The sequence below is a fragment of the Rathayibacter sp. AY1A7 genome, from assembly GCF_002930845.1.
Taxonomy (GTDB): Bacteria; Actinomycetota; Actinomycetes; order Actinomycetales; family Microbacteriaceae; genus Rathayibacter.
In genome coordinates this window covers 1-53,549 of the sequence record NZ_PSTL01000018.1, presented here as the reverse complement: position 1 = coordinate 53,549, position 53,549 = coordinate 1, and the positions used below count along the sequence as shown (strand labels likewise).

Genomic DNA, 53,549 nt, shown 5'->3' with positions numbered 1-53,549 from the left:
CGGGCCTTCGTCGTCCCGCCGGCGGACGTAAAATGTGCGGATGACCGACTCCAGCCTGCCCACCGTCGCCGAGATCGCGGCGCTCATCGACCACGCGATCCTGAAGCCCGAGCTCACCCGCGCCGAGGTCGACGCCCAGCTCGACGAGGCGCGCGCGTCCGGCGTGTTCAGCGTCTGCGTCCGCCCCTCCGACATCGCCCACTCGGTCGCTCGGCTCGAGGGCTCCGGCGTCCTGGTCGGCACGGTCATCGGCTTCCCCCACGGCACCACCTCGACCGCGGCGAAGGTCGCGGAGTCGCGTCAGGCGCTCGCCGACGGCGCGTCCGAGCTCGACATGGTCGTCAACATCGGCCGCCTCCGGAGCGGCCTGCTCCAGGATGTCGAGGACGACGTCCGCGCCGTGGTCGAGGCCGCCGAGGGCCACGTCGTCAAGGTCATCCTCGAGACGAGCCTCCTCGACGACGAGCAGGTCGTCGAGGGCAGCCGGGCCGCCGAGCGCGCCGGCGCGGACTTCGTGAAGACCGCCACCGGCTTCGCGGGCGGAGGCGCGAACGAGCACGACCTCCGCCTCATGCGCGGCGCCGTCTCCGAGGCCGTCCAGGTGAAGGCGTCCGGCGGAGTCCGCGACCTCGACACGCTCCTCGCCTACCGCGGCCTCGGCGTCACCCGCTTCGGCACCAGCGGCTCCGCGACCATCCTCGGCGACCTCGCCGCGCGGCACACGGGCGACTCCTCCGCGGCACGTGTCGACTCCGCCTCCTACTGACGGAGCGGCCGACGAGGGCCGCACCGCACCCGCCGACCGGATGACGCCGGTGCGCCTGCGCCCGGGCCGCGCCGGCCGGTGGGCGGAGCGGACCCGCCGCCCCCTCGACGAGATCGCCCGCGCCCTCAAGGAGCGCGTCTACGCGACCTTCACGGGCCTGGCCGTGGTGACGATCTACCTGGTCGGCGACCACCCCGACGCGGTCCACGCCCTCCAGAGCCTCGTGATCTCGATCATCGGGATCTCGGCCGCGGGCTTCGTCGCCGAGGTGATCGCGCACCAGGTCGTGCACGCCTCGGCGCCCTCGCGCTCCGAGACGCACACCATGCTGCGGATCGCGGGCGGGGCGCTCGCCTCGGCGTCGCTGCCGGTCCTCGCGCTCGGCGCCGCGGCGCTGGGCTGGATCGACGCGACGGTCGCGCTGCGGATCGGCGCGGGCGTCTACGTCGCCACGCTCGCGGGAATCGCCCTCATCGCCGTCGTGCGCGCGGGCCTCTCCTGGAAGGAGAGCCTCGTCTCGCTGCTCGGGATCGTGGGCCTCGGCGTGCTGGTCGTCGGCGTGCTCGCGCTCGCGCACTGATCCGGAGGCGCCGCCGCGCGTAGGCTCGGACGGATGACGTCACGCACCAGGGTCGAGCTCGGCCGCCGCGAGGACCTCGGCGCCGACTGCGCGAACTGCTTCGGCCTGTGCTGCGTGGCCCTCGCCTTCGCCCGCTCCGCCGACTTCCCGTTCGACAAGCGCGCCGGGGACCCGTGCGTCAACCTCGACGGCGAGGACGCGTGCACGATCCACCGCCGGCTCCGGCCGCAGGGCTTCGTCGGCTGCACCGTCTTCGACTGCTTCGGCGCCGGCCAGAAGGTCTCGCAGCACACGTTCGGCGGCGTCTCCTGGCGGTCCGAACCGGCCGTGCGCGAGCGGATGTTCGCGGTGTTCCCGCTGATGCGCCGCCTGCACGAGCTGCTCTGGTACCTCGACTCCGCTCTGGCGCTGCCCGGCGTCGGCGCGCCGCTCCTCGACGAGCTGCGCGAGCGGTTCGACGCGGTGCACGCGCACACGCTCGGCGAGCCGGAGCAGATGGTCGCGGTCGACGTCGACGCGGAGTACGGAGCGTCCCGGCCGCTCCTGATCGCGGCGAGCGCGGCCGCTCGCGCAGGAGCGGCGCCGGCTGCCCGCCGGTCGAGGGGCCGTCGGCTCGCTCCGGGTGCCGATCTGGCGGGCGCATCGCTCCGGAACGCGGACCTGCGGGGGGCGGACCTGCGGGGCGCGCTCCTCCTCGCCGCGGATCTGCGGGGTGCGGATCTGCAGCGGTGCGACCTGCTCGGGGTGGACCTGCGCGACACTGATGTGTCCGGCGCGCGGCTCGCCGAGGCGGTCTACCTCACCCAGGCGCAGGTGAACAGCGCCCGAGGGGATGCGGCGACCACGCTGCCGTCGCACTTCGAGCGCCCGTCGCACTGGGTCGGCTAGGCCGCCACGTCAGAGGCTGCGGGGGCCGCCCAGCGACTCGTCGCCGCCCTCGTCGTCGACGCCGAGGGCCTCGACGACCTCGCGGCCGAGGAGGTGCGCGCCGCTCCAGCCCTCGATGACGCACCGGGGGAACGCCTCGCGGTCCGGGGAGCCGAGCCATGCGGCGGCGGCCTCGCGGGCCCACGCCTCCGAGGCGTACACGCCGATGATCTCGGTGCGGTCGTCCCACGGCGTCGCGGTCGAGAGGACGAAGTGGTCACCGTTCACGATCGGATCTCCTCCGGCTCTCGGGGTTCAGCGACCCCGTGGGAGTGCGGGACCGGACCGGACGCTACCCGTGGGTGGGGGAGCGCGTCTCCGGGGTCGACACGAGCGCGGATGAAGGCTACGGGAACGTCGAGCGCGGCGCGATCACCCGATGGTCCCACGCAGGCGGGCGTTCAGCCCACCCAGAGCCGTCGCGATCTCGTTCTCGTCACTTCCGGGGAGGAGGGCTCCGCCCTGCTCGAGGCCGTGGCGCAGGGCCTCGACCTCCTCAAAGGGGAGGCCGCCGCTGTCGAGGAGAGCCTCGAGGGCGGCGAGGATGCCGACGAGGGCGACGGCGTCGTCCAGGTCGAGGGGGCGGACGCAGGACTTCTCCATGTCATCGCTCCTGTTCGGGTCAGGGGTTCGGGGGCGGGGGCCCCGCATCGGGGTGCGGGGTCGGGTTCCGGGTCGGGGAGGGGCGCGGGGGACGCCCCGGGGGTCGGCGCAGGGTCGCCGACACGCCGACGCCCCGGTGCCGTCCGGCCCGGGGCGTCGGTGCGGGGGGAACGGGTCAGACGACGCGCGGGTCGGACTCCTGGGTGTCGTCCTCGGGGATGTGGACGTCCTGGACGGTCACGTTGATCTCGGCGACCTCCATGCCGGCGATGTGCTGGATGGCGTCGGCGACGGCGGAGCGCACGTCCTCGGCGACCTTCTGCAGCGGCGCGGGGTACTCGGCGACGATGGTGATGTCGGCGGCGACCTGGCGCTCGCCGACCTCGACCTTGACGCCCTGGCCGCGGTCGTCGTTGCCGATCGCACTGCGGATGGCGCCGATCGCTCGGGCCGCTCCTCCGCCGAGGGCGTGGACGCCCGGGACCTCGCGCGCGGCGATGCCGGCGACCTTGGCGATGACGCCGTCCTCGATCACGGTGCGTCCGGATCCGGTGCTGGTCTGACGGGTGGTGGTCGCGGTGGTCTCGGCCATGGTCTCCTCTTTCGCTCGGGGCCCGATCGCTCGATCAGGCGGGGTATGCAGGTAGGACGCTCCGTCGACGCCGAACGTCACGGTCGGACCCGGCCCGCCCAGGCAACTGCCAGAGAAGGGGGGCCGGGCCGGGCCGGTCCTCTCAGGAACGCGGTCGACGCCCGTCGATTCGCCCTCGGCCCGGTGCTGTGGTGGCATGGAGCCGTGACCGACGCGACCGCCCCGCAGGCGCCCCTCCCCGATCGGACGGCCGCGCGCATGCGCCCGCGCGCCCTGCTCGTCCTGGCCCTGATCGGCGCGGTCGGCGGGACCCTGTCGGGCGCGTTCGGCGTCGGCGGCGGGATCGTGATGGTGCCGATGCTGATCGCGTGGGCCGGGATGGACCAGCGCCGCGCCTCCGCCACCTCGCTGCTCGCGATCGCTCCGACCTCGGTCGCCGGAGCGTTCGGCTACGCCCTCGCCGGCCAGGTCGCCTGGGTCCCGGCGGCGGTGATCGCGGCTGCGGCGATGCTCGGGGCGGTGGCCGGATCCTGGCTGCTCGCGCGGCTGCCTCTGGGCGTGCTGCGCTGGATGTTCGTGGCGCTGCTCGTGGCCGCGGCGGTGCGGATGGCCGTGTTCGGCTCGAACGACACCGGCGACGTCGCCGAGGGCTGGGGAGTGTGGCCCGGATTCGCGGGGCTCGGCATCGGGATGGGCGTCGCTTCCGGCCTCTTCGGCATCGGCGGCGGAGCGATCGCCGTGCCGGTCCTGGTCGGCGCCTTCGGGCTCGCGGACCTCCTGGCCAAGGGCACCTCGCTCGCCGCGATGATCCCGACGGCGGTCACCGGCTCGATCGCGAACGCCCGGCGCGGCCTGCTCGACGTGCGGGCGGGCCTCGTGGTCGGGCTCACCGCCACGGCGTTCTCCTTCGCCGGAGTGGCGCTCTCCTTCCTCCTGCCGGCGCGCGTGTCCGGGATCCTCTTCGCGGTCCTCCTCCTGCTCGCGGCGGTGCAGCTCGCCCTTCGCGGGCGGCGCCGCTGAGCCCTGCACGACGCGGACCCCCGCCGTCAACGCCCTGTCCGATCCGTCGCAGACGCTCGTAGCGTCGTCGCGATCGGGCGCGGGCCCGGAGGGGCGGGAGCACGATGGAGCAGCAGCAGCGCGAGCAGCAGCAGCAGCGCGAGCAGCAGGGCCGGCAGCAGCGGCGAGGGGGCGGCGCGAGCCTGCACCGGGACGTCGCACCCGGGGTGCACCGGCTCGAGCACGCCTGGACGAACCTCTACCTGATCGAGGAGGCGGGCCGGTTGACCGCACGTCGACCACCTCGGCGTCGCCCGCAGCCTCGTCCGGCGGGGCGTCCCCGTGCACCTGCACGCGGCCGACCAGCCGCTCGCCGCGCAGCCCTACTCCTACCGCCGCCAGCGCACGCCGTTCGTGTACCCGCTGCTGCACCCCTCCGCGATCCCGGTGCTCGGCGCGATGGCCCGTGCGGGCGCGCTCGCGGTGCCGCCCGTGCACGGGACGCTGCCGCTGACCGCCGGAGAGGTGCTCGACGTGCCCGGGTCGCCCCGCGTGCTCGCGACTCCGGGGCACACCGACGGGCACGTCTCGCTGCACCTGCCCGAGCGCGACGCGGTGATCGGCGGAGACGCGCTGGTCACGCTCGACCCCTACTCCGCGCGCACCGGCCCGCACCTGGTCGCGCGCGCCGCGACCGCCGACACGGCGCAGTCCCTCGACTCGCTGCGGGTCCTCGCCGGGACCGGGGCGCGGACACTCCTGCCCGGCCACGGCGCGCCCTGGCGCCTGGGCGTCGCGGCGGCGGCCGAACTCGCGGCGCGGACGCCGATCGCCTAGGGCGCGCCGCCGCAGGCCGCTCAGAGGCCGGTGGCCTGCCTCCCCGGCCGACCCGGCCCCGCAGCCGTGGCACCATCGGAGGTGATGTCGATCCCCGGTCCCGCATGAGCGCGGTCAGCTACCAGGCCGCGTCGATCCCCCTCCGCCTGGCCAGCGCCGGCATGGTCGTCGCCCTCCCCGTCCTCGCCGTCGAGCGTCTCGGCGACGTCGCGCTCGGCGGTGCCCTGACCGGAGCGGCGCTCTTCCCCGCCGTGATCGCCGCGCCGCTCGTCGGCACGGTGCTCGACCGGGTCCGCCGCCCCCGCCGGCTCCTGGTCGGCGCTGCGCTCACGACCGCCGTCGCCTTCGCGGTCGCCGCCTTCCTCGGCGAGGTGCCGACGCCGCTCATCGTGGTGCTGCTGCTCCTCGCGGGGCTCGCGACGCCCGTCTACATGGGCGGCATGTCGAGCTTCGTCACGAGCGCCATCCCGGAGCCGCGCCGCGCCTACGCGCAGGACTCGCTCTCGTACACGGTCGCCTCGATCAGCGGGCCGGCGATCGTGGGCCTCGCGGTCGGAGTCGGGGGAGCGCGGACCGCGATGCTCGCCATGGCGGTCCTCGCCCTCATCGGCGTCGTCGGGTCGCTCGGCCTCGCCATGGAGGCCCGTCCGGCGCCGACCGTCGGCGTGCTGCGGACGATCGTCGCGGGCGTCACCCACCTCGTGCGGCACCGTCCGATCGCGGTGGTCACCTCGGCGGGCACCCTCAGCCAGGTCGCGGGCGGAGCGGCGGGAGTCGCGGCGATCAGCCTCTCTGTGGAGCGGCTGGGCAGCACCGACGCCGCCGCGTGGATCCTGACCGCCTTCGCCGTGGGCGGCCTGCTGGGCGCCCTCGCCGTGGCGGCCCGCCGCTGGACCCGCCGTCCGCCGGCGTGGACCATGGGCGCCGCCTACATCGCGACCGGCGCCGTCCTCCTGGTCGCCGTTCCCGACCTGGGCGTCGTCGTGGCGATCGCCGCCTTCGCGGTCGCGGGCGTCTTCACGGCCCCCTCGAACGCGGCGATGCTGCTGCTGCGCGACGAGGAGAGCCCCGCCACCGTCCGCTCGCAGGTGTTCACGATCGGCGCGGGGCTGCGCTCCGCCGCCGCGGCCGTCGGCGCCGTGCTGGCGGGAGCGGCGGCCGGCCTCGGAGCCTCCTGGCTCGTCGCGGGGATCGCCGTCGTCTGGATCGGCTCCGGCCTGCTGCTGCGGCTGTTCCCCGCGCGCGACCGCGACTGACCCGGGCCGCGCGCGGAGCGCTCGGCGGGACCGGCACCGCCGCGCGCGGAGATCGCGATCAGGCCGCGACGCCCGCCAGCGTGCCCGTGCTCGGCCCGTTCGGGTCGGTGATCATGCAGTTGATCGTCCGGTCGCCCGTGCCCCAGCTCTCGGCGGTCGGGTAGTAGTAGCTGAAGTCGTACGCCGAGTCCTGGTAGCCGATCCCGGTGAACGACTCGAACGCCGTGACGCAGTCGGTCTCGGCCTGCTCCGTCGCGACGGACTCGCCCGGGTACTCGTCGGCGTCGGCCATCGTCAGGTTCTGGAACACCTCGTAGACGTGCGGGTCGGTGCAGGGCACGGTCGGCACGTCGGTGACCTCGGTCGCCTCCTCGCTGAGCTCGCCGTTCAGGCAGTCGCCCACGCGCAGCTGGAAGACGTCGGTCGTCCCGCCCTCGGTGATCTCCCCGGTCTCGTCGTCGCGGGTCTCGCCTCCCATCAGGCCGTTCAGGCCCGAGCAGCCGGTCAGGCCGAGGGCGAGGGCCGCGCCGGCGGCCAGGGCGAGGGCGGTTCTGCGGCGGTTCATGGCGACTCCCGGGATCAGCGGTACGGAGGTGTTCCTGTGACGACTCCCAGGCTAGAGGTGCAGGGCATCCGTCCCGAGGGGGATGCACCCGATCCGGATCTCCACTTTCCGGAGTAGCGGACGCTCAGCCCGGTCCGGTCGAATGGGGTCATGGCTCAGAAGACGGTCGCAGACCAGCTCATCGCTCAGCTCATCGACGCCGGCGTCTCCCGCATCTACGGGATCGTCGGCGACTCGCTGAATCCGATCGTCGACGCGGTGCGCCGCAGCGGCGGCTCCGAGAAGGGAGGCATCGACTGGATCCACGTGCGCAACGAGGAGGCGGCCGCCTTCGCCGCCGGCGCGGAGGCGCAGCTCACCGGGCGCCTCGCCGTCTGCGCCGGCAGCTGCGGCCCCGGCAACCTGCACCTCATCAACGGCCTCTACGACGCGCACCGCTCCTCCGCCCCGGTGCTCGCCATCGCGAGCCACATCCCCAGCAACGAGATCGGCTCGTCCTACTTCCAGGAGACGCACCCGGACAGGCTCTTCGTCGAGTGCTCGAACTACCGCGAGCTGATCTCGACCGCCGCCCAGGCTCCGCGGGTCGTGAACGCCGCGATGCGCAGCGCGGTGGCGCTCCGCGGAGTCGCCGTGGTCACCCTCCCCGGCGACATCGCCGAGCTGGAAGCGGTCGACGGCTTCCCCGCGTTCGTGCTGCCGTCGACGCCCGTCCTGGTCCCCGCCGACGCCGACGTCCGCGCCCTCGCGGCCGCGATCGACCAGGCGCGGACCGTCGCGATCTTCGCGGGCGCCGGAGTGCAGTACGCGCACGACGAGGTCGTCGCCTTCGCCGAGCTGGTGGGCGCGCCCGTCGGGCACAGCCTGCGCGGCAAGGAGTGGATCCAGTACGACAACCCCTACGACGTCGGCATGACGGGCCTCCTCGGCTACGGAGCGGCGCACGCCGGCATGCACGACGCCGACCTGCTCCTCCTCCTCGGCACCGACTTCCCCTACGAGCAGTTCCTCCCCGACGCCTCGAAGGTGGTGATCGCTCAGGTCGACAGCGACGCCTCGAAGCTCGGTCGCCGCGTCAGCGTCGCGCACCCCGTCCACGGCGACGTGGCGGCGACCCTCACCGCGCTGACCCCGCTCGTGCAGCGGAAGGACCACCGCTTCCTCGACAAGACGCTGAAGAAGCACGAGAAGCTGGTCACCGGAGTCGTCGGGAAGTACACCGAGGTCGGCACGCGCAGCCCGATCCACCCCGAGCTCGTCGCGTCCACGCTCGACGGCCTGCTCTCCGAGGACGCGATCGTCACCGCCGACACCGGCATGGGCAACGTCTGGCAGGCCCGCTACATCACCCCCAACGGGAAGCGGCGCCTGCTCGGCTCGTACATGCACGGCTCGATGGCGAACGCGCTGCCGCAGGCGGTCGGCGCGCAGCTCTCGCACCCCGGTCGCCAGGTCGTCTCGCTGAGCGGCGACGGCGGGCTCTCGATGCTGATGGGCGAGCTGGTCACGGTCGCCGCCTACCGGCTGCCCGTGACGATCGTCGTGTTCAACAACTCCACGCTCGGGCTGGTGAAGGTCGAGATGCTGGTCGACGGCTTCCCGGACTTCGCCGTCGACGTGCCGATGGTCGACTACGCGAAGGTGGCGGAGGCGATCGGCATCCGCGGCATCCGCGTCGAGGACCCGCGCGACGTGGAGGAGGCCCTCCGCTCGGCGCTCGCCGACGGCGGCCCGGTCCTCGTCGACGTGGTGACGGATCCGCTCGCCCTCTCGCTCCCGCCCACGATCACGGGCGCGCAGGTGAAGGGCTTCGCGCTGGCGGTCTCGAAGATCGTGATGAACGGAGGAGCGGGCGAGGCCGTCGCGCTGGCCCGCACCAACATCAAGCACGCCCTCCGATGATCGACGCCCGGGCGCTCGCGAGCGGCACCTGGTTCGTCCGGGGCTCCTCGCTGCCGCTCTGGCGCTCGCGGTCGGGGGTGGCGATCACGTACGCGCCGCTCCCGACCGGCGGGATCGGCGACGTCGTCAGCTGGCGCGGCCGCACGCGCTCGCACTACGTGGTCGGGATCGACACCCCCGACCCGCACGATCCGTCCGGCTTCCGCTGGCGCGGCGTCGAGCCGCTGACCCTCCTCGCCCGCAGCCGCTGGTCGTTCGTGGCCGCCGACGAGGAGGCGGGCTGGGCCCTCACCCGCTTCGCCCGGACGCCGTTCACGCCCGCCGGCGTCGACGTGTACGTCCGCGAGCCGCACCCGGCCCGCGGCGTCCTCGCGGCGGCGCTCGCCGCCTGCGCCGCCGACCCGCGCACGTCCGCGCTGCGCCCGCGCCTCTTCGAGGTCGCGCCCTGACTCCTGAGCGCGCGCCCTCCCGTGAGGCGTCACGAACGGTCGTCACCCTGCCCGGATGACGACCGTTCGCGACCCCTCGGCGGTCGTCTATGCGGGGATCGTTCCGCGAGTGCTCGTCGCAGGCGCTCGACGGAGCGCTCGGGGTGGGGGACGAACTCGGCGCCGACGATGCGGACGACGCGCACGCCGATCGAGGCGAGGTCGTCGTAGCGGCCGAGGTCGCGCGCGAAGCGCCGGTTGCTGGTGCGGTGATCGTCGCCCTCGTACTCCCACGCGACCCGCTCCGCGGGGTACCAGCCGTCCGGCCGCCCGACGAAGACCCCGTCGGAGTCGAACAGCGGCTCCTGCAGCACCGGCTCCGGGAGGCCCGCCCGCACCGACGCGAGCCGGAACCGCGACTCCTGCCGCGACTCCGCCCCGTCCCGCACCAGAGCGAGCGCGGCGCGGAGCCGCACCGAGCCCCGACCGCGGAAGGACGACACGCGCTCCCGCAGGTCGGGCAGCGGCACCCAGGGCCGTCGATCGGCCGGATCGCCGACGACCGGCGTGCGCACCAGCGCGTCGCCCACCGCGACGAGGTCGTCCGGCTCGAGGAGCGCGGAGAGATGGCAGAAGAGCGAGGCCGGATCGGTGAGGGGCAGTCCGCGGCGCAGGACGCGGCGGACGTCGGGATCGGCGAGGGCGTGGCCGACGACGTTCCGGTGCCGGGGAGCGCGTCCCGGCCGACGGACGCTGACGTGCACCGGCTCGTCCGCAGCGGCGGGCGGGAGGTCGAGCGGCCAGAGCCGCGCCGCCGTCAGGTGGCTCAGGAGCGCCTCCGGACCGACCAGCGCGAGGAGCGCCTCCGCGCGCAGGCGCAGGTCGGGGTCGGGGTCGGCGGTGCGGACCCCGTGGAAGGGCCGGTGGAGGTCGGAGCTGCGGAGCCGCCCGCGGCTCACTCCGCTCGAGCGAGCGTCAGCGACGGTGAAGGAGCGGCCGCGGAGTCCGATCGGAAGCGGCGAGGGATCGTGCATCCGGCCACTGTCCCGCCTCCCGATCCTCGTGAACCGGTTCTCCACAGGTCGGATCCTGCGCACTTCCCGCTCGACCGCGTCCAGGCGTCACGAACGGCCGTCACCCTGCCCGGATGACGACCGTTCGCGGCCCCTCTGCGGGCCCCTGAAGCCCGCCGGGCGCGTCACTCGCCGAGCGTGATCGCCTGCGCCTCGACGAGCTCGGGCTCGGGCTCGTGGGCGTCGGCGCGGGCCAGGGTGCGGCGTCCGAGCAGCACGATCAGCGCGGCGACGGCGACGGCTCCGGCCGCGGCGTACATCGGGAAGGCCGGCGAGATCGCCGCGGCCAGGGCGGAGGCGGCGGGCGGGGCGATCGCGCCGCCGAGGAAGCGGACGCCGGAGTAGGCGGACGAGGCGACGGAGCGGGGCAGGTCGGTCGCCTCCATCACGCACTCGGTGAGCACCGTGTTGACGACTCCGAGCAGCAGGCCGCCGACGATGATGCAGACGATCAGGCCGACACGGGACGAGATCACGAGGCCGCCGGCGATCAGGTCGAGCGCGAGCAGCAGCAGCACCGAGCGCAGCACGACGGTGCGCGGGAGGCGCCGGGTGAGCAGCGGAGCGACGAACACGGAGGTGACCGCCACGCCCAGGCCCCAGCCGAAGAACGTGAAGCCGAGGCCCATCTCGTCCAGCCCGAGCGGGTAGGGCGTGTAGGCGAGCAGCACGAAGAAGCCGATGTTGTAGAACAGGGCGGCGCCCGCCAGCGTTCGGATGGCCGGGACCTTGAGGGCCGCGAAGGGCGCCGAGAGCGGAGTCGGAGAGGGCTTGGGGCCGTCCTCGCGCAGGAGCGTCGCGATGGCGATGAAGCCGACGGCCATCAGCACGGCGGTCCCGAAGAACGGGCCGCGCCACGAGACGCTGCCGAGGAGCCCGCCGAGCAGCGGGCCGATGGCGATGCCGATGCCCAGCGCGGCCTCGTAGAGCACGATCGCCGCGGAGGAGCCTCCGCTCGCCGCGCCGACGATGGTCGACAGGGCGGTCGAGATGAACAGGGCGTTGCCGAAGCCCCAGCCCGCGCGGAAGCCGATGACGCCCTCGACGCTGCCCGCCGTGCCGGCGAGCGCGGCGAACACCACGATCAGCACCAGGCCGATCATGAGGGTCTTCTTGGCGCCGATGCGGCTGGAGAGCCAGCTGGTGAAGAACATCACGACGCCGGTGATGACGAGGTAGCTCGTGAAGAGCAGCGAGGTCTCGGTCGGAGTCGCCTGCAGGCTCTCGGCGATGGCCGGGAGGATCGGGTCGACCAGGCCGATCCCCATGAAGGCGATCACCGCGGCGAAGGCGACGGCCCAGACGGCCAGCGGCTGCTTCAGGATCGAGCCCTGGGCGGGCGAGTGGGGGGAGGTGGTCACGGCGTGGAGCCTTTCTCGGGGGAGGAGGGGACGGGGGTGCCGGCGATCCGGGCGACGCGGGCCTCGACGAGGGTCGCGGCGCGCTCGAGGGCGAGGCGGTCGTCCTCGTCGAGGTCCTCGAACAGCGGGGCCAGGGCGGCCTCGAGGCGGAGACGGTGCTCGGCGAGGGCGTCGAAGCCGGCGGGAGTGCCCTCGATCAGCCAGGCGCGGCCGTCGCCGGCGTCGTGGACGCGGCGGATCCAGCCGGCCTCGTCGAGACGGGCGATGATGCCGGTCATCGTCGGCTGGGTGACGCGGACCCGCTCGGCGAGCTCGCCGAGGCGGGAGGGGGAGGCGGTGCGCAGCTCGGCGAGCGTCGACCAGACGGCTCCGGACTGCGCGCCGAGCCCGGTCGCGCCGCTCGCCCGGCCCGCGAACCGCGTGAGGGCGGTGGCGGCGGAGGCGAGACGCGCGGGGGCACTGGGATCGGGCACGAGAAACAATATAGCACGCCTATGTAGTTCGGTGGAGGGCGCTTCGAGTCCACCCTCCATCGCGCGCACTCACTGACGTTCTCCTCCGTTTCTGTGACAGGATCGTCCGTATTCGCGCGTCCACTCCCGCGATCACCGACGGAAAGAGAAGTCATGTCCCCCAGCGAGCACGACGTCGTCGTGATCGGAGCCGGTGCCACCGGACTCACCGCGGCGCTCCGGCTGCAGCAGCACGGCCTCGACGTCGTCGTCGTCGAGGCGCGCGAACGCGTAGGCGGGCGGCTCGAGACCCGCGTGGTCGACGGGCAGCTCCTCGAGCTCGGCGGCCAGTGGGTCTCGCCGGACCAGACGGCGCTCCTCGAGACCCTCGACGAGCTCGGCCTCGGCACCTACTCCCGCTACCGCGAGGGCGAGAGCGTCTACATCGGCGCCGACGGCTCCGCCCGCCGCTTCACCGGCGACATCTTCCCGGGGAGCGAGCGCACCGAGTCCGAGATCTCCCGCCTGATCGAGGTGCTCGACCGCCTCGTCGCCGAGACGGACCCGGCGGCGCCGTGGACGCACCCGCTCGCCCGCGACTACGACCGCGTCACCTTCGCCGCCTGGCTGGAGCAGCAGAGCGACGACGAGGAGGCACGGGCCAACATCGCCCTCTTCCTCGCCGACGCCATGCTCACCAAGCCGGCGCACGCCTTCTCCCTCCTCCAGGCGCTCCTCATGGCCGCGAGCGCGGGGAGCTTCAGCAACCTGGTCGACGCCGACTTCATCCTCGACAAGCGCGTGATCGGCGGCCTCCAGCAGGTCCCGGAGCGGCTCGCCGAGCGCCTCGGCGCCGAGCGCGTCCTGCTCGGGCACCCGGTCCGCTCCGTCCGCCACGGCGACGACGGGGTCGAGGTGCGCGCCGACGGCGCCGTCCTCCGCGCCCGCCGCGCGATCATCGCCGTGCCGCCGAACCTCGTCGGCCGCATCTCGTTCGACCCGCCGCTCCCGCGCCTGCGGCAGCAGGCCCTGCAGCACCAGTCGCTCGGCCTCGTGATCAAGGTGCACGCCACGTACGCCACGCCCTTCTGGCGCGCCGACGGCCTCTCCGGCACCGCGTTCAGTCCGCACTCGCTCGTCCACGAGGCCTACGACAACTCGAACCACGGGGAGGAGCGCGGCACCCTGGTCGGCTTCGTCTCGGACGAGAAGGCCGACCGCGTGCTCGCGCTCGACGAGGCGGAGCGGAAGGCCGCGATCCTCGACTCGCTCGCCGCCTACTTCGGCCCGGCCGCACTCGATCCGGTCGTCTACTACGAGAGCGACTGGGCGTCCGAGGAGTGGACGCAGGGCGCGTACGCCGCGAGCTTCGACCTGGGCGGGCTGACCCGGTACGGTGCGCTGCAGCTGGAGCCGGTGGGTCCGCTCCGCTTCGGCACGAGCGACCTCGCCGCCGAGGGCTACCAGCACGTCGACGGCGCCATCCGCGTCGGCAGGCGCCTGGCACAGGAGATCAGCGACGAGGACGGCGCGACCGCACCGGCCCCCCACAGCGAAGGAGCACAGTCCGCATGAGCACCCACTACGCCGTGATCGACCCGGCCACGGGGGAGACCCTCCGCGAGTACCCGACCCTCGGCGACGCCGAGCTGACCGCGGCGATCGGCTCGGCGCAGGACGCGTACTCCTCGTGGTCGCGGACCGTGCCCGTCGCGACCCGCGCGGCGCTGATCGCCCGCGTGGCAGAGCTGCACGTCGAGCGCGCCGACGAGCTCGCGGCGATCATCGTCCGCGAGATGGGCAAGCCGCTCGACCAGGCGCAGGGCGAGGTCGGCTTCGCCGCCGACATCTACCGCTACTACGCCGAGAACGGCGAGGCCTTCCTCGCCGACGAGCCGATCGAGCTCGCCGAGGGCACCGGCTCCGCGCTGATCCGCCGCGCCGGGCTGGGCGTGCTCCTGGGCATCATGCCGTGGAACTTCCCCTACTACCAGGTGGCCCGCTTCGCCGGCCCGAACGTGGTCGCGGGCAACACGATCCTGCTCAAGCACGCGCCGCAGTGCCCGGAGTCGGCCGCCGCCATCGCCGACGTGTTCCGCACCGCGGCCGAGGAGCTGGGCGCACCCGCCGGCGTCTACGTGAACCTCTACGCCACGAACGAGCAGGCCGCGACCGTCATCGCCGACCCCCGGGTCCAGGGCGTCTCCGTCACCGGCTCCGAGCGGGCCGGCGCGGCCGTCGCGGAGCTCGCGGGCCGACACCTGAAGAAGGTCGTGCTCGAGCTCGGCGGCTCCGACCCGTTCGTGCTCCTGTCGACCGACGACCTCGACAAGGCGGTCGAGGACGCGGTCGCCGCGCGCCTGGACAACAACGGCCAGTCCTGCAACGCCGCGAAGCGCTTCATCGTGATCGACGAGCTGTACGACGCGTTCGCCGAGAAGTTCACGGAGGCGTTCACCCGCGCCCAGCCGGCCGATCCGTTCGCGGAGGGCACCCTCCTCGGCCCGCTCTCCTCCTCCGCCGCGACGGAGCGACTCGAGGCGCAGCTGGCGGCCGCGCGCGAGCAGGGGGCCACCGTCCGCGCCAGCGGCGAGGTGACCGGCAACTTCTTCCCGCCCGCCGTGCTCGAGGGCGTCACGCCCGAGATGGACGCCTACCGCGAGGAGTTCTTCGGCCCCGTCGCCGCGCTCTACCGCGTCCGCGACGAGGACGAGGCGATCGCCCTCGCGAACGACACCCCCTACGGCCTCGGCTCCTACCTCTACACGACCGACCAGGAGCAGGCGCTGCGCCTGGCGGACCGGATCGACGCGGGCATGGTCTGGATCAACCTCGTCCTCGGCGACGCGGCCGAGCTGCCCTTCGGCGGTGTGAAGCGCTCGGGCACCGGCCGCGAGATGGGCCGCCCCGCCCTCGAGGAGTTCGTGAACAAGAAGCTCATCCGCATCGCGTGAGACGGGTGCGGGCCGGGCCCCGGAGTGGATCCGGAGCACGGCCCGCAGCCGCTCGGCGTGCGCCCGCTCACTTCTTCGTCAGCGACGACTCCTTGTGCGCGGCCTTCGCGTCGGTCTTGTCGCTCTGCACGATCCAGTAGGGCTCGTCGTCCGAGGCGTTGAACTTCTGCCCCTCGAACTGGAACTCCTTCGTCTTCTTCTCGACCAGCTCGCCGTGGGTCTCGCCCTGCGAGGTGTTCCAGCTGATCTTGTCGCCCTTCTTCACGAGGCGGCTCCTCTCTCTCGGTCGCGCCGGAGCGCGGTGGTCCCCTCGCGCGGGAGCGCGATGGTGGTGGTGACGTCGACGATCGCCGGAGCGGCGGGCGCCGACGAGAAGCCGAACCGCACGGGCGGCGAGAGCGGGCGCAGCGGGCCGAGGTCCTCCTCCGCCAGCACGGCGTGGACGCCCTCGACGCGGCGGATCGCCCGCACGCCGTAGTACTCGCGGCGTCCGTGCCCGGCCGACCCGGCCGTACTGACCCCGCGGACGAGCAGGGAGGCGACCGGCGAGATCGCGGTCAGCCATGCCGGGTGCTCGGCGAGCGGTCGCGGAACGATCCGCACCAGCCGGCCGAGCGGAGTGAGACCGCCGAGCTCCAGGCGCACCGCGAGCGGTCCGGCCGAGACGGACAGGCCGCCCGCGATCCTCCGCCGCGACACCGGCGCGATCCGCACCTCGTCGAACGAGTACGTCGACCCGATGAAGTCCGCGACCTCGCGGGTCGGTGCGATCAGGAGGCGGTGGCCGTCGCCGTCCTCGACCATCGCGTCGGCGAACGGGCCGAAGGGGGTGTCCTCCCAGAGTCCCAGCACGATCCTCGTGCCCGAGGACGTGCCGAACCCCGCGATGCGCCCGCCGAAGCGGAGGAGCCGCGGGGTCCGGCCGGTCATCAGGAGGCCGAGCGCAGCAGCGTGAACGAGCCGTCGCGGACGATCAGCGTGGTGACCTCGCCCTCGACGACCTGCTCCGGGTCGCTCGAGGCGGCCAGCGTCCACTCGGCGCCGGGCGCCTCGGGAACGGTGAACTCGACGCCGTTCTCCGCCGCGTTCAGCAGCAGGGCGAAGCTCGCGCTGCCCTCGTGCTCGAACACGAAGGTGATCGAGCGGGCGTCGGGGTTGTCCCAGTCCTCGTCGGCGAAGCCCTGCGCGTCGGAGCGGAGGATGTCGACCGTGTCGGGGCCGCCGTCGCCGGGGGCGCGGCGGAACCACTTCGGGCGCAGCGCCGGCTCCGCGGCGCGGAGGGCGATCAGCTCGCGGGTGAAGGCGAGCAGCTCGCGGTCCGCGTTCTCCCAGTCGAACCACGAGATCTCGTCGTCCTGGCAGTAGGCGTTGTTGTTGCCGCCCTGCGTGCGGGCGATCTCGTCGCCGCCCAGGATCATCGGCACGCCGGCCGAGAGCAGCAGCGTCGCGAGGAAGTTGCGGCGCATGCGGTCGCGGCGCTCGTTGACCGCCTCGTTCTCGGTCGGGCCCTCGGCGCCGTTGTTGGAGGAGCGGTTGTCGCTCTCGCCGTCGTTGTTGTCCTCGCCGTTGGCCGCGTTGTGCTTGCGCGAGTACGCGGTGAGGTCGGCGAGGGTGAAGCCGTCGTGCGCGGTGACGAAGTTGATGCTGGAGACCGGCGAGCGGCGGTCGGCCTCGTACACGTCGGGGGAGCCGAGGACGCGCTGCGCGGTCGTGCCGAGCACCGAGTCGGCGCCGTTCCAGAAGTCGCGCACGTCGTCGCGGAACTTCCCGTTCCACTCCGACCAGTCCGCGGGGAAGCCGCCGACCTGGTAGCCGGCGGTGTCCCACGGCTCGGCGATCATCTTGACGGGCGCGAGCACCGGGTCCTGCGCGATCAGGTCGAGGAAGGCGCTGTGCACCTCGGCCTCACCGGTCTGGCGGGTGAGGGTGGTGGCGAGGTCGAAGCGGAAGCCGTCGATGTGCATCTCGGTCACCCAGTAGCGCAGCGAGTCCATGATCAGGCCGAGCGCGGCCGGGTGCGCGACGTTGAGGCTGTTGCCGGTGCCGGTGGTGTCGAAGTAGTTCGCGCGGTCCTCCTCCACCAGTCGGTAGTAGGAGCCGTTGTCGATGCCCTTGAACGAGAGGGTGGGGCCCTTGTCGTTGCCCTCGGCGGTGTGGTTGTAGACCACGTCGAGGATGACCTCGAGGCCGGCCTCGTGGAACGCCTTGACCATGGCCTTGAACTCGTCGACCTGCGAGCCGTCGTCGCCGGCGTGCGAGTACTCGTTGTGCGGCGCGAAGAAGCCGAGGGAGTTGTAGCCCCAGTAGTTGCGCAGGCCCTTCTCCTCGAGGTGCGAGTCCTGCACGAACTGGTGCACGGGGAGCAGCTCGACCGAGGTCACGCCCAGGTCGGTGAAGTGCTTGATCGCGGCGGGGTGCGCGAGGCCGCGGTAGGTGCCGCGGATGTCCTCGGGCACGTCGGGGTGCAGCTTCGTGAAGCCCTTCACGTGCACCTCGTAGACGACGGTCTCCTCGAGCGGGATGCGCGGCGCGGTGTCGCCGCTCCAGTCGAAGGAGTCGGGGTCGGTGACGACGCAGCGGGGGACCGCGTGCGCGGAGTCGGCGTCGTTGCGGGTGTCGGCGTCCTCGTAGAACTGGCCGAAGACGTCCTCGGACCAGGTGTACGAGCCCTCGATCGCGGTGGCGTGCGGGTCGAGGAGGAGCTTGGCGGCGTTGTGGCGGAGGCCGTTGGCGGGGTCCCAGGGGCCGTCGACGCGCAGCCCGTAGCGGGTGCCGATGCCCATCTCGGGGACGAGGCCGTGGAAGACGTGGCCGGTCCGCTCGGTGAGGGCGACGCGGGTCTCTGCTCCGGACTCGTCGAAGAGGCAGACCTCGACGCTGTCCGCGGTCTCGGAGTAGACGGCGACGTCGGCGCCGGCGTCGCCGCGGAGGGAGACGCCGAGGGGATACGGGAAGGAACGGGGGGATGCGGGCATGCGTCCATCCTGACCGGGCGGCTCCGGGAGCTTCGCGCCCTTGTCGCCGCGCCCGCCTCCCGCTAATCTTCCAGGCCCTCCCTTCGACACGGCGCCCTCCGCGGGCATATAGTCAGCTGGCTTACTAAATCGTCGGAGGAGAGCGTCGTGCGCAACCGCAAGTGGATCGGGCTGGTCGTCATCAGCCTCGGAGTGGCGACGATCATCGTCGACTCGACCATCGTCAACGTCGCCATCCCGTCGATCGTCGCCGATCTCGGGATCACCTCGACCCAGGTGCAGTGGGTGCAGGAGTCGTACACGCTCGTGTTCGCCGCGCTCCTGCTGGTCTTCGGCACCCTCGCCGACCGCTGGGGCCGTCGCCGGATGCTGATCGTCGGCGTCTCGCTCTTCGCGCTCTCCTCCGTCGCGGCGGCCCTCGCTCCGACCGGCGACCTGCTGATCCTCTCCCGGGTCGTGCAGGGCGTCGGAGGAGCGATGGTGCTGCCGACGACCCTCTCGCTGATCAACGCCACCTTCCGCGGGCGCGAGCGCGCCATCGCCTTCGCCGTCTGGGGCTCGACGATCGGCGGCATGACCGCGGTCGGCCCGCTGCTCGGCGGCTGGCTCACCACCGACTTCTCCTGGCGCTGGGCGTTCGGCATCAACATCCCGCTCGGCGTGATCATCGTGGTCGGAGCGCTGCTGTTCGTCGACGAGTCGCGGCAGCCCGACGGGCGGCGGGTCGACCTCGTCGGCGCCGCGCTCTCGATCATCGCCTCCGCCTCCCTGGTGTTCGCCCTCATCGAGGGGCGCACCCTCGGCTGGTGGGGCGTCGACGAGCCGCTGAGCGTCGGCGGCTGGAGCTGGCCGCTCGGCCTCTCGCCGGTCCCGATCGCGTTCGCCGTCGCGGTGCTCGCCGGGGTCGCCTTCGTCCTCTGGGCGCGGGCCCGCGAGCGCGCCGGGCGCTCGGCGATGCTCGCGATCGGGCTCTTCCGCCTCGCCTCGTTCCGCAACGGCAACCTCGCCGCGATGATCGTCTCGCTCGGCGAGTTCGGGATCATCCTGGCGCTGCCGATCTGGCTCCAGAGCGTCCTCGGCTACACGGCCGTGCAGACCGGCCTGGTGCTCCTCGCGCTCGCGCTCGGCTCCTTCGTCGCCTCGGGCTTCGCCGGCGCCTTCGGCAACAGGGTCGCGCCGGTGCTGATCGTGCGGGTGGGTCTCGCGGCCGAGATCGTCGGCGTCGCGGGCATCGGCCTGGTCGTCTCCGACTCCACCCCGTGGTGGGCCCTCGTCCCGTTCCTCGCCGTCTACGGCTTCGGCGTCGGCCTCGCGACGGCGCAGCTGACCGGGGTCGTGCTCCGGGACGTGCCCGTCGAGCTCAGCGGGCAGGGCTCGGGCACGCAGTCGACCGCGCGGCAGATCGGCTCGGCGCTGGGCATCGCCGTGCTCGGGACGATCCTCTACACCTCGACCGCGGGGGTCCTCACGACCTCGCTCGAGCAGCAGGGCCTCCCCGCGGAACAGGTCGCGAGCACCGTCGACGCGGTGGTCGACTCCTCCGGCGCCGCGATCGCCGGGCTGGCCGCCTCACCGGACACCGCCGACGCGGCCCGGGCGGCGGGCGAGGCGTTCTCGGACGGCACCCGCTACGCGGCCTTCGCCGCCGCCGGGTTCCTCGCCGTCGGCTTCCTGGCCACGCTCTCGCTCGGCCGCCCGGCAGAGGAGGAGGAGCCGGATGTCAGCTCAGCGGAGCCGAGTCGTCGGCGGTGAAGACGATCTTGCCGATCGTGCGGTCGGCTCCGGTCGCTCGGCGCGACAGCACGTCGACGACGTCGCCCAGCGGATGCACGGCGCCCGGCCGGGGCCGCAGATCGCCGGAGGCGGCGAGCGAGACCGCGCGCCCGATCCGCTCCGCCGTCGCCACCACGATCATGTTGCGCACCCGCGGGCGGTCGCGGCGGACGAGGCCCGTCGCCTGCGAGACCAGCGCCGGACCGCTCGGCACCAGCGTCGCGATGCGCCCGCCCTCGGCCAGGAGGATCGCCGCGTCGTCGACCGGCAGGTGGCCGGAGACGTCGACGACCACGTCGAAGCGGCCGCCCAGCACGCCGAGGTCGAGCGCGCGGTAGTCGTGCGGCTCGGCGCCGAGCGAGCGGAGCAGGTCGGCGGAGGCGGCCGAGCCGGTGGCCGCGACCGTGCAGCCGGCCCGCACCAGCAGCTGGATCGTCGGATCGCCGATGGCTCCCGAGCCGCCGCTGACGAGGACGCGCTCGCCGGCGCGCACGTGCAGTGCGTCCACCAGGCCCACCGCGGTGCCGCCCGACATCGCGAGCGTGACGGCGTCGACGAAGCCGAGGGAGTCGGGCATCGGGACGAGCGAGCGGCTGCGCGCGATGGACGCGTCGGCGAAGGCGTCGCCGTCGCGGGTCATCCCCACCACTCGGTCGCCGATCGCGACCGAGTGCGACCCCGGGCCGAGCGCCTCGACGGTGCCGGCGATGTCGAGCCCGAACCCGTAGGGACGGGAGCGGCCGACGGCCATGATCCGCGCGGAGCCGGACAGGATCTTCTCGTCGGTCGCGTTGATGCTCGCCGCGCGTGTGCGCACCAGGACCTCGCCGCGACCCGGCATCGGCACCGGCGCCTCCCGCCACGAGAGCAGATCGGGCCCGCCGAACCTGTCGTACCCGAGTCGTCGCATGTCGCTCCCGTCGTCCGTGCCAGCCCCCCCGAGCCTAGGGCGTGGCCGCTGAGCGGAGGCGTCGCGGGCGCCCGGCGGAACCCCCTCCGGTGCCCGCGGGGCCGGTGCTACCGTGGCGGCCATGAGCGCAGACGACAGCCCCGAGTTCGCAGGCTTCGAGGCCACCCCCTCCACCGATGCGGAGAAGGCCGACGACGTCCGTCCCGCCGACTCCGAGGTCGAGGAGAACACGACGGCCGACGAGAGCCGCGACCCGGACCACGGCTACGACCCGATGAGCGAGAGCGGCTCCGAGAACGCCCCCGAGGACGAGGTCGGCCCCCGCGAGGACGAGGAGGGCCTGCTTCCCCCCGGCAGCACCGCCGAGGGAGCCGGCACCGCGCTCGGCGCCGACGCCGTCGAGGGCGGCGAGCCCCTGGGAGAGAACGCGAGCGCGGGCACCACCGGTCAGCTCGCCGACGAGCGCTGGCGCACCAACGGCATCAACCCGCTGGGTTGAGCCTCCTTCCGCGGCGGTCCCCGCCCGCCGCGGCGCAGTCGGCTACTCGGGATGGCCGGGCGGGTGAAGCGTCCTGCGTCCAGCTACGACGGAACGCTGACACGCGTTCCGCCGGTTCGCCTCGCGGACACAGCGGCGGTGGACGCCCGGCCGCGCGGGCCATCGACTCCTCCATCCACGGCCACGGCGGCGCGCCGCGTCGAGGCGAACCGTCGAAACGCGTTCCAGCGTTTCGGCGTAGCCGGTCGCGACATGCTCCACCTGCCCGGCCGTCTGCGGGAGCCGACCGCGCCGCGGCGGGCGGGGACCGCCGCGGGAGTGAACACCGCCGGAGGCGAACCGTCGAAACGCGTTCCAGCGTTTCGGCGTAGCCGGTCGCGACCCGCTCCACCTGCCCGGCCTTTCCTGGGAGCCGACCGCGCCGCGGCGGGCGGGGACCGCCGCGCAACAAACACAGCTGGCGTTCCGGTTGCTCGGAGGAGGAGCAGGGGTGGGCGCCGTAGCGTTCCGGGAGCGCGGCACGCCGGTCGCGCGGACGGGGAGTCCCATGTCGTTGTTCCTGAACCGCACTCGTGAGGTCCGATGGACCGAGGACGAGAGGCGGGCGCTGGCCGAGGCGGTGGCGGAGGACCGGGCCGACGCCTGGCGCGGAGTGGGTGCGCTGGATCGCACCGTCGTCGTCTCGACCGAGGACCCGGGCGTCCGCGGCGGCGCGCGCTGGCCCACCGATCACCGTGCGTTCCTGCGCGTCGACCGCGGCGCCTCCGTGGTGCTCGCTACCGACGGGCTGAGCGATCCCTTCGACCGGCTCGCGCATCCCGGCACCGGTCTCGGCCTCGAGCTGTGCCTCGAGACGTCCGCCGTCCGCGGTGTCCCCACCGCCGAGCTCTGGAACCACTGGCACTTCCGCCTGCTGTACGAGGCCGCCCGACGGGCCGCCCTGCAGGGGGTGTGCTGCCGCAGCTCCCTCGACACGGCGCGGCTCGCGAACGTCGCGGCGCCGCCCGCCTGGACCGATGAGCAGGGCACCGTCGGTGTCCTCCTGGGCCTGCGCAGCCCCGGCCTGCCCGAGCGGCTCGACCTGGCGACCGGTCACGCCGACCTGGTCACCCTCACGCCACTGCGGCCGCAGGAGCACGCCCGGGCGTCGGTCGACGCGGGCGCCCGTGCCGAGATCGCCGAGCGCCTCGGGGCCCTGCCGCACGAGGAGCTCGTGCACACGGCCCGGCCGCTCGTGGTCTGAGGAGCGTCGCGGGTCAGGAGCCCTCGGCCGGCTCCGGCACCACGGTCATCTCGCCGGTGTTGTTCGCGCTCGCGATGAACTGCTCGATCCACAGGCGGTTCAGCGACGGCCGCTTGCTGCCGTGGAACCGGAAGTGCAGCGGAGTCGTCGGGTGCACCCAGACGGAGCTGCGGCCGTAGCCGGACGACTCCGGCTCGCTCCAGGAGAGGCTGAACGACTCGTTCCGCCGCATCTTGGTGAACATCGCGACCTTGAGGTGCGCGAGGAGCCGGTCCTCGAAGTCGATCTCGAGTGATTGCGGTCCGTAGATCAGTCGTCCCATTGTCTCCGCCGTGAAGTCGTGCCGACGCGCCGGAGTCCCGGACGGCGTCGCGGGCTCCGTGAGCTCGGGAGCCGCCACGGAGAGGATACCGATCCTGCGACCCGGAGGGGTGACACGGGTTTCGCCTCCGCCGGCCGGGGGCGGGATCACCCCGTCAACGACGGACGCCCCGCCGACCGGATCCGGGGATCCTGGTCGACGGGGCGTCGGAAGTCGGAGATTACTCGCCGACGCCGCGGATGTTCGCGGCCTGCGGGCCCTTGCGGCCCTGCTCGACGTCGTACTCGACGTGCTGGTTCTCGACGAGCTCGCGGTAGCCCTGCTTCGCGATGGCGGAGAAGTGCGCGAACACGTCGGCGCCTCCGTCGTCGGGAGCGATGAAGCCGAAGCCCTTTTCGGAGTTGAACCACTTAACGGTGCCAGTAGGCATTTCTTTTCCTTATGTGTTAATGACGCCGACCGGGGCCGGCGTCGTCAGAGTCCGCACGAGTGTGCGGTACCCGCTCGACTCGGCCTCCGCGGGTGAAACACGCGTCTGCCGGAGTCGTCCGGGTCGTCTAGGGGCTGAGCTCGCGCCTCCGGGGGAGGGCGGCTCTGCGGGGGAGAACGTCCCGCGGACCGGGCGAGCCGGTGGAGCGGGGGTCGAACGAGGAACGGCGCGGCTTCCGCGGCGTCCTGTGAAAGGCGGTACCCGCGTGCGAGGCGGGCGTTCGAACCGGACGACCGAGGACGATGCTCTCGGTCGGTGCGGTCTCTATCAGGGGCTGAGTCTCTTCGTCGTCGTGCGACTTCTCAGCCGTGGAATTCGGGCGATCGCCCAGGAGATGTCTCGACTCTACGGGATCACGGCCCCCGAGCGCGACCGCCCGCGTCAGACGGCGCGCCGATCCGCGTGCGCGAGGCGGCCGGAACCGCTGTCCGGGCGGGTCGCGTTGTGCCACGATACGACTCGGATCGCGCCGTTCCCCGCCGCCGATCCCCGCCACAGCCTCCCCGCCACCGTCGCCCCGGAACGAGCCCGGAGCCCGTCCTCCCGAGGTCACCGTGCCCCTGCCTCCCCGGCCCGCCGACGCCGCGGTGCTGCTGCGCGAGCAGCGCGAGGTCGGCGTGCTCTGCGCCCGGCGGGCGGGCGGGGTGCTGACCGCCGCCTCCGCGCTGCACCTGCTCGCCCTGACGCCCGCGCAGCTGATCACGGTGCTGCCGAGCCTGGCGCTGCTGGTCGTCTCGGCGCTCGTGCAGCTCGCGCCCGGCCGATCGGTCGCGACCGGGACGAGGGCCGTGATCCTGGGATCCGCGCTGGACGTCGCGGCACTCGCCGCCTTCCTCTCGCCGGGCGTCGACGCCTCCCTCCGCGCCGTTCTGGGCGGGATCACGATGCTCGCCTCGATGGCGCTGCCGTGCGCGCTGCTCGCCGTCGGCTCCTGGCGGGGCATGCCGTGGGCCGCGGTCCTCGCGCTGCTCCCGGTCCTCGCCCTCGGCGCGGCGGCGACGGGCGCGTCCGGGCGCGCTCCCTTCGTCCTGATCTCGGTCGTCGTCTGCTGGGCGCTGCTGCTGACCGCCGCGCGGTGGCTCGCGGGCAGCGTCGCGCGTGCGCACGTCGGCACCGCCCGCCTCCGGACCGCCCACGACGCCGAGCGCCGCTCGAGCGAGAGCGAGTCCCGGCACCGCGCCGACGCGCGGCTGATGCACGACACGATCCTGGCGACGCTGACGCTGGTGGCGCACCGGGGGGAGGGCGTGCCCGCTCCCGTGCTGCGCGACCGGGCCGCCGCCGACCTGGCCCTCCTGCGCGGTCTGGAGACGGTGGAGGAGCCGGACCCGGACGGGGCGGCCGGGGTGCCGGAGGCGCTCCTCGCGCTCGGTCGGCGGTCGGCGGCGGTGGGCGTGGAGGTGCGCTGGCACGGCGGTGCGCAGCCGCGGATCCGACCGGAGGTGCTCGACGCCGTGGTGCGCGCGACCGGGGAGTGCCTCGAGAACGTGCGGCGCCACTCCGGAGCGGCCCTGGCCCACGTGAGCGTGGCGGAGGAGGCGGGCACGCTCCGCGTCGTCGTCTCGGACGAGGGGCGCGGTTTCGACCCGGCCGCGGTGGCGGCCGGACGCCTCGGCCTCGCGGAGTCGGTCGTCGGCCGGATCGAGGCGGTGGGCGGCACGGTCCGGGTCTTCTCGGCGCCCGGGTCCGGCGCGACCGTGCTGCTGAGCGTGCCGCTGTGAGCGGGTCGCGGCAGGAGGAGGGGACGCTCCTCGAGCTGGTCCGGGCGGCGGACAGGAGCCCGGGCGCGCTGTGGAGCATCCGCGAGCGCCTCACCCGGCCGAACCGCCTGAGCGGGAGCTACCTCGGGCTGGGCTTCCTCACGATGGCGGTGCTGCTCGACATCCGCGGAGTGATCTCGTACCTCTGGTCCCTCGACGCGCGGTCCGCGACCTGGCTGAGCGGACTCTCCTGGCTGCTGGTCGTCGCCGCGAGCGCGGTGGGGGTCTCGATCGCCCTCCGCCGCCACGGCGAGCTGCCGCGCCGGGCCTTCGCGGGCGTCCTCGCTGTGGACGTGGCCGCGCTGCTGCTCGAGTTCGCCGACCACGCCCTGCCGACACCGGCTCCGATGTACTACCCGTCGGTCTGCGTGGGAGTGGGCGCGGGCGTGATCGCGCTGATCACCTTCCAGCCGCTCTCGCGCTCGTTCCTCGCTCTGGTGGTCCTGGTCGGGCTCACGGCGCTCGGCCTCGTCGGCCAGGCGCTCCTCGGCGACGGAGGCGCCGCCCTCGCGGTGAGCAACGTCCTCCTCGCCGTCGCGCCCGCGGCCGTGTGCGTCGTCGTGCTCACCTCGCTCGACCAGTACGTGCGGCGCGCGCTCGACCGCAGCCTGGCCGACGGCACCGTCCACGCCGCGGACGACGAGTTCTCGCAGGTGGACGCCCGCATCGAGGAGCTCCTCGAGCGGGTCCGGACGCCGGTGCCGCTGGACGAGGAGCTGGGCGAGCGGGCGCGGGTGCTCGGAGACGAGCTCCGCGAGGCGCTCGCCCGCAGCCACGACCGCACCTGGCTGAGGATCGCGGTGGAGGAGTCGGCGCTGCTGTCCTCCGCTGTCGCGCTCGACGATCCGAGCGGGGCCGCGGCGCTGCTGGCCCCGCTCGACCGCTCGCGTCTGCTCTCGGTGCTCTGGCTGCTCACCGCCCCCGCGGGGAGGACTCCGCTCGCCGTCCGCCTGGAGCCGGGCCAGGGCGGCGGGGTGGAGCTCGCCCTGGTCGCCGCGGGCATCCGCGCCCGCGACCTCGACCGCTCGGTCTGGGGCATCCTCACCGAGCTCGGCGAGCACCGCACGACGACCGACCACGGCGCGACGAGGATCCTCGTCGCCCACCGGCCCCGGAGGAGGGCGACGACATGAGCGACGAGCCCGCGATCACGCTGGCCATCCTCGACGACCACCCGATCCTGCTGGCGGCGCTGGCGGAGTGGATCCGCCGCTCGGGCACGGACATCCGCGTGGCGGCGACGGTCGGCACCTGGACGGACCTGCTCGCGCACCCGGCCTTCCCGACCGACGTGGTGCTGCTCGACATCGACCTCGGCGACGAGCTCGACCTCGCCATGAAGATCCGGATCATCGCGGCCGCCGGCGCCGCCACGATCATCATCAGCACGCACTCCGAGCCGGGCACGATCAGCCGGGCGCTCGAGGCCGGGGCGCACGGCTACGTGGTCAAGAGCGAGCGGACCGAGACGATCCTCGCGGCGATCCGGGCGGCGGCGCGCGACGAGCGCTTCCTGACGGCGCAGACGCGGGAGCTGCTCGGGGCCGACCGCCCGGGCACCCTGACGCACCGCGAGCGGGAGATCGTCCGCCTCTTCGTCGACGGGATGCCGCTGAAGCAGGTCGCCACGCTCCTCGGCATCACCCAGGACGCCGCACGGAGCTCGCTGCGCAGCGCCCGGGGCAAGTACCGGGCGGAGGGGCTGGCCGTCGGCACGAAGATCTCGCTCCGCCGGCAGGCGCTGCGCGACGGGATCGTCGAGCGCTAGGCCCGCGCTCGACGGTCCCGGGGGCCTAGACCGTCTCGGCGCGCTTCTGCCGCGCGGGCTCGGCGGGGTCGGAGGGCCCGTTCCAGATCGAGACGATGCCCCAGACGACGGCCGCGATCGGCACGGCCAGCACGGCGCCGACGATGCCGGCGAGGACGGTGCCCACGGTCAGGGCGATCAGGACGATCAGCGGGTGCAGCTTCAGCGAGCGCGCCATCACGACCGGCTGGAGGAAGTTGCCCTCGAGCTGGTTGACCCCGATGACGACCAGGATCACGATCAGCGCGGCGACCGGGCCGTTGGCGACCAGGGCGACGAGAGCGGCGAGGATGCCGGCGGCCGTGGCTCCGACGATCGGGATGAACGCGGTGAGGAAGACGATGACGGCCAGCGGGATCGCCAGCGGCACCTGGATGATCGCCAGCGCGACGCCGATGCCGATCGCGTCGACCGCCGCGACGGTCGCCGTTCCGCGGACGTAGCCGCCCAGCACATCGACCGTCTTGTGCCCGACGCGCTTGGCGCGCTCGTAGCCCGAGCCGGTGAAGGGGCGCAGGAGGAACTCCCAGATCTTCGGGCCGTCCTTCATGAAGAAGAAGAGCACCACGATCATCAGCACGAGGCCGGTGATGAAGTTCGCCGCTGCGGAGACACCCGCGAGCGCGCCGTTGCCGAACGAGCTGGAGGTGAGGAAGTCGACGACCGACTGGCGGGCGGACTCGATCTGCTCGTCGGTGATCTGGAACGGCAGGTGCTGCACGTAGTCCTGCAGCGAGGTGATGCCGTCGGAGGCGCTGCTGACCAGCTCGTCCCACTGGTTGCGGACCGCGACCGTGATCAGCCAGCCGACCGCGCCGAGGATCGCGAGCAGCCCGATCAGCGCCAGCCAGGTCGCGAGGATCGACGGCACGCCTTTACGCCGCATCCACGCCAGGACCGGGTGGATCGCCGCGGCGAGGATGAGCGCGATCATCACGGGGATGAGCACCAGCGTGAGCTGCGTCATCGCGAAGACGAGCACCGAGGCCAGCAGGAGGACGATGACCACCTGGAGGCAGCGGGTGGCGAACCGGCCGAGGCCGTCGCTCCAGACCCGCCGCTGCGGATCAGGTGCGCTCGGCTGCGGCGCGGCGGCGCTGGTCGAGGAGTCGTTGCGGTCGAAGAAGCCCATGGAGGGACGGTATCGGCTCGGGCCGACCTGCCGTCCCTCCTTGACACCCCGGCCGCGCCGCGGCGATCCGGGGGTCAGAGACCGGCGGGCTTCTCCTTCGTGCGCAGCCAGGTGTCGAAGAAGTCCGCCAGGTCGGAGCCGGAGACGTTCTCGGCCAGGGCCTGGAAGTCGGCGGTCGTCGCGTTCGAGTAGCGGTTCTCGGAGGCCCAGCGCTTCAGCAGCACGCCGAACGCGTCCGCGCCGATCCGGTCGCGGAGGGCGACGAGCGTCAGGCCGCCGCGGTCGTAGACGGGCGCATCGAAGAGGCCTGCGGCTCCGGGGTCGGCGACGGCGGTCGACCAGAACGGGTCGTCGGCGGGAGCGGCGGCGACCCGGGCGGCGGACTCGGTGACGCTCGCGCCGCCGGTGTGCTCCTCCCAGAGCCACTCGGCGTAGGTCGCGAAGCCCTCGTTCAGCCAGATGTCGGACCAGGTCTCCGGAGTGACGCTGTCGCCGTACCACTGGTGCGCGGTCTCGTGCGCGACGGTCGACTCGTCCGCGCCGCCGGAGTAGAACGAGCGGCCCTGGGTCTCGAGGGCGTAGCCGATCCGCTCGTCGTCGACCACGGCTCCGGCCGAGCGGAACGGGTACGGGCCGAAGACGGAGGAGAAGTAGTCGATGATCGCGCCCTGCTTCGCGAGCGCCGCCTCGGTGCGGGCGCGGGTGTCGCCGGTGATGTTCTGGTCGATCGCGTCGATGGTCGTCACGCCGCCCTGGGTGGAGCGGACCATGTCGTAGTCGCCGATGTTCACCATGGCGAGGTAGCTCGCCATCGGGCTGGTCTCGACCCAGCGGGAGGTCGTCCACCCCTTCGACGTGGTGGGGGAGCCGACCGGCAGGCCGTTCGCGACCGCCGTCCGGCCCTCCGGGACCGTGATGCTGAAGGTGTAGCGCGCCTTGTCGGCGGGCGAGTCGTTGACGGGGTACCAGGTCGAGGCGCCGTCCGGCTCGCTGGCGACCAGGGCGCCGTCGTCCGTCGACCACCAGCCGAAGGGGGCCCCGGTGCCGTCGACGGGGTTCCCGGTGGTCCCGGCGTAGTCGATGCTCACCAGTGCGGGCAGGCCCTTCCGGAGGGTCCGGGCGGGCGTGACGGTCAGCTCGTACCCCGACTGGGAGAACCGGGCGCCCCCGGCGTTGACGGTGACCTTCGAGACGGTGAGGCCGGTCAGGTCGAAGGAGAGCGAGCGCAGGTCCTTCTGGGGCGCGAGGGTGACCACGGCCCTGCCGCCGAGGGCCCGGGTCGCCGGATCGTACTTCAGGACGAGGCTGTAGGTGAGGGCGTCGAAGCCGCTGCTGCCGAGGCCGGGGAAGTAGGGATCGCCGGCGCTGGTGCCCCCGTCGACGGCGCCCTCGCGGGCGGCGGGGGAGGCGATGGCGGCGGGTGCGAGGAGGAGGGAGGAGGCCACGAGCGCGCTGAGCGCGGCTGACGCACGGAATGTCATGTCCGCACGCTAGCGGGCGGGCGTTTCGTGCGCGTGTCGGCACCGTGCCGAGGAGAAGCCCCGTCGATCGACGGACGGGCGATCACGCTCCTGCCGGGGCGAGTCAGCTGCGGAATCCGTCGCGGCGACGGAGCATCGCACGGTGGAATTACCCATTCGAGCCGCCGGAGCCCCGCGGATCGTTGCGGCGGCGACGGATTCCGCACTACAGTCGCCGTGTTCATGCAGGTGCATGGGGTGCGGTACCCGAAGCCGCACTGCACCGCCCTGCTCGGAGCAGACGCCTCCGCCGGGAGGGATGACGATCCTCTCTCCCGGCGGGAGGCGGACCGGGCGGATCCGCCCGGCCGCCTCCGGCGCTACGCCGGGACGCGCACCGTCAGCCCGCCGGGCTCGATCCAGGTGCGGAACGCCGAGGTCGAGCCGAACGGATCGCCGTCGAGCTCGATCTCCTGCGCGTGCTCGAGGCGGACCGTGAGGTCGCGGCCCTTCACGTACCGCAGGGCCGACACCTCCTTGGTCAGGCCCATCAGCTTCTTGCCGACGACGCCGCTGCGGCGGAGCACGCCGTTCTCCCACACCACCTTGAAGATGATCTGCACCCAGCCGAAGAAGCCCTCGGGGCGCAGCAGGACGATGTCGAACTCGCCGTCGTCGACGGCCGCGTCCGGCAGCAGGAGGATGTTCGCAGGCAGGGCGCCGCAGTTGCCCACGATGATCGTGTGCGCGCGCACCTTGCGGGTCTTCGAGCCGTCGAGGCGGTAGCGGAACTCGAGCTGGTTCTTGTCGAGCAGGGCCTTCCTCAGCGCGTCCACGTAGGCGAGCCAGCCGGCCCGCTTCTTGAGGTCGTCGTCGGTGTTGGCGAGCATCTTCGCGTCGATCCCGAGGCCCGCCATCACGACGTAGGCGTGGCGGTCGCGGCCCGTGGAGGTCTCGATGTCGATCATCCCGACGTCGATCGCCCGGTCCTGTCCGGAGAACGCGACGGTCAGGGAGTTGTCGATGTCGTCGAGCGTGAGGTTCAGATTGCGGGCGAGCAGGTTGCCGGTGCCGGAGGGCAGCAGCGAGAGCGAGGCGTCGGAGCCGCGGAGGGCCTCCGCCACGACGCGGACCGTCCCGTCGCCGCCGGCCGCGATCACGACGTCGGCGCCCGCGGCGAGGGCCTCCTTCGTCTGACCGGCTCCGGGGTCCTCGACGGAGGTCTCGTACCAGAGCGTCTCCTCCCAGCCGGCGGCCTCCTCGGCGCGCTTCACAGCGGCCTTCACGGACTCCAGGTCGACCTTGACGGGGTTGTAGACGAGGGCGGCGCGGCGGCGCTCAGGCATCGTCGCGGCTCTCGTCGAGCTCGTCGCCGTTCTCGTCGACACGGCCCGGACGCACGGCGGCGTCCTCGCGGATGTCGATGCGGGTGTCGCCGGCCTCGGTGGTGGAGACCTCGATGCGCGGGGCCGCGTCGGCCTCCGTCGCCTTCGGGGCGCTGGTCAGCTGGTCGTAGCGGTCGTCCGCGCTCTGGTCGGTCATGCCTGGACGGTAGCAGCGGGCGATCCGCGCCCGCGCGGGCTTGCGTCAGCGGCTGCGTGCCGCCTGAAGACCCCAGAGCACGAGCGGGATCTGGAGCGGGAGGCGCAGCAGCGTGATCACCCGGGTCCGAGGCCGACGGGCGTCCCGCGCCATCTGCAAGTTGCCAGGGAGGACGGCGGCCATCAGGGCGGCGGAGGCGAGACCGCCGGCCGCGCGGGTCCGCGGGTGCAGCGTCGCGGCCGCGCAGACCAGCTCCGCCGCTCCCGAGACGAGGACCCATCCGCGCGCCGAGCCGGGCATCCCTCGCGGGACCACCGCGTCGAAGATCCGCGGGTGCACCAGGTGGACGACTCCCGACACCGCCATCGCCGACACGAGCACGAGCGGGCCCGCGCCCAGCCGGCTCATCGGCCCTCCGCCCCGCGCTCGAGCGGAGCGACGTGGTCGAGGATCCGGCGCCACTCGCGCACGAGCGCCAGCCGGCCGGCTCCGTCGACCGTCACGGTGCGCGCCCGCGCGAGGCGGCCGCGGTACCAGCGGCCGTCCTCGGCGCTCGCCACCGGGTCCGCGTCGCCGTGGACCAGGAGCGTCTCGGCGGTCACCCGGTCGAGGTCGTCGGCCCAGGAGCCGTCACGGAGCGCCGCGAGGTCGGTCGCGGCGCCGCTCGAGCCCTGCCGCCAGCCCTCGGAGAGCATCCGCTCCAGCCGGTTGCGCAGTCCGCCGTGGGTGGCGAGCACCGGGTCGTCGGAGTCGATCCCGAGCGCGTCCAGGCCCGGCTGCGTCTGCGGGAGGGCGGCGGCGATCGCGTCGGCGTCCTCCCCTCGGAGGGTCTCGCGCCGCTCCCACGCGCTGGTGGGGTGCACGATCACGCCGGCCTGCGGGGGCGCGGGGGTGCCGACCAGCGCGAGGCGGTCCACGAGGTCGGGGTGCCGGGCCGCGAGCGAGAGCGCGAACGCGCCGCCGGAGCCCCAGCCGACCACGCCGACGCTGCCGAAGCGGGCGCCCTCGACCATGCGGGCGGTGCGCTCGGAGCGGCGCAGGTACTCGGCGAGGTCGTCCGCGCGGTCCTCGACGCGGCCGTGAGCGGCGTCGACCGGGTCCGAGGCGCCGTAGCCGGGGCGGTCGAGGATCAGCAGGTGCAGACCCCACGGACCGGTGACGGTCGGGTCGGGGTCGAAGCCGCCCGCTCCGGGAGTGGGGTGGCAGAACACCACCAGCCGGTCGGCGACGGGATCGCCCGCCGCCGAGACGCCCATCCCGCGGCCGGACCGCAGCTCGAAACGGTGGTTCGCCATATCGCCTCCCGGGTGCGCCGAGGGTCGGCGCGTCGCCCCCAGTCAAGCGGAGACGGCGGCCCGCGCGCTGGGCCTTGTGCCGGAGCGGGAGCAGTCGGACGCGTCCGGAGCGGGCGTGCTCGCGGTCGCCTTCGTCGCCGAGCGCGGCGACCTCCCGCCCCTCGTCGTCGAGTCGATGGACGGGCTCCTCGCGCTCGTCTCGGGACTGCGCCGGTAACCCCTGCCCCCCGCGGAGGTCGACCCCCGTGGCAGGCGGCCGGCGGCCGCCCAGCGTGCTGGGAGCGGGTCGGCACCGGCTCCGTTCCGTGCTGCCGCGGATGATCGAGCAGGGGCGGGGCAGCGTGATCACCACCTCCTCCGTCGCCGGGCTCGACGGCGCCCCGGGCCTCAGCCCCTCCGTCGCCTCGAAGCGCGGGGTCGCCGGGCTCACCAGGAGCGCGGCCCTCGAGGTCGCGGGCACCGGCGTCCGGGTCGACTCGGTCCACCCGTCGCCCGTGAACACCCGGATGATGCGCTCGATCGAGGCGGGAGCCGTCGACGCCGGCGCACCGTCCGTTCACCCGATGTCCACGTGACGCCGCGGAGGAGGGGAGCGAGGATGGGGGCGTGTCCCGTCGCCTCCTCCTCCCCGTCGCCGGCGTCCTCGTCGCGGCCCTCGCCGCCGGCGGGCTGACGCTCCTCGTCTGGACGATCGACGAGACGCCGTTCGCACGGCCCGACGCCGGCTTCGACCGTCTGACGAGCGAGGTCGCCGCGGTGCCCGGAGTCTCCCTCGACGGCGCCGAGCGCTGGGTCGAGGCGCCGGCGTTCGGCCCGCCGACCTCCTGGGTCGGGGTCGCGGTCGAGGAGCCGGCGCTCGCCGACGCCCTCGCGACGGCCTGTGCGACCGAGTACGCGGATCCGGTGCTGTGGTCGTTCCGGGCGACGTCCGCAGGCGGGAACACCCTCTCCTTCGCGGGCGCGGAGGAGCCGACCGCCGCGTGCCCCGCTCCCGCTGTCGACGCGTCGGCCCTGCTCGACCGGATCGACGGCCTCGGCCGCGGCCTGGAGCTGCACGCGTCGCTCCGCGAGGGGGCCTTCGCCCTCGACTCCTTCGAGGACGTCTCCGGCGGGCTGCCCGCGCTGCTCCCGATCGTCCGGGCGGCGGAGGACCTGCGGGACGCTGCGGGCGCGGAGCGGGGCGCCCCGGTCGAGATCTCCGGTCCCTGGGCCGCGATCACCGTCGGTCCCGGCGAGCAGGAGCGGACCGCCGCGCTGCTCACGACCCTCGTCGAGGAGCACGGCGTCACCGCCTACTGGGCGACCGAGGACGGCCTGCGGATCGTCGCGCCCGACGGCGGGCACGCCGCGATCGAGGCCGCCGTGCGCGACTCCGGGCTGCCGGTGGCCGACCGGTCCCTGCGCTTCGAGGCCGACGAGTCCTGACGCCGGGCGGCCGTGAACGGGTGCGGCCTGGCTCAGACCTCGGTGGCGGGTGCTCGACGGGCTCCCCGGCTCACGACGGGAGGCACCTCCAAGACGGGGACTGCACGCTTCATGAACCGGTCGAAGTCCGGAACAGTGAACGCGGCGTACCCGTGCTCGGGAGTGAACAGGAGCCCCATCCCGATCAGCTCCGCGCGGACCGATCCGAGCTGAGTGGACGCGCGCTCCAGAAGCGCCGCGACGTCGCCCGCTTTCTGGGGCTCTGGTCCGAGCTCCGCCATGGCTCGCATGTACGCGGTCTGAAGTGGACTCGCCCGATCGAGTCGCACGCGGAAGAAGGAGCTGTCCAGCTTCGCCTCGTAGGCCTCCCTCGCCGGTTCGACGTCCTCCCGGTGGATGCGATCGTTCTCAGCCACCGTCCAGACCGGTAGCCCAGTTCCTGGATGAAAGAGGGATATCCGGTCGTGATCTCGACTACGAGTTCAACAGCGTCGTCGTCGTAGACCGCGCCCTCGGCCGCTGCCGGCTCTCGGAGAGCCGCTACCGCTTCGTCGTGATCGAGCGAGTCGATCCGCGGAAAGGTGAAGAGCCGCTCGGCGTACGATCTCGCATCGCCCACCAGCTCGGCGATCTGCGGAAGACCGGCACCGACGAACGTGACGGGGAGGCTCCGCTGCACGGTCTTGTGGATGGCTTGGATGAGCGCTTCGAGCTGCGGTGAGTCGAGGAACTGGACCTCGTCGATGAGCAGGACGATCCCCTCGCCCTGCTCGGCCGCCGCTTCACCCACGGCGACGAGGACGTCCGTCAGGTCCAGTCCGAGATCCCGATGATCGGCCACTCCTTCTGCCAGCGGTACATCCCATCCGATGGACCACTCGCCGTCCGCTCCGACAGACACCGCGAAGGCGCTCAAGACCGCGGCGGCGTGCCTCCCGCGGTCGGTCCATCTCGCGCGGGGGGACAGGCGGAGGAGTGCCGCCTTGAGCTGGGATGCCAGCACCTGGCGGAACCGGCCCTCGTCGTGCTTGACCGCCTCGAACTCGATCGCTTCCCCGTTCTCCTCCTGGGCGATCGTCCGGAAGCCGTAGAGAAGGACCGTCTTTCCGACGCCCCGCAGCCCCGTGATGATCATCGACTGGTTCGTGCGGCCCCGTCGCAGGCGCGTCAGCAGGGTGCGGAACGCCTGGGTCTGCTCGTCTCTGCCGATGAGGATCTCCGGTCGCGCTCCCGCGTTCGGCGTGTAGGGATTGTCGACGGCATCCATACGGGCCGGTTCAGGAGTCTTACTGTGCTTTATCCAGATCGAGTGAAGCGCAGTAAAGCCATCGAACGGCGCCCGTCACGCGCGCCAGGCCGCCAGCTCCTCCGCAGCCGCCAGGACGCGGTGGGTCGGCGAGAGGTCGAGGACGCGCGCGCCTGAGCGCCTGCGAGGCCCGGATCCCGCCTCCTGGACCCGCGACCCAGGGAACGCTGGCAGGATGTACGGGACGGTCGGTGCGCGAGAGCGCGCCGCACGGACGGCACCGCCCGCTGAGAGCGGCCCCGCCCGGCCCCGTCCCGCACACCTCCACCCGCTCCCGACAGCGCTCACAGCGCCGGAGCGACACATCACCGCGGCCCGACCGGGCGCGCGGTCGGACCCTGCGCCGCGCGCCCGCGTCCAGCCACTCCCTCCCGGAAGAACCGCATGAGAAACGCCAGAACCGCCAAGCCCGCCCGCCACCACCTCGAGCTCCCCAAGCCCAAGCCCCTCGAGAAGGGCGCCATGCGGATCACTCCGCTCGGCGGCCTCGGCGAGATCGGCCGCAACATGACCGTCTTCGAGCACAAGGGCAAGCTGCTCATCGTCGACTGCGGCGTCCTCTTCCCCGAGGAGAACCAGCCCGGCATCGACGTGATCCTCCCCGACTTCGCCGCGATCCGCTCGCGCCTGAAGGACATCGAGGCCATCGTCCTCACCCACGGCCACGAGGACCACATCGGCGGCGTGCCGTACCTCCTCAAGGAGCGCGGCGACATCCCGATCATCGCCTCGACCTTCACCCTCGCGCTGATCAGCGCGAAGCTGCAGGAGCACCGCATCACGCCGCGCACGCGCCCGGTGAAGGAGGGCGACCGGATCGACGCCGGCGTCTTCGACCTCGAGTTCCTCGCCGTGAACCACTCCATCCCGGACGGGCTCGCCGTCGCGATCCGCACCGAGGCCGGCCTCGTGCTGCACACGGGCGACTTCAAGATGGACCAGTTCCCACTCGACGGGCGCACCACCGACCTCCCCGGCTTCGCGCGCCTCGGCGACGAGGGAGTCGACCTGTTCCTGGTCGACTCCACGAACGCCGACGTCCCCGGCTTCGCGATCTCGGAGGGCGACCTCGCCCCCGCGATCGACCAGGTGTTCCGCACCGCGCCGCGCCGCATCGTCGTGTCCAGCTTCGCGAGCCACGTGCACCGCATCCAGCAGGTCCTCGACGCCGCGCAGCGCCACGGCCGCAAGGTCGCCTTCGTCGGCCGCTCGATGGTCCGCAACATGGGCATCGCCGCCGACCTGGGCTACCTCAAGATCCCGGCCGGCCTCGTCGTCGACATGAAGGTGCTCGAGAAGCTCCCCGCGACCGAGATCGTGATGATCTGCACCGGTTCGCAGGGCGAGCCGATGGCGGCGCTCTCGCGCATGGCCAACAAGGACCACATCATCGACATCGGCCCCGGCGACACCGTGCTGCTGGCCAGCTCGCTGATCCCCGGCAACGAGAACGCGATCTACCGGATCATCAACGCCTTCACCCGCTGGGGCGCCACCGTCGTGCACAAGGGCAACGCCAAGGTGCACGTCTCGGGTCACGCCAGCGCGGGCGAGCTCGCCTACTGCTACAACATCCTCCGCCCCACCGCGGTGCTCCCCGTGCACGGCGAGTGGCGCCACCTCACCGCGAACGCGGCGATCGCGACCCGCACCGGGATCGACGAGAAGGACGTCTTCGTCATCGAGGACGGCGTCTCGATCGACCTGGTGAAGGGCCGCTCGCGGATCAGCGGGCGCATCCCGGCCGACCAGATCCTGGTCGACGGCACCACGATGGGCGTCGCCACCGAGGACGCGATGAACGACCGCATCGTCCTCGCCGAGGAGGGGGCCATCACGGTCCTCGCCATCGCCGATCTCGACCGCGGCACGCTCGGCGAGCCCGTCGAGTTCTTCACCCGCGGCTTCGTCGAGGAGCCGGGCTGGAAGGCCAATGCGAGCAAGGCGATCGACGACGCCGTCCTGCAGGCCGCGGGCAAGCCGGTCGAGCTCGAGGCCATGGAGGCGCTGATCACGCGCACCCTCGGCCGCTGGCTGACCCGCCGCCACCGCCGGAACCCGGTCATCACCACGATCGTCGTCGAGGAGTAGGCGCCTTCCACGCAGCCCTCCGCCTCCGCTACCCCCTGCCCCGCGAGGCGCGGGCGGAGCAGAGTGGGAGGGTCGGCAGGTCGCCGACGCGAAGGGAGAGCGCCATGAGCACCGACCGCACCACGGGTGAGGACACCGAGAAGACCGAGGACCTCCCCGACGGCACCGGGACGGACACCTCCTCCGGTGGCGGCGACACCGACACCGTCTCCGGCGGCGAGCCGGACGAGCCCGCCGAGTAGGGCCGTGAACGACGAAGGGCGGGACCGCGAGGTCCCGCCCTTCGTCGTTCCGCCGATCAGATCAGCGGGCCGTCGCTCTCGCTCGAGCGGCGGGTGACCTGCTCGCCGCTGGCCGGGTCGACGGCCGAGCGCGTGGTCGAGACGGCCTGGCGGCGGCGCGTCAGCAGGACCAGCCCGAGGATCAGGCCGACCGCTCCGGCCGCCATGAGGATGTAGCCGACCAGCTTCAGGTCGATCCCGGACACCTGCACGTCCACCGCGAAGGCGAGGACCGCGCCGACGACGAGGAGGAAGATCCCTGCTCCGATGCTCATTGCGTGCTCCTTCTGACTGCCGCCGGAGCGCGCGCGGGAAGCGCGCAGGGGCACCGGCGATCGCCCCACGGTAGACCTCGGGTCCGGCGGCCCCCAGGTCTTCCGGCGGGAGCCTCCGGGGGTGTAGGGCGGTGCCGGGTCAGCGGTCGGAGACGCGGAGCATCACGCGGGTGCGGTCGGCGCGGGTGACCAGGCCCTCGATCAGGAGGAACACGCGGTACTCGAGCCGGTACTTCGCCAGGAACACGCGGCCCAGGCGCTCGACCTCGCCGGGGTCGGCGTCGATCTCCGCGGCGGCCTCGACCGGCACCGCGTAGTCGGAGACCCGGCCGCGGCGGTCGCAGGGGACGAGGGTCACCCGCGCGTCGTTGCGGAGGCGCTTCACCTTGCCGCTGCGGCGGGGAGTGGTGACGATCAGCTCGTCGCCGTCGCGGGCGATCCAGACCGGGGTCGAGACGGCGTCCCCGGACTTCCGGAACGTGGTGAGCGAGACGAAGCGCTCGTCGGCGAGAGCGGTGAGGTCCTGGGAGAGGGGCATGTCCGAAGTAGAGCGGCCGGGAGCGGTCACCGCAAGCCTCCGTGGCACCTCGATCCGCCCCCGTAGGGTGGAGTGATGAACGACGCGACGCCTCTGATCGGCCCGACCGAGGCGCCCGATCTGCACGTGATGACCTACAACATCCGCCGGCGGATGCCGCGCCTCACCTCCCGCGCCGTCGACCAGTGGGACCGGCGCCGCCCGCTCGTCCAGCGGGTGCTGGAGCAGGAGCGCCCCTCGATCCTCGCCGTGCAGGAGGCGCTGCCGGACCAGTCGGCCGCCGTGCACGAGGCGCTGGGCTCCTCCTTCGAGGCGATGGGCTTCGGCCGGGACGCGGACCGCGGCGGCGAGCGCGTGATGCTCTTCGTCGACCGCAGCCGCTACGCCGTCCGGCACTGGACCCAGATCGCCCTCTCGGACACCCCGGACGTCGCCGGCTCGCGCAGCTGGGGCAACCGCATCCCGCGCACCGCCGTGATCGCGGAGCTGACCGATCACGCGACCAGCCGCGAGCTCACCGTGATCTCGACCCACTTCGACCACATCTCGCGGCGCTCGCGCCAGCGCTCCGCCGAGCTGATCGCCCGCCGCGTCCTCGAGCTCGGACGCCCCGCGATCGTGATGGGCGACACCAACACCGACGTCGACACCGTCCCCTACCGGACGATCCTCGAGGAGGGCCGCCTCGCGGACGCGTGGGAGGCGGCGGAGAAGCACCTCACCCACTCGTGGAGCACCTTCTCGAACTACCGCGCGCCGGCGCCGGGCAAGCGGATCGACTGGCTGCTCGTCAGCGAGGGCGCGTTCGAGGTGGTCTCCGCCGGGATCAACGCCGTCCGCTACGGGGGAGCGGCGCCCTCCGACCACGAGCCGGTCCAGGCCGTGCTGCGCTTCACGAACCCGTGAGCGGCTCCGCCCTCGTCGAGACCTTCCTCGAGCCCCCGCGCACCCGCGGGGAGTGGACGGCCGACGGCATCCGCGCGATCGGGGCGGCGAGCATCGTGGCAGCCTCGATCGGCTGGGACCTGGTGGACGTGGCGGTGCTCGCGCTCGCGGCGATCGGGCTGGTGCTGCCGCGCTTCCTCGGCATCCGTCCGGCGCTCGACGCCCTCTTCGGGCTCGCGCTGCTCGTGGCGTCCTGGAGCAGCGTCCTCGGCCTCTACGAGGCCTGGCCGCAGTGGGACCTGGTCGTGCACTGCGTGCTCAACGGGCTGATCGCCGCGGTGGCCTACATCATCGCCGCGCGGGCCGGAGTCGTGCCGGCGGTCGCGGGCGATCGCGGGCCGCTGCTCCCGGCGGTCGTGCTCTGCGCCTGCTTCGGGACGACGGCGGGCGTCCTGTGGGAGTGGGGCGAGTGGGCGGGGCACCGCTTCATCGACTCCTCGATCTTCGTCGGCTACGAGGACACGCTCGGCGACCTCGCCGCCGGCGCGCTGGGCTCGATCCTCGCCGGCGCGCTGATGCGCTTCTGGTCCGCGAAGTCCCGGGTGGTCGCACCGCGCGCCTCGCGCGGCGTCGGAGGTGCGGCGTAGCCTGTCCCGCATGTGCGGCCGCTTCGCGATGGACTCCGAGACCGATGAGCTGATCCGCGAGTTCGTCGCCGCGGGCGGGCGCGCCGAGGACTGGGCGCCCGACTACAGCGTCGCTCCCACCGACGTCGCGCCGATCGTGCGCGAGCGGCTCCACGACGGCGAGCGGGAGCGCGAGCTGGAGCTGGCGTCCTGGGGCTTCACCCCGTCCTGGTCGAAGGGCAGGGGGCCCTCGCCGATCAACGCGCGCCTCGAGTCGGTCGCGACGAACGGCCTGTTCCGCGGGGCGTTCGCCAAGCAGCGCGCGATCGTGCCGATGCGCGGGTACTACGAGTGGGAGGCCCGCGCCGACGGCAAGCAGCCCTGGTTCCTGCAGGGCGAGGAGCCGATCCTCGCCGCGGCCGGCCTCTACACGGCCCGGAAGGAGGGCGACGACTGGCGCGTCTCCTTCACGATCATCACCCGCGAGGCGCGCGACGCCTCCGGCGAGGTGCACGACCGGATGCCCGTGTTCCTCACGCCCGACGTGCGCGACGCCTGGCTCGACCCGGCTCCGCTCGCCTCCGCCGAGGAGATGCTCGCCACCCTCGACCGGGCGTCCGTCGCGATGGCCTCGACCGTCACGGCCCACCCGGTCGACCGCCGCGTGAACAACTCCCGCACCGTCGACCGCCGCGACCCGGGCCTGCTGACGCCGGTCGCCTGACGCCGCTCGCCCGACAGGCGCGGGACGATCCGCGCGGTCCGCGGAACCTCCGGGCGAGGGCGGACGACCGGTGGTGGGCGGACCGGAGAGCACGGGAGGGGCGGAGCCGCGGCCCCGCCCCTCCCGGGCGTCCTACTTCGTGCCGGCGTGACCCGGGAACGGCTTGCCGTTCAGCGAGACCTCGTCGGGGTCGACCTCGACGTCGCCCACGTCGTCCGGGCCGCCCGTGCCGGGCACGGCCTTCACCTCGGCCGAGCCGGAGACCTCGGTGCGGCTCTCCGCCGGGTTCGAGTCCTGCTTGGCCTCGGTCTCGCGCTCGCTGCCGGGCGACTCCGAGATGTCCTTCTCGATGGTCTCGTTCTCGGAGGAGGTGGCGGGAGCCGCCCCGTCCGGCTTGCCGATGGTCGAGCCCTGGTCGTCCTGCTCCGTGCGGTCCTGGTCCATGTCGTCGCCTTTCGTCGGGACCTCCGACGCTACGTCGGGGCGCGCGCGGGGGCACCCGCTTGACAGCCCGGCCGGGGGAGGGCGGCGTGCAGGGTCGACGTACTACCCTGGGTCGACGGTCGCACCGGGGGGGCGCGGCACACCCGCCGCCGACCGCGAGGAGGACTTGTGGCATCCCACCGGACAGGCGACACCCGCATCGTCGGGACGACGGTCGACGGCCGGTACACGATCGAGGAGCTCATCGGCCGCGGCGGCATGGCCACGGTCTACCGGGCGCGAGACGGCGTCCTCGGCCGCTCCGTCGCGCTGAAGATGTTCGCCCCCGGCATCGACGACGCGCAGGACCTGCAGCGCAAGGCGTCCGAGATCCGGCTGCTCGCGGCCCTCAACCACCCCGCTCTCGTCACCCTCTACGACGCGCACGACGGCGGCGACGACACCAACGGCCAGGCCTACATGGTGATGGAGCTCGCCGAGGGGCCGAGCCTGTCCGAGCGGCTCGCCGAGGGCCCGGTCGCGCCGAACGACGTCGCCTCGATGGCGGGCGACCTCGGCGAGGCCCTGCACACGGTCCACGCGGCCGGAGTCGTGCACCGCGACGTGAAGCCGTCGAACGTGCTGCTCGTCCCGAGCCCGCTGACCAGCCGCGAGTTCCGCCCGAAGCTGGCCGACTTCGGCATCGCCTCCCTCATCGACGCGACGCGGATCACCGCGCCCGGCACCCTCATCGGCACCGCCGCCTACCTCAGCCCCGAGCAGGCGCACGGCGACCCGGTCACCTCGGCGAGCGACATCTACTCCCTCGGCCTGGTGCTCCTGGAGTCGCTGACCGGTCGCCGCCCGTTCACGGGCTCGGCGATCGAGGTCACGCTCGCCCGCCTGCTCCGCGACCCCGAGGTCTCGGAGTCGCTCGGCAGTGGCTGGACCTCGCTCCTGACCGCGATGACGCGGCGCGAGCCCGGCGAGCGTCCCGCCGCGCTGCAGGTGGCGGAGTCGGCGCGCCGCCTGATCGATCCGCGGCGCGACTCCCCGCCGGCGGCCATCGTCGTCCCCGACGTCCCCGCCACCCGGGTGATGTCGACGGAGCCGCTCGCCGAGACCGAGCCGATCACGCGGACGGAGGCGCTCGACCCGACCCGCCGGCTCGCGGCCGACGCGTACCCGGCCACGGAGGCGATCGCTCCGACGCAGCGCTTCACCGCGACCGAGCGGATCGCTCCGGCACCGCGGACCGCTCCGGCACCGCAGACCGCTCCGGCGCCGCAGACCGCTCCGGCGCCGCGCACGGCTCCGCTCCGCTCCGCGGCCGCCCCTCCGCAGCGCCGCGGCCCGAGCCCGTGGCTGATCGTGCTGGTGCTCGCGCTGGTCGCGGTCGCCGTCGGGCTCGCGATCATCCTGATCGACGGTCCCCAGTCGCCTCTGCCGCAGGTGGACGGCGAGCTGGGCGACCACCTCCGTCAGCTGCGCGAGAGCATCCGCTCGTGAGGGGCCTCCGACTGCGCGCCGCCGGCGCCGTGCTCGCCTCGGTCCTGCTGCTGAGCGGATGCTCCTCCGCGCCGCAGGGCATCGACGAGGGCACCGCCCAGACCCTCGACGACGCGGTGGTGGCCGTCGCCGAGAAGGCCTCGGCCGACGACTACCAGGGCGCTCTCACCGAGCTCGCCTCGCTGCAGTCGGCGCTCGACGCCGCGCTCGCCGAGGGCTCCGTCAGCTCCGACCGCGCAGCGACGGTGCAGGCGCAGGTCGACGTCGTCCGCGGCGACCTCGAGGCCCTGATCGCGGGAGCCCCGGAGCCGGCACCGGCCGAGACGACCGAACCGGCTCCCGAGGAGACGACCCCGATCGAGGAGGAGCCGGAGGACACGCCGGCCCCCGTCGAGACCGAGGACGACCCCGCCCCCTCGCCCGAGGAGTCGGAGCCGGAGGAGACGCCGACCGAGCCGGAGGAGCCCGCGGAGGAAACCCCGGCCGCTCCCGGCGAGGACGCTCCGGGGAACAGCGGGGACGCTCCGGGGAACAGCGGCGACGCACCCGGGAACAGCGGGAACGCTCCCGGCAACGGCGGGAACGCTCCCGGCAACGGCAACGGCAACGGCAACGGCAACGGCAACGGCAACGGCAACGGCAACGCGGGCGGCAACGGCAACGGCCCCGGCGCTCGCGGTGCGGCGACCGGCGTCGGCGCCCCCGCGGGCAGCGGTGCCGCGCCCGGGGCCGCGAAGGGCCCCGGCGGCCGCTAGAGCGCTACTCCTGCGTCGAGAGCACGGCGAACGCCGCGTCGAGCTCGACGTCCACGTCCGTGCCGTCCTCGCGGGTGACCTCCACCTTGAAGGCGTGGCCGGCGTCGTCGCTGCGCTCGGCCTCGGTGACGGTCCCGGAGCCGACGGCGCCCAGCGCCGCCTCGCTCGCGCGGGCGAGGTCGTCGCCGGTGAGGTCGTCCGGGTCCACGGCGGCCGCGGTCGGGTCGCCGGCAGGCACGCCGTCGTTGTCGGAGCCGGCCTGGAGGGCGCGGTCGTCGGGGTCGACGGACAGGACGGCGAAGGAGTCGTCGAGGCGCACCTCGTACTCGAGGCCGGCGCGGTCGGTCAGGTCCAGCTCGTAGCCGGTGGCGCCGTCGTCGTCGCGCTCGGCCGAGGTGACGGTCCCGCCGCCGATCTCGGCGAGCGCTGCCTCGCTCGCGCGGTCCAGGTCGCTGCCGATGAGGGAGTCGGATCCCTCGAAGCCGTCGGTCGCGGCGTAGGCGATGCCCGTTCCGGCTCCGATCAGCACGACCGCTCCGGCGATCCCGGCGATGATCTTCGTCTTCTTCTGCACGATGGCTCCGTCCCGGCGCCGCTCGTCGACGCCTCCAGCACTCTCGCGGTCGGGCGCTGAAGCGAGCCTGAAGCGCCCGCTCAGCGGACGAGCGGCACCCGTACCTCGACCCGGGCGCCGCCCAGCGCCGAGTCGTCGACGACGACCCGTCCGCCGTGGGCCCGGGCGATCCCGGCGACGATCGCCAGGCCGAGGCCCGAGCCTCCGGCGTCGCGCGCCCGGCCCTCGTCGAGGCGAACGAAGCGCTCGAGCACCCGCTCGCGCTCCGCCGCCGGGATCCCCGGCCCGTCGTCGTCCACCGCGAGCACCGCCTCCGCTCCGTCGATCCGGGTCGAGAGCGCCAGCTGCGAGGAGCGGTGCCGCACCGCGTTGTCGACCAGGTTCCGCAGCGCCCGCGAGAGCAGGGCCTCGTCGGCCACCGCCTGCACGGGTGAGATCCCGCTCGCGTCGACCCGGGCTCCGGAGTCGCGCAGGCGCCGCACCTCGCCGAGGGCGAGATCGTCGAGGTCCACGGGAGCCGCCGCCACGGCCAGGCGCGCCTCGTCCGCCCGGGCGAGCAGCAGCAGGCCCTCGATCAGCCCGCCGAGCCGCACCGACTCCTCCGCGACCGTCCTCGCCAGCCGGGCGGAGTCGAGCCGGTCCGGGTGCGCGAGCGCCACCTCCGCGGTCTGACGCAGCGCCGCGACGGGGGAGCGCAGCTCGTGCGAGGCGTCCGAGACGAAGCGCCGCTGCCGCTCCTGCCCGCTCTGCAGCCGATCGAGCATCCGGTTGAGGGTGTGCGCCAGCCGGTCGACCTCGTCGCCGGAGCCGGGAGCGGCGATCCGGCGGTCCAGGGCGGAGGAGGTGACCGCCTCGGCCTCATCGCGCATCCGCTCCACGGGGCGCAGCGCCCGGCCGACGACGACGGCGCACACCACCGCCACCAGCGCGATCAGCAGCGGGACGGCGACCGCGAGCAGCCCGATCGTCGTGGACACCGCCTCCTCGCGGCCCTCGTCGGGCACGCCGACCACGACGAGGGAGTCGTCGTCGAGCTCGCGGGCGGCGACCACCACCGGCCCCTCGTCGTCCACGTCGACCGTGACCGGGTCGTCGCTCTCGGCCAGCGCGAGCGGAGGGAGGTCCTCCGCGTCCTCGCCCGCGGCGGCGACCCGCCCGTCGACCACGAGCTGGACCAGTCCCTCCGAGCCGCGGACGGCCTCCGGGCCGCCCTGCTCGACCAGCGCAGCGACCCGCTCCGCCTCGGCGTCGGCGGCGGAGGCGGCGCTCGAGGCGAGCACGGAGGAGAGGACCAGGACGAAGAGCACGCTCCCGAGGAGCGCGGCGGCGGCCACCACGGCGGTCGCGGCCGCGGTGATGCGGGTCCGCAGGCTCCGGCGGCTCACCCGGCCACCAGCGTGTAGCCCGCCCCGCGCCGGGTGCGGAGGGTGTCGCGGCCGAAGGGCCGGTCGATCTTGTTGCGCAGGGTGCGGACGTAGACCTCGACGATGTTCGGGTCGCCGTCGTAGTCGAAGTCCCAGACGGCTCCGAGGACGTCGCGCTTGGAGACGACCTCGCCCGCCCGCGAGACGAAGTACTCGAGGACGCTGAACTCGCGCGCGGTCAGCGGCACGGCGACTCCGCCCCGCTCGACGCTCCGGGACGCCGGATCCAGCACGAGATCGCCGACGACGCGCACCGTGGGCCGCTCGGCGGCTCCGCGGCGGATGAGGGCGCGCAGCCGCGCGACGAGCACCGGGAACGAGAACGGCTTGGTGAGGTAGTCGTCGGCGCCGGTGTCGAGGGCCTCGACCTGGTCGAGGTCGCCGTCCTTCGCGGTGAGCATCAGGATCGGAGTCCAGTCCTCGGCGGCGCGCAGCCGCTCGCAGACGCGGAAGCCGCTGACGTCCGGGAGCATCAGGTCGAGGACGATGGCGGCGTAGTCGGCCTCCTGCGCGTACCAGAGGGCGTCGGTGCCGGTGGTCGCGGTGTCCACGGCGAAGCCCTCGGCCTCCAGGCCCGTCTCGAGGGCGCGGAGCAGGTTGATCTCGTCGTCGACGACCAGGATGCGGATGGCGGCCTCCCCGGGCTCGGCGCGCGGGGCCCCGCGCGAGCCCAGGCTAGCCGCGGCTCCGCTGAAGCCCGCCTGAAGGGCCGGCGGACCACCGCGTCCCGCCGAGGCGCCGGCTCCCCGCCGGGACACCGGCCGGAGCGCGGTGTCCCGGCGGGACGCGCGGCGCCCGGGCGCGGGTCACTCGTCGCGGTCGGTGTACTCGCCCTCGCCCTCGGCGGAGGTGCCCGCGGCGCTGGTGTCGACGTAGCTGCCCTTGTCGGCGGTGCTCTGCTCGTTGACCGAGGTGTCGACGTAGCTGCCCGCGGCCTCGCCGGCGGTGTGCGAGACGCCCTCCGTCGAGGTGTACTCGCCGCCCTCGGTGTCCTCGGTGCTCGTGCCCTCGGCGACGTGACGGCCGTGGCCGGCGGTGTGCTCGTCGTGACCCTCGTGGTGGTCGTGGTGCTCGTGACCCTCGTGGTGCTCGTTGTCGTGGTCGTGGTGGGCCATGGCGGCCTCCTCGCTTCGTCGCGTCGGTGCGCGGTCGGATCCGCCGCGCTCGCTCCGAGACTTCTGCATCGGGGGCGGGGGTGCAAGACGTGGCGGCTGCACATCCGTGCCGCGCAACTCCTACCGGCGCCGGATCCGCCCGCCCTAGCCTCCGAGGATGAGCAGACCCCCTCGCACCCGCTGGAGCGTCATCGGCCAGCTCGGCCCTGCCTTCGACGACGGCGGTCCGATGCTGCTGGTCGAGGCCCGATCGGCGTTCGGGCGCCGCCCGATGCACCGCGCCAAGGCGCAGCTGCTGCTGTCGGCGCTCCGCCACCGCGCCCGCGAGCTCGGGGACCGCGCCGAGTACGTCCGCTCCGAGACCTTCGGCGAGGCCCTCGCCGGGCGCGACGACCTCGAGGTGATCGACCCGCCGACCCGCGGCGGCCGCCGCCTCGCCCGCAGGCTCGGGATGAGCGTCCTGCCCAGCCGCGGCTTCATCACGGCCGAGGAGGACTTCCGCGAGTGGGCGCTCTCCCGCTCGGGCAAGCGCCTGCTGCTGGAGGACTTCTACCGGTGGAGCCGCGAGCGCACCGGCGTGCTGATGCGCGGCGACCAGCCCGAGGGCGGCCGCTGGAACTACGACCACGACAACCGCCAGCCTCCGCCCAAGGGCGCCTCCCGGCTCGGCCTGCCGGACCCGTGGTGGCCGGAGGAGGACGACATCGACGAGGAGGTGCGCGCCGACCTCGCGCGCTGGGAGGCCGAGGGGGCGGTCCGCCTGGTCGGCGCCGACGGTCCGCGCCGCTTCGCCGCGACGCCCGCCGAGGCAGAGGCGGCGCTCGCCGACTTCGTGTCGTCGCGGCTGGGCGACTTCGGGACCTACGAGGACGCGATGCTCTCGGGCGACTGGACGATGGCGCACTCGCTGCTCAGCGCCCCGATGAACCTCGGCGTGCTCGATCCGCGGACGGTCGTCGAGGCGGCCGAGGCGGAGTACGCCGCCGGGGGCGCGCCGATCGCGGCGACGGAGGGGTTCATCCGCCAGATCCTCGGCTGGCGCGACTACGTCTGGAACCTGTTCTGGCACCTCGGGCCGGAGTACCGGAACCGCAGCCGCGCGCTCGGCGCCTCCACGCCGCTGCCCGCCGAGCTGCTCGCGCTCGACCCGAGCGGCATCGAGGCGAACTGCCTGCACGAGACTCTCGACGACGTGCACCGGCACGGCTGGGCGCACCACATCCAGCGCCTGATGGTGCTCGGCAACTGGGGACTGCAGCGGGGGTGGGATCCGGCGGAGCTCAACGACTGGTTCGTGGACGTCTTCGTCGACGGCACGGAGTGGGTGATGCCGGCGAACGTGATCGGGATGTCCCAGCACGCCGACGGCGGCGTCGTCGCGACGAAGCCGTACGCCTCGGGCGGCGCCTACATCAACCGGATGTCCGACTACTGCGGCGGCTGCCGCTTCGACCCGAAGGTGCGCCTGGGCGAGAACGCCTGCCCGGTGACCGCCGGGTACTGGGCCTTCCTCGACCGGGCCGAGCCGGTCCTCCGCGGCAACCACCGGATGGCCCAGCCCCTCGCGGGCCTGCGCCGCCTCGCGGACCGCGAAGCGGTGGTCGACCAGGAGCGCCTGCGCGAGACGTACTGACGCGGGGCCGGCGGCGCGCCCGCCGCTACTCCGCGCGCACGAAGCGCGACACGGTGACCGCGACCGTCACCGCGGTCGTCCCCTCCACCGCCGCGAGCCGCGCGTCCAGCGCCTCGGGATCCACGTGGTGGGCACTCGGCCCCATCAGCACCTCGGCGCGCAGCTCGTCGACGCTCATCAGCACCGTCGTGTCGAGCTCGATGCGCTCCTCGAGCGCGAACCCCGCCAGCTGCTCGTCGAGCCGCTCCGCCTTGCCGGCGTCGATGCCCAGCATCCCGAACCGCTCGCGGATCTCGTGCAGGTGCCTCTCGCGCGGAGTGACGACGACGGCGACGCCGCCCGGACGGAGCACCCGCCGCATCTCCGGGGCGTTCCGCGGCGCGAAGACGGTGAGCAGCGCGTCGGCGGAGGCGTCGGCCAGCGGGAGGGGCTGCCAGAGGTCCGCGGTCGCGATCGCCGCCCGGGGATGCGCGCGGGCGGCGCGGCGGGCGGCCGGGGCCGAGAGGTCCAGGCCCAGCCCGTCCGCCGCCGGATGCGCCTCGAGCACGGCCGCGAGGTACGCCCCGGTGCCGCAGCCGAGGTCGACCACGAGCCGCGCGTCGGCGGGGACGGCCGCGGCGACCGCGTCCTGGATCACGCGGTAGTGGCCGGAGCCGAGCAGGTCGGCGCGGGCCTGCACCATCGCCGCGGTGTCGCCCGAGGTCGCGTGCCTCCCGCGCAGCAGCGAGGCGTAGCCCTGACGCGCGAGGTCGGCGCTGTGCCCGAGGGGGCAGCGGAGCGAGGAGGGGCGGGGCAGCGCATCGGGGGCGAGCGCGCCGCCGCAGACCGGGCAGGCGAGGGCGGGCAGCACCGTCGATCCGGGTCGGGCGGCCGGATCGAACGCGCTCACTCCGCTCCGGGCGCGCGAGCCCGCATGGCGGTGACCGCCGCGTTCAGCGTCGCGATGGTCGGCACCGCGAACAGCGCCCCGGCGAGCCCGGCCACCTCGAGCCCGGTCGCGACTCCGAGCACCACGGCGAGCGGATGCACCTTCACGGCGGTCCCGAGGATGAGCGGCTGCAGCACGTGCCCCTCGAGCAGGTGCACCAGGATCACGACGCCGACCATCACCAGCGCGGCGACGGGCCCGCTGAACAGCAGAGCGACCAGCGCGGCGAGCGCACCGGTCACGATCGCGCCGAGGATCGGGACGAACGAGCCGAGGAACACCACGATCGCGATCGGCACGACGAGCGGCAGCTGCAGCGCGAGCGCGCCGATGCCGATGCCGACGGCGTTGATCCCGGCGACGCCGAGCTGCGCGATCACGAACTGGCTGAGGGTCCGCCAGCCGGCGGCGCCGCCGCGCTCCATCGCGGGGCGCGCGCGGCGGGGGAGGAGGCGGAGGAACCAGTGCCAGATCCGGCGGCCGTCGAGGAGCAGGAAGATCAGCGAGAACAGGGTGAGGAGGGTTCCGGCGAAGACCTCGGCCAGCTGGGAGCCGACGGCGAGGGCCCCGGACGCGATCGTCGACGCCTGCGCGTCGGCCCAGTCGACCGCGCGCTGCGCCCAGTCCGAGAGCTGGACGTCCGAGAACGACAGCGGCGGGCTCCGCAGCCACGCCTCGACGCCGTCGACCGCGTCGAGAGCGCGCTGCCCCACTCCGCTGAAGCCGGAGCGCGACTGCACGATCACCAGCCCGACGAGGCCGGTCAGCAGGAGGAGCATCAGGACGATCGAGACCAGGACCGCGAGCGGGCGGGGGAGCCGCAGGCGCTCGAGCCGGTTCCGCAGCGGGGTGAGGAGCGCGGTGAGCAGCAGCGCGATCAGCACCGGCACGACGATCACGGGCAGCAGCGAGACGAGGCGCACGAGGAGGTAGAGGAGCCCGGCGACGGCGAGGAAGCGCCACGACCAGGCGGCGGCGATCCGCATCCCGGTCGAGACGTCGCCCGAGGCGTCGTCCGGCGAGTCCGAGGGGGCCGGAGCCGTGACCGCAGCCGGGGGAGCGGCGGCCGCAGGCGGACTCGCCGCCGTGCCGTGCCGCTCGTCGCGCGCTCGCCGTCCCCGCATGACCCCTCCGATCCTCTCGCAGTGTACGGCGGAGCGGCCGTCCGGGACCGGGAGGGAGCCCGGGGGCGCCCCGCCTGGAGGGATCCGGGCGCCGGATGTGCCGGCAGCGGCTCGTCCGGAGGGCGGAACGCGCCGGATCGCGCCGTCTCCGCCCCGTTCCCCGTCTCGGCCGCGGGAGGCCGGTCCGCGCCGGTAGCGTTGTGCGGGTCGATGCCGAGCGAGGAGGGCGACGGATGCTGGAGGCGGTTCTCGCGATCGCCGCGTGGTGCGCGGGCGCGGTGCTCGTCGTCAGCGGCGCCCTGAAGCTCGGCCGCACGGAGCGGTTCCGGGCGAGCCTCGAGGCGCTCGGGGTCCCCCTCCTCCTCCGGCGCCGCGGCTGGTTCGCGGCCGCCTTCCCCGTCGTCGAGATCGCGCTGGGCGCCGCGGTGGTGCTGGCGCCCGCTCCGGCGCACCGTGCCGCCCTCGTGCCGGTGGCGCTCCTCGACGCCGTGTTCCTCGTCGTCGCCGTCCGCGCGGTCCGCGCGACGGAGGACGTCGACTGCGAGTGCTTCGGCGGGCTGGGCTCGGCACGGATGACCGGACGCACCGTCGCGAGGAACGCGGTGCTGCTCGCGCTCGCGGTCGCCGGGGCCCTCGGCGGGCTCGCTCCGGCCGCGCTGCTCGGCGGCGGCGGTGCCTCGGCGGCGGCGTCCGGGCTCGCCGCCGCTCTCGCCGCGGTCTCGCTCGTGCTGGTGCGCGACCGCCGTGCGGCGTCGACGGCCGCTCGCGTCCGGGCGGCCGCCCGCCTGTCCGCAGCCGACAGGGAGTCCGCGCCGGGGCGCGCGCCCGAGGGCGACCTCTCGGCCGCCGACCTCGCGTTCGTCACAGTGGCCGGCGAGCTCCTGACGCTCGAGGAGTTGTCCCGCCCGGCGACGCACCTCGTCTTCTTCTCGCCCTCGTGCGCCGCCTGCCACGCGCTCGTCGAGCGCTTCCGCTGGTGGCCCCACGGCCTGCGCCCGGGCGAGGAGCTGCTGCCCGTCCTCCTCGGCAGCCGCGAGGACTTCGCGGTGCACGCCGTCTACGGGCCGCTCGTCGACCACGCCCTCTACGATCCGGAGGGCCGCGTCGCCGCCGCCCTCGGCCGAGCGGGGACGCCGGGCCACGTGCTGCTCACGCCCGAGCGTCCGCTCGGCGACGGCTGGACCTCGGGAGCCGCGTCGATCGAGGCACGCGTGCTCCGGCCCGGATTCCTCGCCGAGCTGCAGGCGGCCGGCCCGGACCCGGCTCCGGCGGCCGGCGGCGCGGTACCGGCGGGGTGACGACGGCCGGCGGGCGGAGCGGTGCCGCCGGGCTGTCGACGACCGACCGACGGCGGCCGGGCTCAGCGGCGCTCGAACTCGCCGGACATCGAGCCGTGCACGGGGTGGGCGGGATCGTCACCCACGGCGCGGGCGGGATCGTCGATCTCCACGGCGCGGGCCGGGGGCTCCTCGTCGCTCGCGTCGAGGCCGAAGCCGTCCTCGAGCAGCTCCTGGGCGATGCGGCTCGACAGGCCGCTCCTCTCGCCCGGTCCGGGGTCGCTCTCGGGGTCGACGGGGGCGGCGAACGCCTGCTCGAGTCCGGACGCCGGCATCCCGGCGTCGTCGATCGAGTCGGCTCGCCCGTCGAAGGGTCCTCGTGCAGGTCTCGGCATGCGCCCGAGCGTAGAGGACGGGCCCCCGGAGGTCGACGCTCCGTCGCGCACTGCCGGGCCGCCCGCGCGCCGGGTCAGTCGTGCAGCGACCAGGAGTGGGGAGCGACCTGGACGCCGCCGACGGTCGCCGTCTCGTCGCCGATGTTCAGCGCGAGCCGCGCGGTGCGTCCCTCCGGGCCCTCCGCCACGAGCATCACGGCGGTGTTGGAGAGGTCGACCGTGCGGGTGCTCGCGCCGACCAGCCACGGGTTCCGTCGGCGGAACGCGACGACCTCCTGGTGGGCCCGGTAGGCCTCCCCGCCCGGCCACTCGGCGGGCTCGGCCGGGAACTCCGGGCGGATCGCGTCGTCGCCGCCGATCCGCTCCTCCTTGACGCCGCGCAGGCCCCGCTCGTCGCCGGAGTAGATGCTCGGCACGCCGGCGACGAAGCCGAGGATCGCCGCGGCGTGGCCGTGGTGGCGCTCGTCGCTGACGGCGCTGGCGATCCGGGTCACGTCGTGGTTGCCGACGAAGGTGAGGGGCAGGAACTCGCGGACGAAGTCGTCGTGGCGCTTCAGGGACCAGGCCAGCTCGAAGAGGTTCGCCTCCTCGAGGGAGTTGCGGACGGCCTTCCAGAGCTCGTACTGCGTGACCGAGTCGAGCCCCGACTCCCGCACGTAGCCGGTGTAGTCGCCGTGGATGACCTCGCCGACGAACCACGCGTCGGGGAAGCGCTGCCGCACCGGGTCGATCGCCGCGTGCCAGGCCGCCGGCGCGACCGCGTACGCCGCGTCGAGCCGCCAGCCGTCGATGCCTCGCTCGAGCCAGTGCGCGAGCACGGAGGACACGTGCTCCGCGACCTCGGGGTTCCCGTTGTCGAGCTCGACCAGGGCGTCGTGCCCCTCGAACACGTCGACGCGGAGGCCGTCGACCTCCTGCGACCGCTCGCTGCGGGAGAAGCGCGCCGCCTCGGGGGAGCCCTCGCCGGCTGCGACCGCGGCACGCCACCAGGGGTGCTCCCGTCCCACGTGGTTGAAGACCCCGTCGAGCAGCACCCGGATCCCGCGCTCGCGGCACGCGGCGATCAGCGCGTCGAGGTCTGCCTCGTCGCCGAGGCGGGGATCGACCCGGAAGTGGTCGACCGTGTCGTAGCCGTGGGTGGAGGAGGCGAAGACCGGCCCCAGCAGCAGCCCGTTGCAGCCCAGCGCCAGCAGGTCGTCGAGCCAGGGGAGCAGGGCGCGGAGGCGGTGCTGCGGCTCGTCGTCCGGGCCCGGACCCTCCGAGGCGCTCGCCTCGGCGCCCGTGAAGCCGAGCGGGTAGACGTGCCACCAGATCGCCGTCGAGATCCAACCGTCCGTCTGAGCCATCGTGGCCGTCCTCCCGGCCCGCTCGGGCGCGGGCCGCCGTCACTGTAGCGAGGCGGGCTGGACCGGAGCCGCGCCCGCTCACGGGCCGGGCCGCAGGGCGGTGATCCAGGCCAGCACGGCCAGGCCGGCCCGCACGGAGGCGGGTGCCGTGACGGTGCAGACGAGCAGTGCGAGAGCCGCGCAGGCGAGCCCGGCCACCGCGCTCCTCCGCTCGCCGGCCCGCCGCAGCGCCCGCACGGACGCGATCACCGCGGCGACCGCCACGGCGACGGCGGGGAGGGCCCAGAGCGGATGCACGGAGGACGCGAGCGCGAGCAGGCCCAGCGCGAGCGCGGCGAGACCGGGCTCGTACGGCCGGTGGGCGGGAGGGTGCCGCCGGGGCGGCCGGGGGA

60 protein-coding genes are annotated in these 53,549 nt (G+C 73.9%); 28 read left to right on the top strand and 32 right to left on the bottom strand.

Annotated elements, in window-relative coordinates:
• The first annotated feature begins 40 nt into the window (after nt 1–40).
• Genes deoC through C5B95_RS13350 form a run of 3 tightly spaced genes read left to right on the top strand, consistent with a single transcriptional unit; the run spans nt 41 to nt 2,234 of the window.
• Nucleotides 41–766 (top strand): deoxyribose-phosphate aldolase, encoded by a 726-nt coding sequence (gene deoC / locus C5B95_RS13360; protein ID WP_181068084.1) that lies wholly within the window; start codon nt 41–43, stop codon nt 764–766.
• A complete protein-coding gene (locus tag C5B95_RS17595) occupies nt 744–1,346 on the top strand; it encodes a hypothetical protein (RefSeq protein WP_146084690.1) in 603 nt (200 codons plus the stop codon). Before deoC ends, C5B95_RS17595 begins: the two co-directional genes overlap by 23 nt.
• A 33-nt stretch (nt 1,347–1,379) precedes the next feature.
• Nucleotides 1,380–2,234: a pentapeptide repeat-containing protein gene (locus C5B95_RS13350; protein ID WP_104349378.1), complete on the top strand. Its 855-nt coding sequence runs from the start codon at nt 1,380–1,382 to the stop codon at nt 2,232–2,234.
• Nucleotides 2,235–2,243: 9 nt separating this feature from the next.
• Here C5B95_RS13350 and C5B95_RS13345 read toward each other — a convergent pair whose 3' ends face one another.
• From C5B95_RS13345 to C5B95_RS13335, 3 genes are all read right to left on the bottom strand, one after another.
• Nucleotides 2,244–2,501 carry a hypothetical protein gene (locus C5B95_RS13345; RefSeq protein WP_104225104.1) on the bottom strand — a complete coding sequence of 86 codons (258 nt, stop codon included), beginning with the start codon at nt 2,499–2,501 and terminating at the stop codon, nt 2,244–2,246.
• Nucleotides 2,502–2,645: 144 nt separating this feature from the next.
• On the bottom strand, nt 2,646–2,876 hold the full coding sequence (locus tag C5B95_RS13340) for a hypothetical protein (protein WP_104349377.1): 231 nt from the start codon (nt 2,874–2,876) through the stop codon (nt 2,646–2,648).
• A 175-nt stretch (nt 2,877–3,051) separates the two neighbouring features.
• On the bottom strand, nt 3,052–3,468 hold the full coding sequence (locus C5B95_RS13335; protein WP_104225148.1) for an Asp23/Gls24 family envelope stress response protein: 417 nt from the start codon (nt 3,466–3,468) through the stop codon (nt 3,052–3,054).
• A 204-nt stretch (nt 3,469–3,672) separates the two neighbouring features.
• Between C5B95_RS13335 and C5B95_RS13330 the strand changes: the two genes are divergently transcribed.
• The 3 genes from C5B95_RS13330 (at nt 3,673) to C5B95_RS13320 (ending at nt 6,560) form a co-directional block, all read left to right on the top strand.
• Nucleotides 3,673–4,488 carry a sulfite exporter TauE/SafE family protein gene (locus C5B95_RS13330; RefSeq protein ID WP_104233037.1) on the top strand — a complete coding sequence of 272 codons (816 nt, stop codon included), beginning with the start codon at nt 3,673–3,675 and terminating at the stop codon, nt 4,486–4,488.
• A gap of 321 nt (nt 4,489–4,809) precedes the next feature.
• The gene (locus tag C5B95_RS13325; RefSeq protein ID WP_308470978.1) at nt 4,810–5,304 is read left to right on the top strand and encodes an MBL fold metallo-hydrolase; all 495 of its coding nucleotides are present in this window, start codon (nt 4,810–4,812) and stop codon (nt 5,302–5,304) included.
• 104 nt (nt 5,305–5,408) lie between these two features.
• Nucleotides 5,409–6,560: an MFS transporter gene (locus C5B95_RS13320; protein WP_104308321.1), complete on the top strand. Its 1,152-nt coding sequence runs from the start codon at nt 5,409–5,411 to the stop codon at nt 6,558–6,560.
• A gap of 58 nt (nt 6,561–6,618) precedes the next feature.
• Here C5B95_RS13320 and C5B95_RS13315 read toward each other — a convergent pair whose 3' ends face one another.
• Nucleotides 6,619–7,125, bottom strand: a complete 507-nt coding sequence (locus C5B95_RS13315) for a septum formation family protein (protein ID WP_104349375.1) — start codon at nt 7,123–7,125, stop codon at nt 6,619–6,621.
• Nucleotides 7,126–7,275: 150 nt separating this feature from the next.
• On the opposite strand from C5B95_RS13315, the gene C5B95_RS13310 reads away from it, so the two are divergent.
• Nucleotides 7,276–9,027, top strand: a complete 1,752-nt coding sequence (locus tag C5B95_RS13310) for a pyruvate dehydrogenase (protein ID WP_104287823.1) — start codon at nt 7,276–7,278, stop codon at nt 9,025–9,027.
• Complete coding sequence (locus C5B95_RS13305; protein WP_104225142.1) at nt 9,024–9,476, top strand: hypothetical protein; 453 nt, start codon at nt 9,024–9,026, stop codon at nt 9,474–9,476. The genes C5B95_RS13310 and C5B95_RS13305 overlap by 4 nt, the downstream gene beginning before the upstream one ends.
• 29 nt (nt 9,477–9,505) lie before the next feature.
• Here the strand turns inward: C5B95_RS13305 and C5B95_RS13300 are convergent, their stop codons facing one another.
• The 3 genes from C5B95_RS13300 to C5B95_RS13290 all read right to left on the bottom strand — a co-directional run bounded on the left by C5B95_RS13300 (nt 9,506) and on the right by C5B95_RS13290 (nt 12,362).
• Complete coding sequence (locus C5B95_RS13300; RefSeq protein WP_104349374.1) at nt 9,506–10,489, bottom strand: hypothetical protein; 984 nt, start codon at nt 10,487–10,489, stop codon at nt 9,506–9,508.
• Nucleotides 10,490–10,653: 164 nt separating this feature from the next.
• On the bottom strand, nt 10,654–11,889 hold the full coding sequence (locus tag C5B95_RS13295) for an MFS transporter (RefSeq protein WP_104267198.1): 1,236 nt from the start codon (nt 11,887–11,889) through the stop codon (nt 10,654–10,656).
• Complete coding sequence (locus tag C5B95_RS13290; RefSeq protein ID WP_181068083.1) at nt 11,886–12,362, bottom strand: MarR family winged helix-turn-helix transcriptional regulator; 477 nt, start codon at nt 12,360–12,362, stop codon at nt 11,886–11,888. Before C5B95_RS13290 ends, C5B95_RS13295 begins: the two co-directional genes overlap by 4 nt.
• Before the next feature lie 153 nt (nt 12,363–12,515).
• Here C5B95_RS13290 and C5B95_RS13285 point away from each other — a divergent pair, with 153 nt between their 5' ends.
• On the top strand, nt 12,516–13,916 hold the full coding sequence (locus C5B95_RS13285; RefSeq protein ID WP_104349372.1) for an NAD(P)/FAD-dependent oxidoreductase: 1,401 nt from the start codon (nt 12,516–12,518) through the stop codon (nt 13,914–13,916).
• A complete protein-coding gene (locus C5B95_RS13280) occupies nt 13,913–15,295 on the top strand; it encodes an NAD-dependent succinate-semialdehyde dehydrogenase (RefSeq protein WP_104256603.1) in 1,383 nt (460 codons plus the stop codon). Before C5B95_RS13285 ends, C5B95_RS13280 begins: the two co-directional genes overlap by 4 nt.
• 67 nt (nt 15,296–15,362) lie before the next feature.
• Here C5B95_RS13280 and C5B95_RS13275 read toward each other — a convergent pair whose 3' ends face one another.
• The 3 genes from C5B95_RS13275 to glgX are packed head-to-tail and all read right to left on the bottom strand — an operon-like array spanning nt 15,363 to nt 18,270.
• Nucleotides 15,363–15,560 carry a DUF2945 domain-containing protein gene (locus C5B95_RS13275; protein WP_056866275.1) on the bottom strand — a complete coding sequence of 66 codons (198 nt, stop codon included), beginning with the start codon at nt 15,558–15,560 and terminating at the stop codon, nt 15,363–15,365.
• Nucleotides 15,557–16,225, bottom strand: coding sequence for a hypothetical protein (locus C5B95_RS13270; protein ID WP_104349371.1), 669 nt, complete (start codon nt 16,223–16,225; stop codon nt 15,557–15,559). The genes C5B95_RS13275 and C5B95_RS13270 overlap by 4 nt, the downstream gene beginning before the upstream one ends.
• Nucleotides 16,225–18,270 (bottom strand): glycogen debranching protein GlgX, encoded by a 2,046-nt coding sequence (glgX, locus tag C5B95_RS13265; protein ID WP_104246955.1) that lies wholly within the window; start codon nt 18,268–18,270, stop codon nt 16,225–16,227. Before glgX ends, C5B95_RS13270 begins: the two co-directional genes overlap by 1 nt.
• Before the next feature lie 147 nt (nt 18,271–18,417).
• Here glgX and C5B95_RS13260 point away from each other — a divergent pair, with 147 nt between their 5' ends.
• Entirely contained in the window at nt 18,418–20,022 is a 1,605-nt protein-coding gene (locus C5B95_RS13260; protein WP_104349370.1) for a DHA2 family efflux MFS transporter permease subunit, read from the top strand.
• On the opposite strand, the gene C5B95_RS13255 is transcribed toward C5B95_RS13260, so the two are convergent.
• Complete coding sequence (locus C5B95_RS13255; protein ID WP_181068082.1) at nt 19,991–20,953, bottom strand: NADP-dependent oxidoreductase; 963 nt, start codon at nt 20,951–20,953, stop codon at nt 19,991–19,993. The genes C5B95_RS13260 and C5B95_RS13255 overlap by 32 nt on opposite strands.
• Before the next feature lie 121 nt (nt 20,954–21,074).
• Between C5B95_RS13255 and C5B95_RS13250 the strand changes: the two genes are divergently transcribed.
• Nucleotides 21,075–21,452, top strand: coding sequence for a hypothetical protein (locus tag C5B95_RS13250; protein ID WP_104349368.1), 378 nt, complete (start codon nt 21,075–21,077; stop codon nt 21,450–21,452).
• A 547-nt stretch (nt 21,453–21,999) separates the two neighbouring features.
• Nucleotides 22,000–22,695 carry a hypothetical protein gene (locus C5B95_RS13245; protein WP_104257992.1) on the top strand — a complete coding sequence of 232 codons (696 nt, stop codon included), beginning with the start codon at nt 22,000–22,002 and terminating at the stop codon, nt 22,693–22,695.
• 13 nt (nt 22,696–22,708) lie between these two features.
• Here C5B95_RS13245 and C5B95_RS13240 read toward each other — a convergent pair whose 3' ends face one another.
• Together C5B95_RS13240 and C5B95_RS13235 are read right to left on the bottom strand one after the other, a co-directional pair.
• Nucleotides 22,709–23,017 (bottom strand): hypothetical protein, encoded by a 309-nt coding sequence (locus C5B95_RS13240; protein WP_104226101.1) that lies wholly within the window; start codon nt 23,015–23,017, stop codon nt 22,709–22,711.
• Between the two features lie 220 nt (nt 23,018–23,237).
• Complete coding sequence (locus C5B95_RS13235) at nt 23,238–23,447, bottom strand: cold-shock protein (RefSeq protein WP_055786246.1); 210 nt, start codon at nt 23,445–23,447, stop codon at nt 23,238–23,240.
• 614 nt (nt 23,448–24,061) lie between these two features.
• Here C5B95_RS13235 and C5B95_RS13230 point away from each other — a divergent pair.
• From C5B95_RS13230 to C5B95_RS13220, 3 genes are read left to right on the top strand one after another with little or no spacing between them, the layout of a single operon-like run.
• A complete protein-coding gene (locus C5B95_RS13230) occupies nt 24,062–25,228 on the top strand; it encodes a sensor histidine kinase (RefSeq protein ID WP_104349367.1) in 1,167 nt (388 codons plus the stop codon).
• The gene (locus tag C5B95_RS13225) at nt 25,225–26,400 is read left to right on the top strand and encodes a hypothetical protein (RefSeq protein ID WP_104349366.1); all 1,176 of its coding nucleotides are present in this window, start codon (nt 25,225–25,227) and stop codon (nt 26,398–26,400) included. Before C5B95_RS13230 ends, C5B95_RS13225 begins: the two co-directional genes overlap by 4 nt.
• Nucleotides 26,397–27,035: a response regulator gene (locus C5B95_RS13220; protein WP_104257995.1), complete on the top strand. Its 639-nt coding sequence runs from the start codon at nt 26,397–26,399 to the stop codon at nt 27,033–27,035. Before C5B95_RS13225 ends, C5B95_RS13220 begins: the two co-directional genes overlap by 4 nt.
• A gap of 25 nt (nt 27,036–27,060) precedes the next feature.
• Here the strand turns inward: C5B95_RS13220 and C5B95_RS13215 are convergent, their stop codons facing one another.
• The 6 genes from C5B95_RS13215 to C5B95_RS13190 form a co-directional block, all read right to left on the bottom strand.
• Nucleotides 27,061–28,206 carry an AI-2E family transporter gene (locus C5B95_RS13215; protein ID WP_104226105.1) on the bottom strand — a complete coding sequence of 382 codons (1,146 nt, stop codon included), beginning with the start codon at nt 28,204–28,206 and terminating at the stop codon, nt 27,061–27,063.
• A 74-nt stretch (nt 28,207–28,280) separates the two neighbouring features.
• Nucleotides 28,281–29,687, bottom strand: a complete 1,407-nt coding sequence (locus tag C5B95_RS13210) for a M1 family metallopeptidase (protein WP_104349365.1) — start codon at nt 29,685–29,687, stop codon at nt 28,281–28,283.
• Nucleotides 29,688–30,046: 359 nt separating this feature from the next.
• Nucleotides 30,047–31,012, bottom strand: a complete 966-nt coding sequence (locus tag C5B95_RS13205; RefSeq protein WP_104295230.1) for a diacylglycerol kinase family protein — start codon at nt 31,010–31,012, stop codon at nt 30,047–30,049.
• Nucleotides 31,005–31,208 (bottom strand): multidrug transporter, encoded by a 204-nt coding sequence (locus C5B95_RS13200; protein ID WP_104292681.1) that lies wholly within the window; start codon nt 31,206–31,208, stop codon nt 31,005–31,007. The genes C5B95_RS13205 and C5B95_RS13200 overlap by 8 nt, the downstream gene beginning before the upstream one ends.
• Before the next feature lie 45 nt (nt 31,209–31,253).
• The gene (locus tag C5B95_RS13195; RefSeq protein ID WP_104349364.1) at nt 31,254–31,616 is read right to left on the bottom strand and encodes a hypothetical protein; all 363 of its coding nucleotides are present in this window, start codon (nt 31,614–31,616) and stop codon (nt 31,254–31,256) included.
• Complete coding sequence (locus tag C5B95_RS13190; RefSeq protein ID WP_104349363.1) at nt 31,613–32,503, bottom strand: alpha/beta fold hydrolase; 891 nt, start codon at nt 32,501–32,503, stop codon at nt 31,613–31,615. Before C5B95_RS13190 ends, C5B95_RS13195 begins: the two co-directional genes overlap by 4 nt.
• Before the next feature lie 76 nt (nt 32,504–32,579).
• On the opposite strand from C5B95_RS13190, the gene C5B95_RS17590 reads away from it, so the two are divergent.
• Genes C5B95_RS17590 through C5B95_RS13180 form a run of 3 tightly spaced genes read left to right on the top strand, consistent with a single transcriptional unit; the run spans nt 32,580 to nt 33,928 of the window.
• Nucleotides 32,580–32,720: a hypothetical protein gene (locus C5B95_RS17590; RefSeq protein ID WP_181068081.1), complete on the top strand. Its 141-nt coding sequence runs from the start codon at nt 32,580–32,582 to the stop codon at nt 32,718–32,720.
• Between the two features lie 28 nt (nt 32,721–32,748).
• Nucleotides 32,749–33,078, top strand: coding sequence for an SDR family NAD(P)-dependent oxidoreductase (locus C5B95_RS13185; protein ID WP_308470977.1), 330 nt, complete (start codon nt 32,749–32,751; stop codon nt 33,076–33,078).
• A gap of 31 nt (nt 33,079–33,109) precedes the next feature.
• Nucleotides 33,110–33,928 (top strand): hypothetical protein, encoded by an 819-nt coding sequence (locus C5B95_RS13180; RefSeq protein WP_104349362.1) that lies wholly within the window; start codon nt 33,110–33,112, stop codon nt 33,926–33,928.
• A 184-nt stretch (nt 33,929–34,112) separates the two neighbouring features.
• On the opposite strand, the gene C5B95_RS13175 is transcribed toward C5B95_RS13180, so the two are convergent.
• Nucleotides 34,113–35,195: an ATP-binding protein gene (locus C5B95_RS13175; RefSeq protein WP_258060000.1), complete on the bottom strand. Its 1,083-nt coding sequence runs from the start codon at nt 35,193–35,195 to the stop codon at nt 34,113–34,115.
• Nucleotides 35,196–35,618: 423 nt separating this feature from the next.
• Here C5B95_RS13175 and C5B95_RS13170 point away from each other — a divergent pair, with 423 nt between their 5' ends.
• Both C5B95_RS13170 and C5B95_RS17585 read left to right on the top strand, forming a co-directional pair.
• Nucleotides 35,619–37,325 carry a ribonuclease J gene (locus tag C5B95_RS13170; protein WP_104222925.1) on the top strand — a complete coding sequence of 569 codons (1,707 nt, stop codon included), beginning with the start codon at nt 35,619–35,621 and terminating at the stop codon, nt 37,323–37,325.
• 104 nt (nt 37,326–37,429) lie between these two features.
• The gene (locus C5B95_RS17585) at nt 37,430–37,567 is read left to right on the top strand and encodes a hypothetical protein (RefSeq protein ID WP_159940924.1); all 138 of its coding nucleotides are present in this window, start codon (nt 37,430–37,432) and stop codon (nt 37,565–37,567) included.
• Between the two features lie 56 nt (nt 37,568–37,623).
• Here C5B95_RS17585 and C5B95_RS13165 read toward each other — a convergent pair whose 3' ends face one another.
• Nucleotides 37,624–37,881, bottom strand: coding sequence for a DUF6458 family protein (locus C5B95_RS13165; protein WP_104222924.1), 258 nt, complete (start codon nt 37,879–37,881; stop codon nt 37,624–37,626).
• A gap of 139 nt (nt 37,882–38,020) precedes the next feature.
• The gene (locus C5B95_RS13160) at nt 38,021–38,419 is read right to left on the bottom strand and encodes a PPOX class F420-dependent oxidoreductase (protein ID WP_104238818.1); all 399 of its coding nucleotides are present in this window, start codon (nt 38,417–38,419) and stop codon (nt 38,021–38,023) included.
• A gap of 75 nt (nt 38,420–38,494) precedes the next feature.
• Between C5B95_RS13160 and C5B95_RS13155 the strand changes: the two genes are divergently transcribed.
• The 3 genes from C5B95_RS13155 to C5B95_RS13145 are packed head-to-tail and all read left to right on the top strand — an operon-like array spanning nt 38,495 to nt 40,654.
• Nucleotides 38,495–39,325: an endonuclease/exonuclease/phosphatase family protein gene (locus C5B95_RS13155; protein ID WP_104349361.1), complete on the top strand. Its 831-nt coding sequence runs from the start codon at nt 38,495–38,497 to the stop codon at nt 39,323–39,325.
• Nucleotides 39,322–39,951, top strand: coding sequence for a hypothetical protein (locus C5B95_RS13150; protein ID WP_104349360.1), 630 nt, complete (start codon nt 39,322–39,324; stop codon nt 39,949–39,951). Before C5B95_RS13155 ends, C5B95_RS13150 begins: the two co-directional genes overlap by 4 nt.
• A gap of 10 nt (nt 39,952–39,961) precedes the next feature.
• Nucleotides 39,962–40,654, top strand: coding sequence for an SOS response-associated peptidase (locus C5B95_RS13145; RefSeq protein ID WP_104309348.1), 693 nt, complete (start codon nt 39,962–39,964; stop codon nt 40,652–40,654).
• Between the two features lie 132 nt (nt 40,655–40,786).
• On the opposite strand, the gene C5B95_RS13140 is transcribed toward C5B95_RS13145, so the two are convergent.
• Nucleotides 40,787–41,098: a hypothetical protein gene (locus tag C5B95_RS13140; protein WP_104349359.1), complete on the bottom strand. Its 312-nt coding sequence runs from the start codon at nt 41,096–41,098 to the stop codon at nt 40,787–40,789.
• A 168-nt stretch (nt 41,099–41,266) separates the two neighbouring features.
• Between C5B95_RS13140 and C5B95_RS13135 the strand changes: the two genes are divergently transcribed.
• Nucleotides 41,267–42,586 (top strand): serine/threonine-protein kinase, encoded by a 1,320-nt coding sequence (locus tag C5B95_RS13135; protein WP_104349358.1) that lies wholly within the window; start codon nt 41,267–41,269, stop codon nt 42,584–42,586.
• Complete coding sequence (locus C5B95_RS17580; RefSeq protein WP_181068080.1) at nt 42,583–43,341, top strand: hypothetical protein; 759 nt, start codon at nt 42,583–42,585, stop codon at nt 43,339–43,341. The genes C5B95_RS13135 and C5B95_RS17580 overlap by 4 nt, the downstream gene beginning before the upstream one ends.
• 4 nt (nt 43,342–43,345) lie before the next feature.
• Here C5B95_RS17580 and C5B95_RS13125 read toward each other — a convergent pair whose 3' ends face one another.
• From C5B95_RS13125 to C5B95_RS17575, 4 genes are all read right to left on the bottom strand, one after another.
• The gene (locus tag C5B95_RS13125; RefSeq protein ID WP_104349357.1) at nt 43,346–43,915 is read right to left on the bottom strand and encodes a PepSY domain-containing protein; all 570 of its coding nucleotides are present in this window, start codon (nt 43,913–43,915) and stop codon (nt 43,346–43,348) included.
• Between the two features lie 80 nt (nt 43,916–43,995).
• Nucleotides 43,996–45,300: a cell wall metabolism sensor histidine kinase WalK gene (locus C5B95_RS13120; protein ID WP_258059999.1), complete on the bottom strand. Its 1,305-nt coding sequence runs from the start codon at nt 45,298–45,300 to the stop codon at nt 43,996–43,998.
• Entirely contained in the window at nt 45,297–45,968 is a 672-nt protein-coding gene (locus C5B95_RS13115) for a response regulator transcription factor (protein WP_104222956.1), read from the bottom strand. Before C5B95_RS13115 ends, C5B95_RS13120 begins: the two co-directional genes overlap by 4 nt.
• 177 nt (nt 45,969–46,145) lie before the next feature.
• Nucleotides 46,146–46,454, bottom strand: a complete 309-nt coding sequence (locus tag C5B95_RS17575; protein WP_181068079.1) for a hypothetical protein — start codon at nt 46,452–46,454, stop codon at nt 46,146–46,148.
• A 157-nt stretch (nt 46,455–46,611) separates the two neighbouring features.
• Between C5B95_RS17575 and C5B95_RS13105 the strand changes: the two genes are divergently transcribed.
• Nucleotides 46,612–48,087 carry a cryptochrome/photolyase family protein gene (locus C5B95_RS13105; protein ID WP_104246940.1) on the top strand — a complete coding sequence of 492 codons (1,476 nt, stop codon included), beginning with the start codon at nt 46,612–46,614 and terminating at the stop codon, nt 48,085–48,087.
• Between the two features lie 25 nt (nt 48,088–48,112).
• On the opposite strand, the gene C5B95_RS13100 is transcribed toward C5B95_RS13105, so the two are convergent.
• Together C5B95_RS13100 and C5B95_RS13095 are read right to left on the bottom strand one after the other, a co-directional pair.
• The gene (locus C5B95_RS13100) at nt 48,113–48,976 is read right to left on the bottom strand and encodes a methyltransferase domain-containing protein (RefSeq protein ID WP_104323660.1); all 864 of its coding nucleotides are present in this window, start codon (nt 48,974–48,976) and stop codon (nt 48,113–48,115) included.
• Nucleotides 48,973–50,139: an AI-2E family transporter gene (locus tag C5B95_RS13095; protein ID WP_104226121.1), complete on the bottom strand. Its 1,167-nt coding sequence runs from the start codon at nt 50,137–50,139 to the stop codon at nt 48,973–48,975. Before C5B95_RS13095 ends, C5B95_RS13100 begins: the two co-directional genes overlap by 4 nt.
• Before the next feature lie 233 nt (nt 50,140–50,372).
• Between C5B95_RS13095 and C5B95_RS17940 the strand changes: the two genes are divergently transcribed.
• Complete coding sequence (locus C5B95_RS17940) at nt 50,373–51,437, top strand: MauE/DoxX family redox-associated membrane protein (protein WP_104226122.1); 1,065 nt, start codon at nt 50,373–50,375, stop codon at nt 51,435–51,437.
• A 62-nt stretch (nt 51,438–51,499) separates the two neighbouring features.
• On the opposite strand, the gene C5B95_RS17935 is transcribed toward C5B95_RS17940, so the two are convergent.
• The 3 genes from C5B95_RS17935 to C5B95_RS17570 form a co-directional block, all read right to left on the bottom strand.
• On the bottom strand, nt 51,500–51,811 hold the full coding sequence (locus tag C5B95_RS17935) for a hypothetical protein (RefSeq protein ID WP_146076609.1): 312 nt from the start codon (nt 51,809–51,811) through the stop codon (nt 51,500–51,502).
• A 74-nt stretch (nt 51,812–51,885) separates the two neighbouring features.
• Complete coding sequence (locus C5B95_RS13080; protein ID WP_104222910.1) at nt 51,886–53,157, bottom strand: alpha-amylase family glycosyl hydrolase; 1,272 nt, start codon at nt 53,155–53,157, stop codon at nt 51,886–51,888.
• A 78-nt stretch (nt 53,158–53,235) separates the two neighbouring features.
• On the bottom strand, nt 53,236–53,549 hold a 314-nt coding region (locus tag C5B95_RS17570), incomplete at its 5' end, for a hypothetical protein (protein WP_219813850.1).

Excerpts from the sequence above, each read along its gene's own strand:
- C5B95_RS13175 (WP_258060000.1), bottom strand. The coding sequence starts at position 35,195 with ATGGATGCCGTCGACAATCCCTACACGCCGAACGCGGGAGCGCGACCG.
- C5B95_RS13140 (WP_104349359.1), bottom strand. The coding sequence starts at position 41,098 with ATGGACCAGGACCGCACGGAGCAGGACGACCAGGGCTCGACCATCGGC.
- C5B95_RS13190 (WP_104349363.1), bottom strand. The coding sequence starts at position 32,503 with ATGGCGAACCACCGTTTCGAGCTGCGGTCCGGCCGCGGGATGGGCGTC.
- glgX (WP_104246955.1), bottom strand. The coding sequence starts at position 18,270 with ATGCCCGCATCCCCCCGTTCCTTCCCGTATCCCCTCGGCGTCTCCCTC.
- C5B95_RS13280 (WP_104256603.1), top strand. The coding sequence starts at position 13,913 with ATGAGCACCCACTACGCCGTGATCGACCCGGCCACGGGGGAGACCCTC.
- C5B95_RS13350 (WP_104349378.1), top strand. The coding sequence starts at position 1,380 with ATGACGTCACGCACCAGGGTCGAGCTCGGCCGCCGCGAGGACCTCGGC.
- C5B95_RS13215 (WP_104226105.1), bottom strand. The coding sequence starts at position 28,206 with ATGGGCTTCTTCGACCGCAACGACTCCTCGACCAGCGCCGCCGCGCCG.
- C5B95_RS13305 (WP_104225142.1), top strand. The coding sequence starts at position 9,024 with ATGATCGACGCCCGGGCGCTCGCGAGCGGCACCTGGTTCGTCCGGGGC.
- C5B95_RS13250 (WP_104349368.1), top strand. The coding sequence starts at position 21,075 with ATGAGCGCAGACGACAGCCCCGAGTTCGCAGGCTTCGAGGCCACCCCC.
- C5B95_RS13210 (WP_104349365.1), bottom strand. The coding sequence starts at position 29,687 with ATGACATTCCGTGCGTCAGCCGCGCTCAGCGCGCTCGTGGCCTCCTCC.
- C5B95_RS13285 (WP_104349372.1), top strand. The coding sequence starts at position 12,516 with ATGTCCCCCAGCGAGCACGACGTCGTCGTGATCGGAGCCGGTGCCACC.
- C5B95_RS17935 (WP_146076609.1), bottom strand. The coding sequence starts at position 51,811 with ATGCCGAGACCTGCACGAGGACCCTTCGACGGGCGAGCCGACTCGATC.
- C5B95_RS13200 (WP_104292681.1), bottom strand. The coding sequence starts at position 31,208 with ATGACCGACCAGAGCGCGGACGACCGCTACGACCAGCTGACCAGCGCC.
- C5B95_RS17585 (WP_159940924.1), top strand. The coding sequence starts at position 37,430 with ATGAGCACCGACCGCACCACGGGTGAGGACACCGAGAAGACCGAGGAC.
- C5B95_RS13145 (WP_104309348.1), top strand. The coding sequence starts at position 39,962 with ATGTGCGGCCGCTTCGCGATGGACTCCGAGACCGATGAGCTGATCCGC.
- C5B95_RS13310 (WP_104287823.1), top strand. The coding sequence starts at position 7,276 with ATGGCTCAGAAGACGGTCGCAGACCAGCTCATCGCTCAGCTCATCGAC.
- deoC (WP_181068084.1), top strand. The coding sequence starts at position 41 with ATGACCGACTCCAGCCTGCCCACCGTCGCCGAGATCGCGGCGCTCATC.
- C5B95_RS13165 (WP_104222924.1), bottom strand. The coding sequence starts at position 37,881 with ATGAGCATCGGAGCAGGGATCTTCCTCCTCGTCGTCGGCGCGGTCCTC.
- C5B95_RS13105 (WP_104246940.1), top strand. The coding sequence starts at position 46,612 with ATGAGCAGACCCCCTCGCACCCGCTGGAGCGTCATCGGCCAGCTCGGC.
- C5B95_RS13080 (WP_104222910.1), bottom strand. The coding sequence starts at position 53,157 with ATGGCTCAGACGGACGGTTGGATCTCGACGGCGATCTGGTGGCACGTC.
- C5B95_RS17940 (WP_104226122.1), top strand. The coding sequence starts at position 50,373 with ATGCTGGAGGCGGTTCTCGCGATCGCCGCGTGGTGCGCGGGCGCGGTG.
- C5B95_RS13320 (WP_104308321.1), top strand. The coding sequence starts at position 5,409 with ATGAGCGCGGTCAGCTACCAGGCCGCGTCGATCCCCCTCCGCCTGGCC.
- C5B95_RS13255 (WP_181068082.1), bottom strand. The coding sequence starts at position 20,953 with ATGCGACGACTCGGGTACGACAGGTTCGGCGGGCCCGATCTGCTCTCG.
- C5B95_RS13160 (WP_104238818.1), bottom strand. The coding sequence starts at position 38,419 with ATGCCCCTCTCCCAGGACCTCACCGCTCTCGCCGACGAGCGCTTCGTC.
- C5B95_RS13335 (WP_104225148.1), bottom strand. The coding sequence starts at position 3,468 with ATGGCCGAGACCACCGCGACCACCACCCGTCAGACCAGCACCGGATCC.
- C5B95_RS13170 (WP_104222925.1), top strand. The coding sequence starts at position 35,619 with ATGAGAAACGCCAGAACCGCCAAGCCCGCCCGCCACCACCTCGAGCTC.
- C5B95_RS13155 (WP_104349361.1), top strand. The coding sequence starts at position 38,495 with ATGAACGACGCGACGCCTCTGATCGGCCCGACCGAGGCGCCCGATCTG.
- C5B95_RS13220 (WP_104257995.1), top strand. The coding sequence starts at position 26,397 with ATGAGCGACGAGCCCGCGATCACGCTGGCCATCCTCGACGACCACCCG.
- C5B95_RS13270 (WP_104349371.1), bottom strand. The coding sequence starts at position 16,225 with ATGACCGGCCGGACCCCGCGGCTCCTCCGCTTCGGCGGGCGCATCGCG.
- C5B95_RS13300 (WP_104349374.1), bottom strand. The coding sequence starts at position 10,489 with ATGCACGATCCCTCGCCGCTTCCGATCGGACTCCGCGGCCGCTCCTTC.
- C5B95_RS13315 (WP_104349375.1), bottom strand. The coding sequence starts at position 7,125 with ATGAACCGCCGCAGAACCGCCCTCGCCCTGGCCGCCGGCGCGGCCCTC.
- C5B95_RS13235 (WP_055786246.1), bottom strand. The coding sequence starts at position 23,447 with ATGCCTACTGGCACCGTTAAGTGGTTCAACTCCGAAAAGGGCTTCGGC.
- C5B95_RS17575 (WP_181068079.1), bottom strand. The coding sequence starts at position 46,454 with ATGGCCCACCACGACCACGACAACGAGCACCACGAGGGTCACGAGCAC.
- C5B95_RS13340 (WP_104349377.1), bottom strand. The coding sequence starts at position 2,876 with ATGGAGAAGTCCTGCGTCCGCCCCCTCGACCTGGACGACGCCGTCGCC.
- C5B95_RS13205 (WP_104295230.1), bottom strand. The coding sequence starts at position 31,012 with ATGCCTGAGCGCCGCCGCGCCGCCCTCGTCTACAACCCCGTCAAGGTC.
- C5B95_RS13240 (WP_104226101.1), bottom strand. The coding sequence starts at position 23,017 with ATGGGACGACTGATCTACGGACCGCAATCACTCGAGATCGACTTCGAG.
- C5B95_RS13245 (WP_104257992.1), top strand. The coding sequence starts at position 22,000 with ATGTCGTTGTTCCTGAACCGCACTCGTGAGGTCCGATGGACCGAGGAC.
- C5B95_RS13095 (WP_104226121.1), bottom strand. The coding sequence starts at position 50,139 with ATGCGGGGACGGCGAGCGCGCGACGAGCGGCACGGCACGGCGGCGAGT.
- C5B95_RS13195 (WP_104349364.1), bottom strand. The coding sequence starts at position 31,616 with ATGAGCCGGCTGGGCGCGGGCCCGCTCGTGCTCGTGTCGGCGATGGCG.